This is a genomic window from Rhodococcus ruber NBRC 15591 (assembly GCF_001894945.1).
Classification (GTDB): Bacteria; Actinomycetota; Actinomycetes; order Mycobacteriales; family Mycobacteriaceae; genus Rhodococcus; species Rhodococcus ruber.
This window is the reverse complement of the sequence record NZ_BCXE01000022.1, coordinates 169,584-227,063: the sequence shown is the minus strand read 5'-3', so window position 1 is coordinate 227,063 and position 57,480 is coordinate 169,584. Positions and strand designations below refer to the sequence as shown.

Below are 57,480 nucleotides of genomic sequence, written 5' to 3'. Positions count from 1 at the left end.
ACCGAGGACGAGCTGCCGCAGCCGCCGTATTCTGCCGACCTGCTCGCCGACCTGCACGCCGGTGTTCTGGACGACGATGTCGCCGCCCGGTTGTGGCCGGCGGTACGGCGGGATCCGGACGCCATGACGGTGATCGCCGCGCTCGACTCCGTCGGCCGCCGTCTGCGGGCTCTCGGTGAAGCCGAAGACGGCGGGGGGCCGTCGATCCCGCCGGACGTCGCGGCCCGGATCGATACGGCGCTGACCGCCGACGCCGCCGCGCGTCGCCGCCGACGGCTCGCTGCGGCCGGCATCGGGACCGCGGCCGCGGCCGCGGTGGCGATCGGATTCGCCGTCGTCGCCCGCGGCGCGGACCGTCCGGAGATTCCGGCATCGACAGCTGCGCCTGCCCTCGTCGCTCCCGACACCGTCGCGCCCGACACCGACGTACTGGATCCGGCGACGTGGCGCGCGATGATCGGCTCGTCGGACACCGGTCCTCTGTCGGACCGGGAAGCCCTCCGAGAATGCCTCGACGCCAACGGGATCGACGAGTCACGACTACTACTGGGATCGCGCACGATCCGGTTCGACGGCCGGGAGGCGGTGGCACTGGTCCTGGGCGATCCCGCGTCGCCGCGGTTGACGGCGCTGGTGGTGGGTACCGGGTGTGGCGCCTCCGATCCGGCCACCCTGGCTGTCCACGGGATCGGCTGAGACGCAACGAGTTCACTCGTCGGCGGCGGGCAGCAGCAGGTCGAGGATCCGTGTCCGCAGGGACGACGTATCATCTTCGGCCGCAACGACACTCGCGAACATCGCCGCGCCCGCGGCAAGGACGAGCACGGCGCGCGCGTCGAGGTCGGCGCGGGCGGAGCCGTCGGAGAACAGGGCCGCGCTCGGGCCGCTGAAGTTGCGCCACAGCGTGTTCCGCAGATCCTCGTGATCACGGAGCGCCGCGACGAGCCCGGGCAGGGCAGCGCGGACGTCGGGGCGGGCGAACAGGTCCGCACTGCCCTGGACCACCCACTCGATCCAGCCCCGACGGTCCGTCCCCTGGATCGGTGCCAGGTCCGGCGCGGAGCCGAGAATCGAGTCGAGCACGAGGTGCGCCTTGGACGGCCACCGCCGGGCCAGCGCCGCCCGGCTCACCCCGGCGCGGGCCGCGATCCCGCGCAGGCTCAGGCGCTCCCAGCCGACCTCGAGCAGCATCGCACGGGTCACGGCGAGGACCTCGGTGTCGATGCGCGGATCGCGGGGGCGGCCGGCGGGCGTGGGGGAGCGGTCGGATGTGGTCATCACCGGTGATTGTGGCGCACGGCACGCCGCGGCACTATAGTTGCAACACGTTACAGAACCACTGGCATCGAAAGTAGGGGCATGACCTCGTCGCGACCTGCCGTGTTCGAGCCCGCCCGGCTCGGACCGCTCACCCTGCGCAACCGCATCCTCAAGGCCGCGACATTCGAAGGCGTCATGCCCGGCGGTCGCGTCACCGACGAACTCGTCGAGTTCCATGCCGAGGTCGCCCGCGGTGGCACCGCCCTGACCACCGTCGCGTACTGCGCCGTCGCCCCAGGCGGACGCGTGCATCGCAACACCGTCGTCCTCGACCGCGACACCGTCCCCGGCCTCCGGCGACTCACCGACGCCGTGCACGCCGAGGGCGCTCTCGCCTCGGCGCAGATCGGTCACGCCGGCCTCGTCGCCAACCAGATCTCCAACGGAACGAAGACCCTCGCCCCGTCCACCCGCATCAGCGCCCCCGCGATGGGCCTGGTGCGGGGCGCGAGTCTCGAGCAACTCGATCAGGTCGTCGCCGACTACGAGAACGCGACCCGCTACGCCGTCGAGGCCGGATTCGACGCGCTCGAGGTGCATCTGGGACACAACTATCTGCTCAGCTCGTTCCTCAGCCCGAATCTCAACAAGCGCAGCGACCGCTACGGCGGCAGTCTCGAGAAGCGAACCGCGCTGCCCCGGCGCGTTCTCGAGGCCGTCCGAAAGGCAGCCGGTGACTCGGTTGCCGTCATCGTCAAGTTCAACATGACGGACGGCGTCCCGAAGGGACTGTGGCTCCACGAGAGCCTGCCGATGGCGCGGCTGATCGAATCCGACGGTCACATCGACGCAATGGAACTCACGGGCGGCAGCTCGCTGCTCAACGGCATGTACTTCTTCCGCGGCGACGTCCCGATGGCCGAGTTCGTCGCGTCCCAGCCCAGGCTCGTCGGACTGGGGCTGCGGTTCTACGGACCGAGGCTCTTCCCCGTCTACCCGTTCGAGGAGGCGTTCTTCCTCCCGATGGCGCGGCAGTTCCGGTCGGAACTGAGCATGCCGCTCATCCTCCTCGGCGGCATCAACCGGATCGACACCATCGAGAACGCGCTCGACGAGGGATTCGATTTCGTCGCGATGGGGCGGGCGCTGTTGCGGGACCCGTCTCTCGTCAACAAGTTCCGGGACGAACACGTGCGCGAGGGGCTGTGCATCCACTGCAACAAGTGCATGCCGACCATCTACACCGGCACCCGGTGTGTCGTGCGCGAAGCCCTGCGCGACGTGGAGCACCGCGCCTGACGGACGCTGAACGGCGATGCGGGGCCGACGATCCGGGACCCCGGCGTTCGCGCACGAGATTCGCGCTTCCGGAATCGAACCCGATGCGCCGCGTGCGCAGCGGGTCGCGCCGCCGGTGCGGCACCCGCCGGGCGCCGACCGCGTACCTCGTGGCGCCACCCCACTCACCCGGCCCGTGCACACCCGATCCCGTGCAGACCCGGCCCGTGCTCGGACGGTACGAGCGCCCGGACTCCCGGGAGACATGATCGGCGGTCGTCGACATGCCGGGCATCGGGTCGCGCGTGGGGGAGGGGAGAGGACCCGATGCCCGGGACGAGACGGCAAGAGCTGACAGCGTCCATATCGTCAACGTGACGATTCGACCTCTGTGTGCCAGGGCTCCCGCCACCACTCCGCCGGCAGCGGGGCAGAATACGCCTGACTGTGGCGTGACGCACGGCACGCGAGGAACAACACCCCTTACCCTGGTGTTGACCCATGTTGTGGACCACTGACGTCCCGGTCACGGGCCTTCGGGCTCGTCCGTCATCGAAGTACCAGCAGGCAGAAGCACCAGCAGACAGAAGCACCAGCAGACACCGGAAGGCTCGCATGACCACTGATTCCACGATCCACGACCTTGTCATCGTCGGTTCGGGCCCGGCCGGATACACCGCCGGGATCTACGCCGCCCGTGCCGAACTGAAGCCGTTGCTGTTCGAAGGAACCCAGTTCGGCGGCGCCCTGATGACCACCACCGAAGTCGAGAACTTTCCGGGCTTCCGCGAGGGCATCATGGGGCCGGACCTGATGGATCAGATGCGTGAGCAGGCCCTGCGTTTCGGCGCCGACATCCGCTCCGAGGACGTCGACGAACTCGACCTGACCGGCGACGTCAAGAAGGTCGTCGCCAACGGACAGACCTACCAGGCCCGCGCCGTCATCCTCGCGATGGGCGCCGCCGCCCGCTACCTCGGCATCCCCGGCGAGGAACAGCTCCTCGGACGCGGTGTGTCCGCCTGCGCCACCTGCGACGGCTTCTTCTTCCGCGACCAGGACATCGCCGTCGTCGGCGGTGGCGACTCCGCCATGGAGGAAGCGACCTTCCTGACCCGCTTCGCCCGCAGCGTCACCCTCGTCCACCGTCGTGAGGAGTTCCGCGCCTCCAAGATCATGCTCGACCGCGCCCGCGCGAACGAGAAGATCCGCATCGTCACCAACGCCAAGCCGGTCGAGGTGCTCGGCGATACCTCCGTCACCGGTCTGGTCCTGGAGGACACCGTCACCGGCGAACGCAGCACTCTCCCGGTGACCGGCATGTTCGTCGCGATCGGCCACGATCCCCGCAGCGAACTCGTCCGCGGACAGGTCGACGTCGACGACGCCGGCTACGTGAAGGTGCAGCAGCCGACCACCGCCACCAACCTGCCCGGTGTGTTCGCCGCCGGCGACCTCGTCGACCACATCTACCGCCAGGCGATCACCGCCGCCGGCACCGGCTGCTCCGCCTCGCTCGACGCCGAGCGCTGGCTCGCCGAACTGCCGGACCACCACCCGATCACCGTCAACGCCGGATACTGATCCCTTCCCCCTTCATCGAGTAGGAGCAATCGTGGCCGACAAGAACACCGTCACCATCTCCGACGCCTCGTTCGTCGAGGACGTCCTGCAGTCCGACAAGCCGGTACTGGTCGATTTCTGGGCCACCTGGTGCGGCCCGTGCAAGATGGTGGCTCCCGTTCTCGAGGAGATCGCCGGGGAGCACTCCGACAAGCTCAAGATCGCCAAGCTCGACATCGACGCCAACCCCGCTGCGGCGCGCGACTACAAGGTCATGTCGATCCCGACGATGATCCTGTTCTCCGGCGGCAAGCCGGTGAAGACCATCGTCGGTGCGAAGGGCAAGGCGGCCCTCCTCCGCGACCTCGCCGACGTACTCTGAATCACCGTTTTCCACGTCGACACGGATGCGCCCGGATTATTCGTGGTCCGGGCGTATCTGCGACAATCGAACGATGGTCTGGTGGAACACCGGGCACAGCAGGTCAGCAGCACGGAAAGGGCCGAGACATGCACCGACTGCGCTACGGCGACCATGGCCCTGCCGTCGCCGAAATCCGGAGCACCCTCACCGGCCTCGGGTTTCTGCACGGCGAGTCCGACGTCGCCGCCGGCGACAGCTGGGTGGGCTCCGATGCGGTGTTCGACCGTGACCTCGACAGCGCGGTGCGTGCGTTCCAGCAGCAGCGTGGTCTGCTCGTCGACGGCATCGTCGGTCCCGCCACGTACCGGTCGCTGAAGGAAGCCTCGTACCGGCTCGGCGCCCGCACCCTCATCTATCAGCTCTCCGCCCCGCTCTACGGCGACGACGTCGCAACCCTGCAGCGGCGCCTACAGGACCTCGGGTTCTACGTGGACCGGGTCGACGGCTACTTCGGACCGCGCACCCACGAGGCGCTGAGTTCCTTCCAGCGGGAGATCGGTCTCGCGCCCGACGGTATCTGCGGCCCGGAGACCCTCCGCTCGCTGGAGCTGCTCGGCACCCGCGTCACCGGTGGGTCTCCGCACGCCATCAGCGAAGAGGAGATCGTCCGCCGGTCCGGTCCGCATCTGAGCGGCAAACGCATCGTCATCGACCCCGGCCTCGGCGGGCGCGACCACGGAATCATCGTGCGCAGCCCACACGGCGACATCTCCGAGGCCGACATCCTGTGGGACCTCGCTCGACGCCTCGAGGGCCGCATGGCCGCGACGGGAATGGAGACCTTCCTCTCCCGGCCGTACCACGCGAATCCGTCGAACATCGAGCGAGCCGGAACCTCCAACGCGTTCGGCGCCGATCTGATGATCTCCCTCCGCTGCGACAGCAGCCCCAACCCGGCCGCGAGCGGCATCGCAAGCTTCCACTACGGCAACGCGCACGGCTCCGAGTCGATGATCGGCCAGGTGCTCACCGGATTCATCCAACGCGAAGTGACGGCACGCACGGCCCTGCGGGACTGCCGCAGCCACGGCCGCACGTGGGATCTGCTGCGCCTGACGAACATGCCCACCGTGCAGCTCGATCTCGGATATCTCACGAACGCGCAGGATGCCTCGGTCCTGGCCAACCCCCGTTCGCGGGACATCATCGCCGAGGCCATTCTCATCTCCGTGAAGCGCCTCTACCTCCTGGGGCAGGACGATCAGCCCACCGGCACGTACACCTTCGCCGAACTGCTCGCCGAGGAACTGTCGATCACCGAGACCCGCTGAGCGGTTCGCTCAGCGGGCCGCCCCGACGGGCGTGCGGTCCGAGATGCCCGCGACGGTGAGTGCGGCCTCCTCGAGCAGCCGGTCCAGGGCCGCTTCCACGCCGATCTTCCACTCGTGATCGCGATCGAGTTCGAGTCGCAGCCTGGGGAAGCGGTGATGGTGGGCGACAACCTCGAACCCCATGTCCTCGAGGAATCCGGCCTCGATCATGCATTCGGCGGGGGAGCAGTCCCGGGCCGCCGTTGCGCCGGGGACATCGCTCTCCTCCTCGCCGGCGGACCGGTACCCGAAGGCCTCGATCGCGCGCACGTTGCGGCGGACCAGGTCGGAGATCACGGCGCGGATCAGTCCCGCGCCGAGGTCGCTGTCCTCCGCGAGCGGCTCGATCCGGACGGTGGTCAGCAGGATCGCATCGGCGCTCACCGGGGAGGTCGGGAACAGGTGGGCGCGCGGCACCATGTTCGGTGGGGCATAGAACGCGCTGCCGGCGGGCTTGTCGTCGAGCGTGGCGACCTGGGCGCAGGAACCCCACTGGAGCATGACCATCGACAGCCACGCTTCCTTCTCGAACTCCGGATCGTAGAACCCGCCCGCGTCGCGTACCGCCGCGGGATCCATCTCCCAGAACACACAGCGTCGGGCGTGTGCCGACAGCTGGTCCAGTCCGCCCAGGGTGAGTGTTGTGACTCGAGTCGACACTGGGTTACTCAGCCTCCATGTCCGTATCCTCGACTGTCGTCCTGACGTGCCGAGGCGTCAAGAGGGGTCGGCCTGAGTTTCCATCATCGCCACGATCCGCTCCAGATCGTCGACCGAACCGAACTCCACGACGATCTTGCCCTTGCGCTTGCCGAGGCTGACCGTGACACGGGTGTCGAAGGAATTGGACAGGCGCTCCGCGACGTCCTGCAGGCCGGGCATCTGGATGGGTTTGCGACGCTGCTGCGGTGCGGGGTCCTTCCCGTCGCCGCGATTCGCCAGCATGACCGCTTCCTCGGTGGCGCGGACGGAGAGGCCCTCGGCGACGATGCGCGCCGCGAGAACCTCCTGCGCGTCGGACCCGGCTTCGAGGGACAGCAGGGCGCGGGCATGCCCCGCGGACAGCACACCCGCCGCCACCCGCCGCTGGACGGGGATCGGCAGCTTGAGCAACCGGATCATGTTGGTCACCACGGGACGCGATCGTCCGATGCGAGCCGCGAGTTCCTCGTGGGTGACCCCGAACTCCTCGAGCAGCTGTTGGTAGGCCGCGGCTTCCTCCAGCGGATTGAGCTGGACGCGGTGGATGTTCTCGAGCAGCGCGTCGCGCAGGAGGGACTGGTCGTCGGTCTCACGGACGATCGCCGGGATGGTGGCGAGGCCGGCCTCCTGACCGGCACGCCACCGGCGCTCACCCATGACGAGCTGGTATCGCTCGCCGTCGATCCTGCGCACGACGATGGGCTGCATGAGCCCGAACTCGCGGATGGAGTGGACGAGCTCGGCGAGCGCCTCCTCGTCGAAGACCTGGCGGGGCTGTCGCGGGTTCGGCTCGATCTTGTCCGTGTCGATCTCGAGGTAGACCGCGCCGGCGGGGGAGGGGAGGGGAGCGTCGGTGGGCGCCGGACCGCCGTCGCCCACGGCTTTCGCGCCCTCGGTCCGGCTGCTCCCGGACCTCGCCGGTGCGGTGGCAGCAGCCTTCTTCGACGCGGTCTCCGCGGCCGCGGTCTTGCGGTTGTCGCCGATGATCACGTCCGCCGCAGCGTTGCCGAGACCGGGGGCGGCCGCCGGGCCGGTCGGAATCAGCGACGCCAGACCCCGGCCCAACCCGCCCTTGCGTGTCGCGCTCATTCGTTCCCCTGCTTCTCGTTCCGGTACCCACGTGCCGCCAGTTCACGCCCCGCGTCGAGGTAGCTCATCGCGCCGCGCGAACCTGGATCGTAGTCGAGGACGGTCATCCCGTACCCGGGAGCTTCCGAGACCCGCACGCTTCGGGGGATGACGGAGCGCAGCACCGCGCTGCCGAAGTGGGCGCGCACCTCCTCCGCCACCTGATCGGCGAGCTTCGTGCGGCCGTCGTACATGGTGAGCAGCACGGTGGAGACGTGCAGTTCGGGATTGAGGTGTGACTGGACCAGCTCGATGTTGCGCAGCAACTGGCCGACGCCCTCGAGCGCGTAGTACTCGCACTGGATGGGAATGAGCACCTCCTTCGCCGCGACGAGCGCATTGACGGTGAGGAGACCCAGCGACGGCGGGCAGTCGATGATGACGTAGTCGAAGTCCTGGTCGCCCAGCGCAGCTACGGAGAGAGCGTTCTTCAGACGGTTCTCGCGTGCCACCATCGAGACGAGTTCGATCTCGGCGCCCGCAAGATCGATCGTGGCCGGGATGCAGAACAGGCGCTCGCTGTGCGGGCTCTGCTGGACGGCGTCGGCCGCCTTGACCTCCCCGAGGAGCACCTCGTAGCTCGACGGGATGCCGGAGTGGTGTGGCACTCCGAGGGCGGTGCTGGCGTTGCCCTGAGGATCGAGATCGACGACGAGGACGGTCAGCCCCTGGACGGCGAGGGCGGAGGCGAGGTTCACGGTGGACGTGGTCTTGCCGACCCCGCCCTTCTGGTTCGCGATCGTGATCACTCGACGGTGCGCCGGTTTGGGGAGGGCGTTCACGGAACTCGGGTGCAGCACCTGGCTGGCCCGGTGCGCAGCGGCGCCGATCGGCGTATCCAGCGGCGAGAGTCCCTCGTACGGAATCGGAGAGAACTCGTCCTCGGCGGACCCGGACGCGGCTGCCGTCGTCCTCTGCGTCTCGGTTTCACGTGAAACAGCGGATTCAGATCCACCCGACATTGACCGCTCCTTTGTTGTCGACACCCGCACGGTACATCCCCCTCGCGACACCACGCCGGTGATCCGCGCTCGACCACCGCGGCCGGTCACCGTTTCGGTCCCACGGGGGGTGGAGTGAGCCGAGGCGCAGTGACTGATGCCCGAACTCGGAAGGTGGAGTGCGCCGGCGAGGGTTGGCGACCGTTGCCGGCCCACTCCCTTTCCTCGTTTCGACTCAGTATCCCATCCGCCTTCCGCAGGAGTGCGACGACGTCGCCGACGAATCTCGTTTCACGGGAAACCCACCGTTTCACGTGAAACCGAAAAGTGCAGGTTTCACGTGAAACAACGCGTCGCACTCGCGACCGCCTCGACGTGGAGGGGGAGCTACTGTCACAGTGACGATTTGGCCGAGGGTATGGGGAAGGGCGTGTGCCGAAGAGGATTCGCCGTCCTGGCGCTGCCGTGCCGTCGACCCTAAAAGTAAAGGAGGACAACAACTTCGGTGACTCGTGCTGCAGGCGCGGCCAGCCCGCGGTAGTTGCGGGCAGGACCGGGCACACCGGAGCGGATTTCGGCGGGGATCGGCCAGTGACGACGCGATAGGACCGTGACGCGACAGAGAAAGGACGCGACAGGAGAGGGACACCGCAGGTCTCGAGCCGCGGGCGGCCCGGCATCCGGGTACGGCGGCCGCCGGGGACGACGGGGGCGCACTGCTCGACACCCCGAGTGCCTCGAGTCGCTCATCTCCTCGAGTGCGATCCTCGAGAGGGCGCCGCACTCGAGAGTGCGGGTCGGTTTCACGTGAAACCGGATCAGTGCTTCTTGCGCCGCCGAGTCTGCCGCGGCATCCGCTCGGCTTTCACCACGAGGGTGGGTGTCTCGAGCAGCCCCACGCCGCACTCGAGGACCTCGAGGTTGCCGGCGCCGAGACGAGCCAGTTCGTCACGGTCGCGCGCGATCTCCTCCGCCGCGCTGGAACCCTTGAGCGCCAGCATCCGCCCACCCTCGCGCACGAGCGGCAGCGACCACTTGGCGAGTTTCGCCAGGGGAGCCACGGCTCGGGAGGTGACGACGTCGGACCCTCCGGCCTCTTTCACGACGCCGGGTTGCTCGGCACGACCGCGAATGACAAGCACATTGGTCAGGCCGTGCGCTTCGACGAACTCCGCCAGATACACCGACCGGCGCAGCAACGGCTCGACGAGGATCACGTGCAGATCGGGACGGGCGATAGCCAGGGGGATGCCCGGGAGACCGGCACCGCTACCCACGTCGACGACACGTTCGCCCTCGTCGATCAATTCACCGAGTACGGCGCAGTTGAGCAGGTGACGATCCCACAGTCGGGGGACCTCGCGCGGCCCGATGAGTCCACGCTCCACACCGTCGGTCGCGAGCGAATCCCGATACTGCTCCGCGAGACCGAGTCGCTCACCGAAGACGCGAACGGCGATCTCGCGGATGCGTCCCTCGTCCTGTTCCACGTGAAACATCCTCTCCCGGCGACAACCTCGCCTCGAGAGAAGGGAGGGATCCCGACGTCGCGCGCCGAGATCCCTCCCTCCTCACTGCTGTCCGGTCGGACTGCTGTCCGTCAGTCCTTGAGGACGACGACCCGACGCTGCGGCTCGGCGCCCTCGCTCTCGCTGGAGACACCGTCGATCCTGGCCACCGCGTCGTGCACGATCTTGCGCTCGAAGGGCGTCATCGGAGTCAGTTCCTCGCGCTCCCCGGTCTCGAGGACACGCTTCGCGGCGGCCGTGCCGAGCGCGCTGAGTTCGGCCCGCTTGCCGGCCCGCCATCCCGCGATGTCGAGCATCAGCTTGCTGCGTTCACCGGTGACCTGCTGCACGGCGAGGCGGGTGAGCTCCTGCAGGGCGTCGAGCACCTCGCCCTCGCGACCGACGAGCTTGGACAGGTCCTTACCGCCGTCGATGCTCACCACCGCGCGATCGCCCTCCACGTCGAGGTCGATGTCGCCGTCGAAGTCCAGCACGTCGAGCAGCTGCTCGAGGTAGTCACCGGCGATCTCGCCCTCCTCGACCAGCAGATCGTCCTCGGAGTCGGAATCCGCGTCGAGATCCGGCGTCTCGGTGGTCACGTCGGCATCCTCCTGTGCCTTGTCCAGGTCACTGGCCATGATTCGCTCTCTCTTCTTCGGTCAGCGCCGCTTGCGCTTGGAGTTCTTCGAGCCGCCGGGGCGTTTCGATCCGGCCGCGTTCTTGGGAGATCCGGACGGCGGGGCGGACGGCGTGGCACCGCCGGACGCGTCGTCCGTGGCCGTCTTCTCCAGGGAGACCTCCGGGGCACCCGCAGCGTCCTCGACACCGGTGGAGGCAGTCTTCTTCTTCGTCGTCCGATCGGGACGGGCACCGGGCTTGGGAGCGTTGTCGCTGCGGCGTGCGATCGCGGCCTGCTTCTTGGCCTCTTCTTCCTGGTCGATCTTGCGGAAGACGATGTGCTGCTGCGCGTAGGTCCAGATGTTGTTGCTCACCCAGTACAGCAGGATGGCGATCGGCAGGAACGGACCGCCGACGATGACGCCGAGCGGGAACACGTACAGCGCCAGCTTGTTCATGATCGCGGCCTGCGGATTGGCCGCGGCCTGCGCGCTCTGCCGGGCGACGGAGGCACGGGAGTTGAAGTGCGTTGCGATGCCCGCCACGATCATCAGCGGGATCGCGACGAGCGCGATGTCGAGCCGGGAGGGGATCCCGCCGAAGGGCTCGAATGCCACCAGTGATGCCTCGGGCTGGGTGATCCACGCCGAGATCGGTGCACCGAACAGGCGCGCACTGAGGAACGACTGCACGTCCTCCGGGCTGAACGCATAGTTGCCGAGTTGCGCGTTCTCCTCCGGCGACAGCCCGAGCTGACCGAAGCCTTCACCGGTGCGGTTGAACGAGCGCAGCACGTGGAACAGACCGATGAACACCGGCGCCTGCAGCAAGACCGGGAGGCAACCCATCAGCGGGTTGAAGCCGTGTTCCTTCTGCAGTTTCTGGAGCTCGACGGCCTGCCGCTGCCGGTCGTTGGAGTACTTCTTCTGCAGCGCCTTGATCTGCGGTTGCAGTTCCTGCATCTGCCGCGTCGTCCGGACCTGCTTGACGAACGGCTTGTACAGGATCGCGCGCAGCGTGAAGACGAGGAAGACCACGGACAGCGCCCACGTCGCGCCGTCGTCGGGCTCCAGTCCGGGCAGTGCCGTGAAAGCGTTGTGCCAGACCCAGAGGATCCAGGACACGGGATAGTAGATGAAGTCGAGCACGGCTCTATGTACTCCTCAGGTCGTCCAAGGTCGCCACCCAGCGGCGTCGGTCCGAAGTCTTCAGTGCCGGTCAGGGATCCCGGTCGACCGATCGATGCCGCCGCTCGGGCACCGGATCCCAGCCCCCAGGGTGCCAGGGTGCGCACTTGAGCAGGCGGACGACCGTCAATACGGCGCCCACCACGAACCCGCGGGTACGCAACGCCTCGACGGCATACTCGCTGCAGGTGGGGGTGAAACGGCAGGTCGGCATGCGCGTCGGGGACACGTACGTGCGATAGAGCTCGATGCAGAAGATCAACATCCGCGCCGGCGCGGAGCGCACCGACCGCAGCACCTCGCCCGCGTTCATTCCGGCCGCCGCGCCGTCGCGACCAGGCCCAGGCGGGCGAGACCGGAGCGAACCTGCCGGTCGAGTTCCCGTGAGGACGCCGAGGCGGCACCGGGCAGAGCCCGCACGACGACGTCTGCGCCGACGGGAACCTCGTCGACGAGCGTCGCACAGATATGACGAAGCCGGCGTGCGACTCGATGTCGAATCACCGCCGGCCCGACAGCCTTGCTCACGACGAATCCGAACCGTGGACCGCCGAAACTCACCACCAGCTCGGCCTGCTCCCGCTCGATCGCGTGCACGACCAGGTCTCGCCGTCCCTGCCGGCGGCCGCGACGGACTGTCTCGGAGAAGTCCGCGCGGCGCCGCAGGCGATACGGCTCAGGTAGCACCCCGAGCTCCCGGAATCGGGATCAGGCGGTGAGCGAAGTGCGGCCCTTGCGCCGGCGCGCCGACACGATCGCGCGGCCCGCACGGGTCCGCATCCGGAGACGGAAGCCGTGAACGCGCGCGCGGCGTCGGTTGTTCGGCTGGAACGTCCGCTTGCCCTTGGCCACGGTCAACACTCCTCGAAGTTCTGTGACGCCGGTCGGCGTCCTCGGTCCAACGTGTACGAAAATCGCATGAACACGTGCCGTACGCGAAAAGAGAACACTGCGTGGCAGCACGGATCCGTCACTGCTGTATGAGTGACTGTTCGAGGCTACTCGGCGGCAAGCACGAAATCAAACCGCGGCGCCGCGGCACACGCAAGACGACACGCCGCATGCCATTTTCCCCCCGCGTCACGTTCGCAACACGAAGTCGCGTGACCCCGTTCATGCTCCGGTACGCTCCCGTTCATGGTTTCGCCGGGGCAGTTCCTCGTCGCCCACCACCGCGGTGATCAGGGCCGACTGCTCCGCGGGCACCGGCGTTGCGCCCGGCCGCCGGGCCGGGCGGGAACCCGCGCCCGCAGTCGCTAGCCCGGGCCACGCGCGCCGGGCGTCTCGAGACATGTCACACTGGGCACTTCGGATCCGAGCCGGTTGTCGCACCTGCTCACCCGTCCGCCTCGGCCTCCACAACTCCCAGCCTCATCCACAGGGCGCCACCCTGTGGTTGTCCACATCTGTGGATAATCGTGTGGAATTCGGATCGAGAGAACTGGGGAGGACGCGACGTGAACGACGAGCCGAACGCGCTGGCCGACGTGTGGCCGGACGTCGTCGCGGAGCTGACCGCCGACGGTGAGGGCCTCAGCAAGGGCCAGAAGGCGTGGCTCGCCCTGGTCAAGCCGATCACGCTGGCACAGGGATTCGCACTGCTGTCGGTTCCGTCCTCGTTCGCGCAGGAGGCCATCGAGCGGGATCTGCGCGAGCCGATCCTCCGTGCGCTCCACCGCACCCTCGGGCATCGCGTCGAAGGACTCGGCGTCCGCATCGAGCCGTCCGCGACCGTCGACGACCCCGCCGAGGACCCGTACGCCGTGCCGCGGGACACGCTGCCCCTCGAGGGTCTGCCGCCGGACCCCCGCTCGCCCGAGCCGCACTCGTTCGACACGCGGCCCATCGTCGCCGGCCCACTCGAGTCCCGCCCGCTCGAGTCCCGCCCGCGCGAGTCCGAGCGCCACGACATGGCACACCCCTTCCGGCGGCGCCGCCCCTCCTCCCTCGACCACGGCATGCTCGAGGTCGACACCGGGGAACTCGAGGAGGTCGACGACGACCGGGAGGCGATGACCGCGGTCCGGGAGTCGTGGCCGTCCTACTTCACGCAGCCGCCGCCCCCGGCCACCGCGTCCCCGACCGGCAGCAGCAGCCTCAACGCTAAGTACACGTTCGACACGTTCGTGATCGGAGCGTCCAACCGGTTCGCCCATGCGGCCGCGGTGGCGATCGCCGAGGCTCCCGCCCGCGCGTACAACCCGCTGTTCATCTGGGGCGCCTCCGGCCTGGGTAAGACGCACCTGCTGCACGCCGCCGGCCACTATGCGCAACGCCTGTTCCCGGGGATGCGGGTCAAGTACGTCTCCACCGAAGAGTTCACGAACGACTTCATCAACAGCCTGCGCGACGACCGCAAGGTGGCGTTCAAGCGCAGGTACCGCGAGACGGACATCCTCCTCGTCGACGACATCCAGTTCATCGAGGGCAAGGAAGGTATCCAGGAGGAGTTCTTCCACACCTTCAACACCCTGCACAACGCGAACAAGCAGATCGTGGTGTCGTCCGACCGTCCGCCGAAGCAGCTCGCGACGCTCGAGGAACGCCTGCGGACCCGGTTCGAGTGGGGCCTGATCACCGACGTCCAGCCGCCCGAACTCGAGACCCGCATCGCGATCCTCAGCAAGAAGGCGCGCATGGACCGGCTGGACGTACCCCACGACGTCCTCGAGTTGATCGCCAGCAGGATCGAGCGCAACATCCGGGAACTCGAGGGGGCGTTGATCCGGGTCACGGCCTTCGCGTCGCTCAATCGGCAGCCGCTGGACCTGACCCTGGCCGAGGTGGTGCTCCGCGACCTCATCCCGGACTCGACGGCTCTCGAGATCAACTCCGCCACCATCATGGCGGTGACAGCCGAGTACTTCGGTACCTCGATCGACGACCTGTGCGGGCCCGGCAAGGCCCGACCGCTGGCCCAGGCCCGGCAGATCGCGATGTATCTGTGCCGCGAGCTCACCGACCTGTCCCTGCCCAAGATCGGGCAGACCTTCGGCCGGGACCACACGACGGTCATGTACGCGGACAAGAAGATTCGCAAGGAGATGACCGAGCGACGGAAGGTCTACGACCAGGTCCAGGAGCTGACCGCACGCATCAAGCAACGCTCCAAGCGCTGAGCTCGCCGACTCGGCACACAGGGCCCGGACGATCGTGTCCGGGCCCTTCTTCGTGCCCGGAACCCGGCCAGAGGGCGGCTGCGGGCGTGATTCTCGAGACGATTCGACGGTGACTCACACCTGTGGACAACGGTGTGTACAACGTGGGATCTTTGTGGACGGACGGTGTACCGATGTTGAACACTCTCGAGCTGTCCACATCCGTCCTCGAGAATTCCTCGAGTTCATCCTCGAGAGTCCGGGTCTCGAGAAGCCCGCCCGACCAGCGTAGACGGTCGTCCGTCCACAGATTCCACAACCCCTATTACTACTTCTGTGTTTTTTCTCGAAGACTTCTCTTTCAAAACAGGGCTGTGGAGGACTCGAGTGCACAGGGTCTCGAGAGCCCTGTCCCCCTCGAGCCTCCGGCTTTCCAACTGATCGACGAGCGCATACCGTGGAGCGACGTCCCCGCTGCCGACGTCGGTGTCGGGGCCTTGTGCCAGACTTCGTTGAATCGATCGACAGCCAGGAACAGCGAAAGGATCCGCGGGGCGATGGAGCTTGGAAGCATGAAGTTTCGTGTCGCTCGCGAGGACTTTGCCGACTCCGTCGCGTGGGTTGCGCGCAGTCTTCCGTCGCGACCGCCGGTGCCGGTGCTCGGTGGCGTCCTCCTCGGCGCGGACGAGCAGGGACTGACCGTCTCCGGATTCGACTACGAGGTCTCCGCACAGGTCCACGTCTCCGCGGAGGTGATCACGTCCGGGCAGGTGCTCGTCTCGGGCCGCCTGCTCGCCGACATCACCCGTGCACTGCCCAACAAGCCCGTCGACGTGGTGCTCGACGGAACGCGAGTGCTCATCAACTGCGGCAGCGCGAAGTTCTCCCTGCCGACGATGCCGGTCGAGGACTACCCGCAGCTGCCCGAGTTGCCGCAGCAGACCGGTTCGCTGCCCGTCGAGATGTTCGCCGAGGCGATCAGCCAGGTCGCCGTCGCGGCCGGCAAGGACGACACCCTGCCGATGCTGACCGGCATCCGGGTCGAGATCGACGGCACCCACATGGTGCTCGCGGCCACCGACCGGTTCCGTCTCGCGGTCCGCAAGATCGAGTGGATGCCCACCGTCGAGGCGGCGAGCGCCGCCGTGCTCGTCCCGGCCAAGACGCTCTCCGAGTCGGCGAAAACCGTTGGCGGATCCTCCAACTCGCCCGTCCAGCTCGCGCTGGGGGCCGGCTCGTCGGTCGGCGCCGAGGGCCTGCTCGGTATCGTCGCGGACGGCCGGCGCACCACCACCCGCCTCCTCGACGCCGAGTTCCCCAAGTTCCGCCAGCTGCTGCCCACCGAGCACACCGCGATGGCCACCGTCGAGATCGCGCCGCTCGTGGACGCAATCAAGCGCGTCGCGCTCGTCGCCGAACGCGGGGCGCAGGTGCGCCTCGAATTCACCGAGGGCGGCCTGCTGTTGTCGGCCGGGGGCGACGACGCCGGCCGCGCGGAGGAGTCGCTCGCGGCGGAGTTCCAGGGCGAGCCGCTGATCATCGCGTTCAACCCCGGGTACCTGCTCGACGGCCTCGGCTCGCTGCACAGCGAGAAGGTGTCGTTCGGCTTCACCACGCCGAGCCGTCCCGCCGTGCTGCGACCGGCGCTCGACGAGGCGCCCGAGCCCGACGCCTCCGGCACGTTCGCCGCCCCGGACAGCGACTACACCTACCTGCTGATGCCGGTGCGCCTGCCGGGCTGACCCGGAGGGAGGAAACGGTCGGCCTGTGTACGTTCGCACCCTCTCGTTACGCGATTTCCGTTCCTGGGAAGCCGTTTCGCTCGATCTCGCGCCCGGACCGACGGTGTTCCTCGGCCGTAACGGACACGGCAAGACCAACCTGCTCGAGGCGCTCGGCTATCTGTCGACGCTGACCTCGCACCGGGTCTCGGGTGATGCCCCGCTGCTGCGGACCGGGACGTCGCGGGCCGTGGTGAGCGCCGTCGTCGTCAACGGCGGCCGGGAACTGGGCATCGACGTCGAGATCAACGAGGGCCGGCCCAACCGCGGCCGGATCAACCAGTCGCCGACGCGGCGCCCGCGGGAGATTCTCGGCATTGTGCGGACGGTGTTGTTCGCGCCGGAGGACCTGTCCCTGGTGCGGGGTGATCCGGGGGATCGGCGCCGGTTCCTCGACGAGCTCCTCGCCACCCGCATCCCGCGGATGAGCGGCGTGCGTGCCGACTACGACAAGGTGCTGCGACAGCGGTCGGCGTTGCTCAAGACGGCCGGAGGTGCGCTGCGCCGCGGCAGCCGGTCCGGCGATGGGTCCAACGCACTGGCGACGCTCGACGTGTGGGACGGTCATCTCGCGACGCACGGTTCCGAGCTGCTCGCGGCGCGCATCGCCCTGTTGCACGAACTCGCCCCCCACGTCGCCGAGGCATACCGGTCGATCGCCCCCGAGTCGCGGCCGGCGATGCTCCGTTACCGCAGCACGGTGGGCGAGGCGTTGCCGCCGGAGTTCGCCGACCCGGGCCGCACGCCGCGATCCGACGACCGGGACGTGATCGAGGACGCGTTCCTGACCCGGCTGGCGCAGGCGCGGACGAAGGAGATCGAGCGGGGCGTGTGCCTAGTGGGGCCCCACCGCGACGAGCTGGACCTGATTCTGGGTGACCAGCCGGCCAAGGGCTTCGCCAGCCACGGGGAGTCCTGGTCGTTTGCGCTGGCGCTGCGCCTGGGCGCGTTCTCGCTCCTGCGGGCCGACGGCACGGACCCGGTCCTCATGCTCGACGACGTGTTCGCCGAGCTGGATCGGCGGCGCCGCACCGCGCTCGCCGCCGTCGCGGCCTCGGCCGAGCAGGTCCTCGTCACCGCCGCGGTGCCGGAGGACGTGCCGGCGGAGCTGGCCGCGGTCCGGTTCGGGGTGCGGGCCGAGGACACCGACCGGGGCCGGCTCTCGGTGCTGACCCCGCTCGACGGCGGCGATCCCGCACCGCCGGATCTGGACGGAACCGTGGACGGAGCATTGCGATGAGCATCGAGAACCCGGACGAACAGCCGTCTCAACCGCCGTTGCGCGGGATCGACCTGGCCCGTCGCGCACTGGAGGAGGCCCGGGCGGCAGCGCAGGCGAGCGGCAAGTCGGTGGGGCAGGGACGCGCCTCGCGCGGGGCGCTGCGACCGCGGCGCCGCCGCCGCGGCTGGTCCGGTCCGGGACCCGACGAGCGGGATCCGCAGCCGCTGGGCGCGCTGACCAATGCGATCGCCAAGCAGCGGGGATGGACGGGACGCGTGTCGGAGGGCACCGTGCTCGGGAGTTGGGCGCGCGTGGTCGGCGACGACATCGCCTCGCACGCGACGCCGACGACGCTGCGCGACAAGGTGCTGCACGTCTCGGCTGAGTCGACCGCATGGGCGACCCAGCTGCGCATGATGCAGGCGCAGATCCTCGCGAAGATCGCCGCCGCGGTCGGGCACGGGGTGGTCGAGGAACTGCGGATCACGGGGCCGACGGCGCCGAGCTGGCGCAAGGGGGAGCGGCACGTCCGCGGCCGCGGCCCGCGGGACACGTACGGCTGAACCCGCCCTGGATTTATCTGTAACCCGATGTTACGTTGAAACGTGCCGGTTGTGCGCTGTCCCACACTCCGCATCGGGAGGTACGTCCATGTCCCCATCGCTCACCGAACCGGACCGGGTGCTGCTCCAGGCCCGCGACGTCGAGTTCGACTGGAGCGCCCTGCCCATGCACTGGGTGCCGGGCGATCCGTTCAGCACCCACGTGCTCAACGTCCTGCACCTGCTGCTGCCGGCGGGGGAGGAGTGGTTCGTCGAGACGTTCAAGGAGGCGCTGCCGCTCATCCGGGACGAACAACTGCGCGACGACGTCGTGGGATTCATCGGTCAGGAATCGGTGCACTCCAACGCCCACCAGGGAGTACTCGAGCAACTCGAGGCGAAGGGTCTCGACCCCACCCCGTTCACGGACCAGATGCGGTGGTTGTTCGGACGGCTGCTCGGCCGGCGGCCGCTCACGGGACTGCGGGCGGAGAACTACCTCGTCGAACGGCTCGCCCTCATTGCCGCCGTCGAACACGTCACCGCGTTCCTGGGTGACTGGGTCCTCAACGCGAAGGGTCTCGACGCGGCGGGCACCGATCCGACCATGCTCGACCTGTTGCGCTGGCACGGTGCCGAGGAGGTCGAGCATCGCAGCGTCGCCTACGACGTGATGCGCTACTTCGACCCCGGGGAGGCGCGCCGGATCCGCACGCAGCTCATCGTCACCCCGGTCCTCGTGTGGCTGTGGATCCGCGGTGCCCGCTTCCTGATGGCTCACGACCCCGCACTGGCGGGTGCGCCCGGACATGCTCGCGCACCTCATCTTTCGGACTGGTCCGCGGCCAGTCGACGCGGTACGCTGCCCGGGCCCGTGGACCTCGGCCGGCGCATGTCGCGGTACTTCCGCCGCTCGTACCACCCCAGCCAGGAGGGTTCGACCGCCCAGGCGGTCCGCTACCTGGCGTCCTCGCCCGCGGCCCGGGCGGCGGCCCGATGACCGGACTGCTGTCGCGGCACGGTCGCCCGTCGGACCTGCGGGGCCGGAACCGCCCCGACCGGGCGATGGGCGTGCTCGGATCCGTCGTGGACAGATACCTCAGCCTCGTCACGACGCTCGACTACACCGGTGCCGTCGGAGCCGCCGACGCCGATCGGCAGGTGGATCTGCTTGTGGCGGAGAGGGCTCCCGCGACGGCCGACGGCGACGTGGTGCGGTTGACGCTGCGCGCCCCGGACGGCGCCGAGTTGCCGGCACGCCCATCTCGACTTCCATCTGCCGTCGGGGCGGCGGCGACAGTACTCGCTGTGCGGGGATCACGAGGACCGCGGCCGATACACCGTCGCGGTCCGCCGGATCCCCGGCGGTGGGGGCGGCTCACTCGAGATGCACGCTCTCGAACCGGGTGACCTCGTGGCCGTGCGCGGTCCGCGCAACGGGTTTCCCTTCGTCGCCGAGGGCCCGGCCCTGTTCGTCGCCGGCGGGATCGGCATCACCCCCGTCCTGGCGATGGCCCGCGCCGCACACCGCGCCGGGATGGACTGGCGGCTCGTCTACACCGGCCGGACCCGGTCCGCGATGCCGTTCCTCGACGAGATCGGGACATGGGACCCGTCAAGGGTTTTCGTGCGGCCGGACGACGAGTTCGGCACGCCGACGGGAGCCGAACTGCTCGCCGGTGCTCCCGCCGGCGGCGCCGTCTACTGTTGCGGGCCCACCCCGATGCTGGACGCCGTGCGCGCCGGCATCGACGCCACCCCGGCGTCGGCCCTGCACTTCGAGCGGTTCGGCGCCCCGCCCGTGGTCGCCGGCCGGCCGTTCGAGGTCCAATTGGCAAGCACCGGAGAGGTACTCGACGTTCCGGCCGACGAATCGGCGCTCGAGATCATCCGCCGGCGCCTGCCCGGCATCGGCTACTCGTGCCGCCAGGGTTTCTGCGGAACCTGCCGGGTGCGGGTCCTGTCCGGCACCCCCGACCACCGCGAGAACCGGCTCACCCCCGAGGAACGTCGCGAGGAGATGCTCGTCTGCGTCTCGCGCGCCGACGGTGGCCGGCTCGTACTCGATCTCTGAGGAGAACGCATGACCACTCGCACCGTCACGAACGGAAACGTCCGGCTCCACGTCGTCGAGGAGGGCAACCCGGCGGGGCCGACGCTGGTGCTGGTCCACGGCTGGCCCGACACCCACGCCCTGTGGGACCGCGTGGTACCCGAGCTGGCCCGCGACTTCCGGATCGTCCGGTTCGACAACCGCGGCGCCGGTGTCTCGACCGTGCCGCGCGACGTCGCGGACTACCGGCTCGAGCTGCTCGCCGCGGACCTGTTCGCGGTGCTCGACGCGGTGAGCCCGGGCGTGCCCGTGCACCTGCTCGGGCACGACTGGGGAGCGGTGCTGTGCTGGGAGGCCGTGTGCGAACCCGGGGCGGCCGAGCGGATCGCGTCCTACACCTCGGTGTCCGGGCCGAACCTCGACCATCTCGCTTCGTGGATGCGCCGCCGGCTGCGGGATCGGCGCCCGCTCGGCCCGCTCGAGCAGGCTGTGGCGTCGGCCTACACGGTGCTGTTCCAGACTCCCGGCCTGCCCGTGCCGGCCCTCCGGTGGTGGTTCTCGCGGCACTGGCCCGGATTCGTCGGATTCTTCGACCGCTCCGATCCGGCCCTGATCGGGCCGGTCGCGCCCACGCTGGCCGACGACATGGTGCACGGGCTGAAGCTGTACCGGGCGAACCTGCGCCGGCGCCTGCGTGCGCCGCGCGAGCGGCGCACCGACGTGCCCGTGCAGCTGATCCAGGGGCTGCGGGACCGGGCGGTGCGGCCGGTCGGGTACGAGGACACCGAGAAGTGGGTGACCGATCTGCGCCGGGAACCGCTCGACGCCGGACACTGGTCGCCCCGCTCGCATGCCTCGGAGCTCGCGGCCGCCACCGCGCGCTTCGTGCGCGACGTCGAAGCGCGGCACACTGTCCGAACTCCCGCGCTCTAGCGATTCACCTTCCCGCCCCCGCGACGCCGCGCCTGCGGGCCGGTGAGCGGCGTCGACGGCCCGTTCTGTGTCGGACGGGGCAAGTACGGTTCCGGGCAGTAGGATGAATCCGAATGCGCGCGTGTGCGCGAGGCCCAGGCGGAAGAAGGAGAGCTACCAACCCGTGGCTGCCCAGAAGTCGAACAAGAGCAACAGTGACTACGGTGCTTCCTCCATCACCGTCCTCGAGGGGCTCGAGGCGGTGCGCAAGCGCCCCGGCATGTACATCGGATCCACCGGTGAGCGCGGTCTGCACCACCTGATCTGGGAGGTCGTCGACAACTCGGTCGACGAGGCGATGGCCGGCCACGCGACCAAGGTCGAGGTGACCCTCCTCGAGGACGGCGGCGTGCAGGTCGTCGACGACGGCCGCGGTATCCCCGTCGGGATGCACGCCTCCGGCGTCCCGACCGTCGAGGTCGTGCTGACGCAGCTGCACGCGGGCGGCAAGTTCGACTCCGACGCCTACGCGGTGTCCGGCGGTCTGCACGGCGTCGGCATCTCGGTGGTCAACGCGCTGTCCACCAAACTCGAGGTCGAGATCGACCGCGACGGGTACCACTGGGAGCAGACCTACCAGTCCTCCAAGCCGGGGACGCTGGTCAAGGGTGAGCCCACCCGGGCCACCGGCACCACCGTCCGGTTCTGGGCGGACCCGGACATCTTCGAAACCACGACCTACAACTTCGAGACGGTCGCGCGGCGACTGCAGGAGATGGCCTTCCTCAACAAGGGCCTGACGATCACGCTGACCGATGAGCGTGTCGCGCCGGAGGAGGTCACGGACGAGGTCGTCAGCGAGCTCGCCGAGGCACCGAAGAAGGCCGAGGAGCAGGAACAGGCCGAGATCGAGCAGCAGCACAAGGTCAAGGTCCGCGTCTATCACTACCCGGGCGGCCTCGAGGACTATGTGCGGCACATCAACCGCACCAAGCAGCCGATCCACAACTCGGTCGTCGGTTTCACCGCGAAGGGCACCGGCCACGAACTCGAGGTCGCGATGCAGTGGAACTCGGGCTACTCCGAGTCGGTCCACACCTTCGCCAACACGATCAACACCCACGAGGGCGGCACCCACGAGGAGGGCTTCCGTGCGGCGCTGACCTCGGTGGTCAACAAGTACGCGAAGGACAAGAAGCTCCTCAAGGACAAGGATCCGAACCTCACCGGCGACGACATCCGTGAGGGTCTGGCCGCGATCATCTCGGTCAAGGTCGGCGAACCGCAGTTCGAGGGTCAGACCAAGACCAAGCTCGGCAACACCGAGGTCAAGTCGTTCGTGCAGAAGGCCTGCAACGAGCACCTGTCGCACTGGCTCGAGGCCAACCCGGCCGACGCGAAGACCATTGTGACGAAGGCAGTCTCGTCCGCCCAGGCCCGCGTCGCCGCTCGTAAGGCCCGCGAGCTGGTCCGGCGCAAGTCCGCCACCGACCTCGGGGGCCTGCCCGGCAAGCTGGCGGACTGCCGCTCCAACGATCCGAGCAAGTCCGAGATCTACATCGTCGAGGGCGACTCGGCCGGCGGCTCCGCCAAGTCGGGCCGCGATTCGATGTATCAGGCGATCCTGCCGCTGCGCGGCAAGATCATCAACGTCGAGAAGGCGCGCATCGACAGGGTCCTCAAGAACAACGAGGTCCAGGCGATCATCACCGCCTTCGGTACCGGTATCCACGACGAGTTCGACATCTCGAAGTTGCGCTATCACAAGATCGTGTTGATGGCCGATGCCGACGTGGACGGCCAGCACATCGCGACCCTGCTGCTGACGCTGCTGTTCCGATTCATGCGCCCGCTGGTCGAGCACGGGCACGTCTACCTGGCGCAGCCCCCGCTGTACAAGCTCAAGTGGCAGCGTTCCGAGCCGGAGTTCGCGTACTCCGACCGGGAGCGCGACGGCCTGCTCGAGCGTGGCCTCGCGTCCGGCAAGAAGATCAACAAGGACGACGGCATCCAGCGGTACAAGGGCCTCGGCGAGATGAATGCCAAGGAACTGTGGGAGACCACCATGGACCCGAGCGTGCGCGTGCTCCGTCAGGTCACGCTCGACGACGCGGCGGCCGCCGACGAACTGTTCAGCGTGCTGATGGGTGAGGACGTGGAGGCACGTCGCAGTTTCATCACCCGTAACGCGAAGGACGTCCGCTTCCTGGACGTCTGACCGGGTCTCGCGGGCGCGGAAGGGCGGCGAAAGCGGTGGTGTGACGAGGTTCACACGAACGCTTTCGCCGCCCTTCGGCGCGTCGGCCGCCCGTTCCGGGGCCGCGAATGTTACTGGTCGGTAGAGTTTTCGGCGCGTCGACCGCTTCGAGACACGACTGCCGCCGGTTCGGGGAGTGATCGTGCTCCTTTCGTGATCCGCACTCGGGCGGATATGGTGCGTGCACTCAGGAACGTCTCTTCCGACCACTCCACCCGCAGACGCACCTCCTCGACGCCGAGCGGTGTGGCGCGGGTGTGGGTCGGCGGCGGAAACCGGGTGGAAAGTGAGCTGGAAAGATGAGTGACGAATCGCCACCTCGGCAGCGGTGGTGGAACATCGAAGGGTGGGGCCTTCGCTGGAAGGTGACCGCCGTTCTCGCCGTTCCCGTGACCGTGGCCATGGTCCTGGGCGGACTGCGCGTGCAGCAGGAGCTCTCCAACGCGGTCCACTTCTCGTCCGCTGCCGACCAGGTGGCCGTCGTGCCCGACCTCGTCGATTTCGGTACCGCCTTCGGTACCGCCTCCGCGACGCTGGCTGCCGGGACCGGCGTCACGAACGAGATCGAGAATCTCGACGCGACGCTCGAACGCGTCCGGGCGGTGTCCCGGAATCCGGAGCTGGATCCGGTCATCGCCGCGGACCTCACCCGCACGGTGGCCGCCGCCGAGTCGTTGCGAGACCGCATCGCGGCCGGGGACATCCCGCTGCCCGAGCTCAACGAGCAGACCAACACCATCCGTAAGGATCTGATCCGCATCGTCGAAGCCATCGTCGAGCCGATCGAGGATCCGTCCGTGCTCGCCGAGGGCACCCGCCTCGTCGATGCCTGGGCGTCCCAGCGTTACCTCTTCGACCAGGTGATGGGCATCGTGGCGATCCTGCGGGACCCCGACCAGCCCGGTACCACGCTGGTGTCCGCGTCCGGATCCGAGCTGGCCATGCTCGAGACGCTCGCCCGGTCGTACCCGGCGTCCGATGCGCAGATCCAGGAGCTGCGCAGCGGCGTCGCCGAGCGCACCGCGATGATCGACGCCGCGGGCGCCGGCCCCCTGCCCATCCTGAACCTGCGTGCGTCGCTGCTGGAGAGTGTCGAGGTCTACGGCACCCTCATCGACGAAGCATCCGACGCGATCAGCAGCACCGTTCTCACCCGCGCCTCCGACACCCGCTCCGCCGCTCTGCGTGACACCGCGATCGTGCTCGGCGCCCTGCTCGCCGCCCTGGTCCTGGCGCTCCTGGTGTCGCGGTCGCTCGTCGGCCCGATCCGGCGCCTGCGTTACGGCGCGCTCAAGGTCGCCCGGCAGGAACTCCCCGACGCGATCGACCGCATCAAGGTGGGCGACAACGTCGAGGACATCGAGTTCACCCGGGTCCCGGTGCACACGACCGAGGAGATCGGCCAGCTCGCCCGCGCCGTCGACGACATGCACGGGCAGGCTCTGCGCCTCGCCGGCGAGCAGGCCCACCTCCGCCTGCAGATCAACGACATGTTCGAAACCCTCGCCCGGCGCAGCAAGTCGCTCGTCGAGCAGCAGCTCGGCCTCATCGAACGGCTCGAGTACGAGGAGAAGGATCCGGCCCGGCTCGAGAGCCTGTTCCGGCTCGACCACCTGGCGGCGCGCATGCGCCGTAACGGTGACAACCTGCTGATTCTCTCCGGAACCCGGATGCGGCGCGGTCATTCCGCACCCGTGCAGCTCGGTGACATCCTCCGTGCCGCGATGTCCGAGGTCGAGGACTACCAGCGGGTCCAGATCGGCTCGACGCCCGAAGGCGCCCTCAGCGGTACGGTCGCCACGGACATCGTGCATCTGCTCGCCGAGCTCGTCGACAACTCGCTGCGGGCGTCGCCGCCGGACAGCACCGTGACGTTCAGCTTCGCGCGCGCCGTCGACGGTGGTCTGCTCGTCGAGATCGCCGACCGCGGTATCGGTATCCCGGCCGAGGAACTCGACGCGATCAACGAGCGTCTCGCTCTCGGCGGCGAGGTCGGTCCCGACACCGCCCGTCACATGGGTCTGTTCGTGGTCTCGCGCCTCGCGGCCCGACACGGCCTCACCGTGCGGCTGCGCCCGACGTTCGACACCGCGCGCAACCCGGGCATCACCGCCAGCGTCCACATTCCCGACGTGCTCCTCGTCTCGCCGCTCGCCCTGTCGCAGACCGGGCCGCAGCCGCGCACGGGGGAGGACGGCCGTCCGGCCGAGACCCTCGCGCCGCGGCCACCCCGCGATGTCACAGTCCCGGCCGCGCCGGAACGCGCTCCTGCGCCGGCATCGGCACTGCCGCAGCGGGAGCCGGCATCCGCACTGCCGCAGCGGGAGCCGGGATCCGGACTGCCGCAGCGACAGGCGGCACCCGTGGCCGCGGAGTCGGCCGCAGGTCTGCCACAGCGTCAGCCCGGTGCCACTCCGGGGCTGCCGCAGCGCCGGCCCGGCTCCACTCCCGGTCTGCCGCAGCGTCAGCCCGGTGCCGCACCGGAGCGCCAGCCCACGCCGCTGGCCGACCTGCCCCGGCGTCAACCCGGTCCGACACCGGTCCTGCCGTCGCGTCGCACGGAGACGGTCTCGTCCGCTCCTGCTCCCGCCCCGGCGGCGCCCCGGTCCCCGGGTAGCGGTCTGCCGCAGCGCCGGCCGGGCGCCACGCCGGGTATCTCGCCCCAGCCGGCGGCCGCACCGAACAACGGTGCGCCGGGTAACGGTCTGCCGCAGCGCCGGCCGGGGAGCACCCCCGGTCTGCCGATACCGCCGGCCGCATCGGAATCCGCGCTTGCGCAACGCAATTCCGAACCGTCCGCAACTCGGGACGAAGCGGCCGACGGACAACCGGGTCGCGCCTCCCGGCATCGGTACCGGACGAACCCGGCCAAGACGGCGTCGTTCTTCCAGCCGCGTCCCGATGTCGACACCTTGCGTCCGCATCCCGGTGCCGGCACGCCGATCTTCGCCGACATGATGTCGAGCTGGCTCGTCGATCCGACGAGTCAGCCCGAAGACCGCCGTCCGGAGTGGAACTCACGGGCGGATGCCGGGTGGAGGGCCGCCCAGGAGGCTGCGCAGGCTCCGGTGGAGCAACTCACCACCGCGGGTCTCCCGCGGCGTGCACCCGGTCATAGGCTGGTGCCCGGTGCGGTCGCCTCGCCGGCGACCGGATCCGTGCCGGCTGTCCGGCGGCGCGACCCGGAGGCCATCCGGGCCAACCTGAGCCGTCACCAGCAAGGGGTTCGCAACGGGCGGGCCTCCGCGCACGCGTCCACCCAGACCGACGAACAGGGAGTTCGATGAACATTGACCATGGATCCGACGTGACTCGTCCTCTGGACTGGTTGGTGTCGAACTTCGCGCGCGAGGTTCCCGGCGTCTCCCACGCCGTGCTCGTGTCCGCGGACGGCCTCCTGATGGCGGCCAGCGCACACCTGCCCGTCGACCGTGCCGAGCAGCTCGCTGCCGTCACGTCCGGACTCGCCAGCCTGTCCAACGGTGTGTCCCAGCTCTTCGAGGGCGGCGGAGTGCTCCAGTCCGTCGTCGAGATGCAGCACGGCTACCTGCTGCTGATGAGCGTGGGCGACGGCTCGCACCTGGCGGCGCTGACCGCCTCGGAGTGCGACATCGGGCAGGTCGGTTACGAGATGGCACTCCTGGTCGATCGTGTGGGGGCATCGGTCGAGGCCACTCCGCGCATCGGTCTGGGGTCCTGACGTCGAGGTGGCCATGGAAGAACGCAAGGCGGAGTCGCCGCCGGCCCAGCCCAGTCTGGTCCGGCCGTACTCACTGACCTCGGGGCGGACCAGCCCCGCGGTCGAGCTGGCGTTGGAGGCACTGATCCAGGTCCTCCCGGGCACGGACGACCGTGCCCGGGACCTGGACAACATCAACGCCACGATCGTGGCGTTGTGCAGGGAGTCCCCGTCGGTCGCCGAGATCGCGGCGCGGGTGGGTGTGCCGATCGGGGTGGCGCGCGTACTCGTGGCGGATCTCGTCGAAGCCGGGCATGTACGGATCCTGGCCACCCTGAAAGACGATTCGAGCGACGCGGAGCGTCGTGAGCTGATTGAAAGGGTCCTCAGTGGACTTCGCGAACTCTAACTCCCCGAAGCGGGTGACCTCGACGAAGATCGTGATCGCCGGGGGCTTCGGCGTCGGCAAGACCACGTTGGTGGGGGCGGTCTCGGAGATCGTTCCGCTGCGCACGGAAGCGTTGGTCACCAACGCCAGTGACGGCGTCGACAACCTGAGCGCGACACCGCAGAAGGCCACCACGACCGTCGCGATGGACTTCGGCCGGATCAGCCTCGCCGAGGATCTCGTGCTGTACCTGTTCGGCACGCCGGGTCAGCACCGGTTCTGGTTCATGTGGGACGACCTGATCCGAGGTGCGATCGGGGCCATCGTGCTCATCGACACCCGGCGTCTGGACGAGAGCTTCGCGGCGGTCGACTTCTTCGAGGCCCGGAACCTGCCGTTCATCGTCGCGATCAACGAGTTCGACGACGCCCCGCGCTACCCGACCGAGGACATTCGTCAGGCCCTCGCGGTGTCGGCGGACGTGCCGATCGTCTCGATCGACGCGCGCGATCGCGAGTCCGCCAAGTCGGCACTCGTGACGGTGACCGAGTACGCGCTGCGCAAGCTGCACCAGCCGGTAGCGCCCTGATGGACACACACGTGCACTTGTTCGGCATGGGCACGTGGGTGCTCGTCCTGGCGTACGTGACGGCGGCGATCGGGTTGCTCGTGGGGCTGGCCAGTGCCCGCAAGTCGTTGACGGCCGGTTCCGAACGGTCACGGTTGTACTGGCTGATGCGGGCTGCGCTCTCGACCGGTGGCGTCGGGGTGTGGCTGGCGCACTTCCTGCCGATGGCCGGTTTCACGGTGGACGGCAGCATCATTCGATACGACCTGCCCGGCATCGTCTTCTCGATGGCGGTGGCGCTGGTATCCGCGTTCGTCGCCATGGTGGTCGTGCAGCCGAAGCGGGTGTCGCGCCGTGTCCGGCCGTCGCGCGGTGCCGCGCCGGTACGGCTGCTGGGCGGATCGCTGGTCCTCGGTGCCGGGATCGCCGGCGTGCACTACTCGATCATGTGGGCGATGGAACTGCAGGGCACCGTCGCATACGACACGACCTATGTGGCGGCCTCAGTCGTGGCGGCGTGGCTCACCGCGGTGATGGTCCTGTGGCTGGTGACGGTCGCCGACCGCCGGTGGATGCGGATCGTCGGCAGCATCGTCGCCGGCGCGGCGGTGATCGGCGTGCACTTCCTCGCGATGGCGGCGGTGCGGGTGACGGTGGATCCGTCGACGGCGGCGCCTTCGGGCGTCGAGGTGTTCGCCGTGCTCTTCCCGGTGTTCGTGCTCGGCATGCTGATCCTGACGGTGCCGATCATGGCGTTGCTCATGGCTCCCGATCGGGTGGCGGCGGCCCTCGAGGCCGAGGCCGAGGCGTGGGCCCGGGAACACCGTCCGGTCGACCCGCGCAGTCCGCTCGCCTGATCGGACGGGGGCGGGACCGGGACCCTCCCGAATTACATCGATGCGATACGCTCCGATCGCTGTCGAGGGGGGCGGAGTCGCAGCCCGTATCGATTCGGTGAGGCGCGCCACCACGAGCACGGACCGCTTCGCGCGCCGTGCTCGGAAGGTCACGATGTCCCACGAAATGCACCACTTCTCCATGGGGATGTGGGTGTTCTTCCTCGCCTATGCCACCTCCGTCGTCGGATCGTTCGTCGGTCTCTCCTGCGCCCGTCAGTCGCTGACCGCGCCCACCGACCGCGGCCATCGCCGCTGGATGGCCATGGCCGCCCTGTCGGTGGGCGGTGTGGCCGTCTGGCTCATGCACTTCATCGGGATGATGGGCTTCGACATTCCCGGTACCGCAGTTCGGTACGCCCTGGGGCCGACGGTCTTCTCCGTCGCGCTGTCGGTGGCCGCCACCTGGTTCGGGCTCTGGCTCGTCAGCTCCCGTGCCGCGTGGGTGAACCGCGTGCCGTCCTTCGCCCGCCTGCTCGTCGGCGGCCTCGGGATGGGACTCGCGGTCAGCCTCATGCACTACAGCGGCATGTGGGCCATCCGGATCCAGGGCTCGCTCGAGCACGACCCGAGCTTCGTCGTCGCCTCGGTGGCCATCGGTGTCGTCGCGGCCACGGTCGCCCTGTGGCTCGCGCAGACCGCGGATCGATGGGTGCTCCGCGTCCCGGCCGCCCTGCTCATGGGCTGCGCGGTCGTCGCACTGCACTACACCGGCATGGCCGGCGTGCGCGTCGAGGTCGATCCGACCGTCCCGCTGCCGTCGGGCCGGACCGTCACCGCACTGCTGTTCCCCTCCTTCGTGCTCGGCATCGCCGTTCTCGCCGTGCCGATCGCCGCGCTGCTGCTCGCCCCCAGCCGGGGTGACATGGCACTGGAGGAGGAGTTCGCCCGCTGGGCCACCGACGACGACGCCTCCGTTCCGGGGCGCTCGTGAAGGAAATTTCGGACGCCGGGACGGACCGGCCGAGCGGAATCGCCGCATCGGTCGGTGTGCGAGCTGACCTGCACCTATAGACTCGGGTGGTTGCGAGACGCGCGCCGGACGGAAGTCCGCGGCGTTCGAGCCGAGTAGAAGAAGGAGCTCATGACCGACACCACGTTGCCGCCGGAGGGGCCGGGGCACGACCGCATCGAGCCCGTCGACATCCAGCAGGAGATGCAGAGCAGCTACATCGATTACGCGATGAGCGTGATCGTGGGCCGCGCCCTGCCCGATGTGCGGGACGGTCTCAAGCCGGTGCACCGCCGCGTCCTGTACGCAATGTACGACAACGGGTTCCGCCCGGACCGCGGCTACGTGAAGTCGGCACGTGCCGTCGCCGAGACGATGGGCAACTACCACCCGCACGGCGACGCCTCGATCTACGACACACTCGTGCGGCTCGCGCAGCCGTGGTCGATGCGCTACCCGCTCGTCGACGGCCAGGGCAACTTCGGGTCCCGCGGTAACGACGGCGCAGCCGCGATGCGGTACTGCGTGCCGGGCGACACGCTCGTGCGAATGCCCCACGGCCAGAGCATCCGCATCTCGGAGATCCTGCCCGGCGTCGAGCCCGACAGCGACAACGAGATCGACCTGAAGGTTCTCGATCGTCACGGCAACCCGGTGATGGCCGAGATGCTGTTCCACTCGGGCACCCATCGCACATACACCCTCAGCACGGTCGAGGGCTACGAGATGCGCGGAACTGCCAATCACCCGGTGCTCTGCCTGGTGGATGTGGCGGGTGTTCCCACCCTGCTGTGGAAGCTGCTGGACGAGATCCGCAGCGGTGACCGGGTGGTGTTGCAGCGTGTTCCCTCCGCCGAGGAGCACGGCAGGCACAACGAGTACGAGGCGGCTGCCGCACTGCTGCTCGGTGCGTTCGTCAGTGAGGGCTTCGTCTCGGAGAACCGCGCCGGGTTCAACAACCTCGACCGGGACTTCTTCGATCGCGTCGTGGATGCGTTCGATCGGGTCGTCGGCGGCCGGCGCTACGTCTACAGCCGGGTGATCAAGTCGGGTTCGACACTGCACGAGCTCGACGTCCAGGACCTGACGATGCTGCGGCGCAGCGTGCTGGCGGGTGTGATCGGTCAGCGCAGCGACCGCAAGAGCGTTCCCGACTTCATCTGGGAGTCGCCGACAGCACTCAAGCGCATCTTCCTCGGTGCCCTGTTCGAGGGCGACGGATCGTGCTCGTCGCTACCACGCAACACGGTGCAGGTGTCGTACTCCACGCGGAGCCTGCAACTGGCGAAGGACGTGCAGCAGCTGCTGTTGGAGTTCGGCGTCGTCAGCCGCCGGTATCGGCACGCGACCGGTGAGTACAAGGTCGCCGTCACCAACCGGCGTGACGCCCGCCTGTTCGCCGAACGTATCGGCTTCGTCGGCTGCAAGCAGCGCAAGCTCGAGCCGGTCCTTGCCGCGGCGGAGTCGAGCAGCCCCGCGGCGGCGGCACGCTCCATGAGCACGGACTACGTCCCCGGTCTCGCCGCGTTCCTCCGTACGCACGGCGCGACGGATCCGGCGAACGTCAACTGGCTCCGGCGGCACAACGTCGATCGGATCGAACGTTGGGAGCACGGTGGTGACGAGATCGCGTCGCACATCACGGAACCCGATGCCCGAGCCATCGCCGAGGAGCTGACCGACGGCCGGTTCTACTACGCCGAGGTGGCCTTCGTCGCCGAGGGCGACGTGGAGCCGGTCTACAGCCTGCGGGTCGACACCGACGATCACGCGTTCGTCACCAACGGATTCGTCAGCCACAACACCGAGTGCCGGCTCACCCCGCTCGCGATGGAGATGCTGCGCGAAATCGACCACGAGACAGTCGATTTCCAGCCGAACTACGACGGCCGCACGCTCGAGCCGGTGGTTCTCCCCAGCCGTATCCCCAACCTGTTGATCAACGGTTCGGGCGGTATCGCGGTCGGCATGGCCACCAACATCCCGCCGCACAACCTCCGTGAGGTGGCCGACGCGATCTACTGGGCGCTCGAGAACTTCGAGGCCGACGAGGAAGCCACCCTGGCCGCCGTCATGGAGCGCATCAAGGGCCCGGACTTCCCGACCGCGGGCCTGATCGTCGGCGGCCAGGGCATCAAGGACGCGTACACCACCGGCCGCGGGTCGGTGCGGATGCGCGGTGTCGTGGAGATCGAGGAGGACGCCCGGGGCAAGACCTCGATCGTCATCACCGAACTGCCGTACCAGGTCAACCCGGACAATCTGATCACCTCGATCGCCGAGCAGGTCCGGGACGGCAAGATTGCCGGCATCTCCGACATCCACGACGAGTCGTCGGACCGTGCGGGCATGCGCATCGTCGTGACCGTCCGCCGGGACGCCGTCGCGAAGGTCGTCCTGAACAACCTCTACAAGCACACGCAGCTCCAGACCGGCTTCGGCTGCAACATGCTCTCGATCGTCGACGGCGTGCCGCGCACCCTGCGGCTCGACCAGATGATCCGGTTGTACGTCACCCACCAGATCGAGGTCATCGTCCGGCGGACCCGGTACCTGCTGCGCAAGGCGGAGGAACGGGCCCACATCCTGCGCGGTCTCGTGAAGGCGCTCGACGCGCTCGACGACGTCATCGCGCTGATCCGCGCCTCGGCGACGGTGGAGGACGCACGCGCCGGCCTCATCGGACTGCTCGACGTCGACGAGATCCAGGCCGACGCGATCCTGGCGATGCAGCTGCGTCGTCTCGCGGCCCTGGAACGGCAGAAGATCGTCGACGAACTCGCCGAGATCGAGCTCGAGATCGACAACCTCAAGGACATCCTCGCCAAGCCCGAGCGTCAGCGCGCGATCGTGCGGGACGAGCTGAAGGAGATCGTCGACAAGTACGGCGACGACCGTCGCACCCGCATCGTCGCGGCCGACGGGGACGTCTCCGACGAGGACCTCATCGCCCGCGAGGACGTCGTCGTCACCATCACCGAGACCGGCTACGCCAAGCGCACCAAGACCGACCTGTACCGGTCCCAGAAGCGTGGCGGCAAGGGCGTCAAGGGCGCCGATCTCAAGCAGGACGACATCGTCAAGCACTTCTTCGTGACGTCCACGCACGACTGGCTGCTGTTCTTCACCACCAAGGGCCGGGTGTACCGGGCGAAGGCCTACGAGCTGCCGGAAGCCAACCGCACCGCGCGCGGCCAGCACGTGGCCAACCTGCTGGCCTTCCAGCCGGACGAGCGGATCCAGGGCGTCATCCGGCTCAAGTCCTACGAGGACGCCCCCTACCTGGTGCTCGCGACCCGCAACGGCCTGGTCAAGAAGTCGCGACTGTCGGACTTCGACTCCAACCGGTCCGGCGGCATCGTCGCGATCAACCTGCGCGGCGACGACGAACTGGTCGGTGCGGTGCTGTGCTCGTCGGACGACGATCTGCTGCTGGTCTCCGCCAAGGGGCAGTCGATCCGTTTCGTGGCGAGCGACGAGGTGCTGCGGCCGATGGGCCGGGCGACCTCGGGCGTCCAGGGCATGCGGTTCAACGAGGACGACGCCCTGCTCTCGCTCAACGTGGTCCGTGAGGGCACGTACCTGCTGGTCGCGACGTCCGGTGGATACGCCAAGCGCACCCCGATCGAGGATTACATGGCGCAGGGACGCGGCGGCAAGGGCGTGCTGACCATTCAGTACGACCGCAAGCGTGGCACTCTGGTCGGAGCGCTCATCGTGGACGACGACGACGAGTTGTACGCGATCACCTCGGGCGGTGGCGTCATCCGGACCCCCGCGAAGCAGGTGCGCAAGGCCGGCCGACAGACGAAGGGTGTGCGGTTGATGAACCTGGGGGAGGGGGACACGTTGCTGGCGATCGCACGCAACGCCGACGAGCCCGAGGAGAGCGCCGCACTCGAAGCGAAGGAGTCGTAAGTGAGCACTCCCCAGGGACCGAACGGCGCCGAGCAGGGTCCGCCGCCCGCGCAGCCGCCGAAGGGTCAGAACGGACGAGAGGTGCCCGGGAAGCCGGCCGGCGGAGCGACGCCGTCGGGCGGTGCCGCCCGGAACCCCGGGGCGGGAGCGAACCCGGGCGTGCCGGCCGACGGCACGGCCAAGCCCCCGACGGCGGAGGGCGGGACGTCGCGTCCCGGGCAGCAACGTCCGGGCGGGCCTCCCACACCTCCGTGGCAGCGCGGGAATCAGCAGGAGACCCCGCAGAACGTGCCGCAGACGAACCTGGCCCGTCCGGGTCAGGCACCGTCCTCGACCGGACGTCCCGTAGTGCCCACCCCGAGCGACACCGCCGGTGACAAGTCCGCTGCGCGCCCCGGGACCGATCCGGCCGGATCGGCGCAGCAGGGCGGACAGAAGCCGGGCGGGCAGAAGCCGGGTGGACAGCAGCCGGGTGGACAGCAGCCGGGCCCGACGAAGCAGCCGGCGGCTCGTTCCGGCGGAAATCCGGCCGGGAACCGGCCCGGCGCCGCGACGCCCCCGACCCGGCCGGTCGTCACCGGCACCGCGGCCGCCTCGATGAACGCGCCCACGGCTGGCGCGGACCGGTCGGCGGCCAAGACGAAGGCCGCCGTCATCGACGGTCCGACGCGGCACATCGAACGCAAGGACCTGGCGAAGGATCTGCCGGATCTGTCCACGGTCAAGCATCCGCTGCCGTCCGCGCCGGTCGAAGAGCCGGCGGCCGCGCAGCCGGCTGCTCCGGTCGCGACGGCGGCTCCGGTCGCGGGCGAGCCGTTGCGTGCGACGGTGCAGGTGCGCCGCATCGATCCGTGGTCGATGCTGAAGATCTCCTCGGTGATCTCCGTCTCGTTGTTCTTCGTGTGGATGGTCGCCGTCGGCCTGCTGTACGGCGTGCTCGAAGGCATGGGCGTGTGGGAACGGCTCAACAGCGCGTTCACGGACATGGTGTCCGACACCGGTGGCGGTGGCCTCATCACCGCCGGTCAGGTCTTCGGGTACGCGACGGTGATCGGGCTGGTCAACACGATCCTGTTCACGGCCCTGGCCACTCTGGGAGCCTTCATCTACAACCTGTGCACCGACCTCGTCGGCGGCGTGCAGGTGACCCTCGCGGACCCGGACTGAGCTGGGGAAACGAGTCCCCACCGAGCCGATTTTGGACTTCCCGGCTCGGTGGGGTAGTGTTCCAACTCGGTTCGAGGGCCTATAGCTCAGGCGGTTAGAGCGCTTCGCTGATAACGAAGAGGTCGGAGGTTCAAGTCCTCCTAGGCCCACTCCCCGTGCCGAAAGGGCAGCGAGCATGAAGGTTCTTCTCCTTGTGGGAACCGTGGTGCTGGTGACCGTCGGACTCGCCCGGATGTTGCGGAGCGAGGACGAATGGCACGAGGTCACCGCCCGCTGAGGCGGCAGACGGGGCCTTAGCTCAGTTGGTAGAGCGCTGCCTTTGCAAGGCAGATGTCAGGAGTTCGAATCTCCTAGGCTCCACAACGATTCGACGGCAGGCCCGGACAGCACCGATGTCCGGGCCTGCCGTCGTCTGTGCTCACACCTGCTCGGTGAGTTCGTCGAGGACCGCCGAGAGCTGCCGCATCGCGGTGAGCGTGGCGGCCAGACCTTCCTCGCCCACGGCATCGGCCAGGCGCCGGGCGAAGGCGGCGTGCGCCGGATCGATCCCGGTCACCGCCGCACGGCCCGCGGGGGTCGGCGTGACGAGCTTGGCGCGCCGATGGGCGGGGTTGGGCAGGTACTCGGCGAGGCCGCGCTCGACCAGCAGGTCGGCGATCCGCTGCACGCTCTGGCGGGTGATCCCCATCGCCCGGGCGATGCCGGCGACCGGCAGGGGATCGTGCAGCACGGCACCGAGGACCTGCCACCACGCCGCCGTGAGACCGGACGGACGTGCCAGCGTCTCGGCCACCTCGAGGAACTGACCGTTGAGCCGGAACGACGTCAGGGCGAGGCCGCTGAGCAGTTCCTGTTCCGGGCGCTCGCTCATCCGGCCATGAGTTCGTAGAAGCCGGCGGGGTCGCGTCGGCCGTAGAGCTTGAACCAGGATTCGAGGACGTGCGGTTCGAACACCTCCAGGCGTTCGAGGATCGCGCGGGCGAACTCGACGGGGGCGGTGGCGCTCGCGGTGATCAGATTCCGATCGGTGACGGCCGGTTCGTCGCGATAGAGGTCGCCGCCGGCGTACCCCAGCCCGGCCAGGAACTCGGCGGCGTTGCTCGTGTGCGCGCGGTCGTCGAGCAGGCCGGCGAGGGCGAGCCCGCCCGTGGCCCCGCAGATCGCGGCCACCGGAACCCCGGCCTCGAGGAACTCACGCGCCCGGTCGGCGAAGGGGGTGAACTGCTCGGTGTTCCAGATGTCGTTGCCCGCCAGGACGAGCATCGCGCTGTTGTCGGGCCGCACCTCGTCCAGGGTGGTGTCGGGAAGGATGCGGATTCCGCCCATGGTGGTGACGGGTTCGAGCGTGGTGCCGACCGTGGCGACGGTGTACCGGCCGGGGTGTTTGTGCCAGAGAGGCTTGTTGATATGGGCGATCGCGTGGCCGACCTCCCAATCGGCGAAGGTGTTGTACACGGCCACATGCACGGTCTCAATCATGACAATATGCTGTCAATATGACAGCCTATTGTCAATAGGCGACTGTGCGCCGGCTGGTTTCACGTGAAACGACGAGCCACGCACTGCGTGCACCGCCGGGCTCTCCGCGGGTCGGGTCGGACTCCCTGGCGGGCGCCCCCTTGTGAGCGTTGTTACTACTCCCCGTAGTAAAGGGCGCGTATCCTGGCTGCATGTCTGCCGAGAACGAAGTCGTCGCGCGCGTGCGCGGTGCCTTCGTCGGCGGCATGTCGGGTGCGGTGAGCATCGCCGCCCATGCCCTCGCCGGCGGTTCCGTCCCGGGGCAGGCGCCGGCGGTCCTGCTCTTGGCGGCCGCCATGACGGTGGGCCTGCTCGCCGCGGGCACTCGCGTGCCGATCGTCGGCGTGCTCGCCGCCGGTCAGGTGGTCGGTCACGGCGCCCTCTCCCTCGATGCGGGGCACGTCCACGTCCCCGGTCCGGGCATGCTCGCCGCGCACGCCGGGGCAATCGTCGTCGCGGCGCTACTCGTCCGTGGTGCCGAACACGGTTGCCGGGTCGGGCTGGCCGCCCTCGCTCGCGCGGTCCCCATGTCGTTCGCGCCGGCGCCCGTCGCCGTCCCCGCGTGGACGCCCGTCGTCCACCGTCCCCGGCTCCGCCGGGGACTGCTCGTCGCCGCCGGTCTCGGCACTCGCGGCCCTCCCGTCACGGTCTGAACCCGACCCCTCTCGGTCACCGCGCCCCGCGGTGACCGCGCGCACCCGTGCGCCCTCGGACCGATAACGGAGAATCCCCATGAAGAAGACCCTGTTCCTCGCTGCCGCCGCGGCCGCGACCCTGCTCGCCGCCGGATGCTCGTCCGACGAGCCCGCCGCCGCGTCCGCGGACTCGCTCACCGTCTCCTCGGCGTGGGCGAAGGCCGCCGAATCCGGCATGACCGGTGCATTCGCCGAACTCGAGAACACCGGCGACACCGACATCCACATCGTCTCCGCTGCCAGCCCCAGTTCGGCACGGACCGAGATCCACGAGATGGCGGCCGGCGACGGCGGCGCCATGGTGATGCGCGAGAAGGCGGACGGACTGGTCATTCCCGCGCACAGCACCCATTCGCTCGCCCCCGGCAACGACCATCTGATGCTGATGGACCTCGTCGAGCCGGTCCTGCCCGGTACCGAAGTGACCTTCGAGCTGACCTTCGAGGACGGTTCGACGACCGAGTTCACCGCACAGGTCCGCGACTTCTCCGGCGCGCAGGAGAACTACCAGCCGAGCGCCGGCGCGGGGGCGAACCACGGTGGCTGAGCTGAGCCGGCGGCGTCTCCTCGGTGGCGGCGCCGCCGTCCTGGGCGCCGCCGGCATCGGCGCGGCCGGAGTCGGGACGGGTCTCGGGTACGCCGCCACGCGGGAGCCCGAGCCCACCGGTGGGCGCACGGTCGCCTTCCACGGCGTGCACCAGGCCGGCATCGACACCGACCCGCAGGCCTTCGCCGCCTTCGTCGCGCTGGATCTGCGTCCGGGACTCGACCGTCGCGCGCTGGTCGGGATCATGAAGGTGTGGGCCGAGGACGGTCGCCGGCTGGCCGGGGGCAGTCCCGCCCTCGGCGACACCGAGCCCGAACTCGCCCTCGATCCCGCGCGGCTGACCGTGACGGTCGGATTCGGCCCTGCCGTGTTCGACGTGGCCGGTCTCGAGGCGCAGCGGCCGGAGTGGCTGCGGCCGCTGCCGGCGTTCTCGATCGATCGCCTCGAGGAGCGCTGGTCGGGCGGTGACCTCCTGCTGCAGGTATGTGCCGACGACCCGGTCACCGTCTCGCATGCGACTCGCACGCTCGCCAAGAGCGTGCGATCGCTGGCCACGGTGCGCTGGATCCAGCGCGGATTCCGCAACGCGGTGGGCACCAAGCCCACCGGGACCACGATGCGCAACCTGATGGGTCAGGTCGACGGCACCGTCAACCCGGCCGCGGGAAGCACGGACTTCGACCGGCAGGTGTGGAATCCCGGCGCCCCGGCCTGGCTGGCCGGGGGCACGTCCCTGGTGTTGCGGCGAATCCGCATGGAACTCGACACGTGGGACGAGCTCGACCGGCCCGCCCGGGAGCTCGCGGTGGGCCGGGACCTGGCCGCCGGGGCGCCGCTGACCGGCAGCCGGGAGCACGACGATCCGGACTTCGCCGCCACCGACGTCCACGGCATTCCGGTGATCCCTCCGGAATCGCACGTCGCCCGGGCGCGGCCCCGGAACGCGAACGAGCAGTTCCTGCGACGCGGCTACAACTACGACGACCCGGACGGCGCCGGACTGTTGTTCGCGGCGTACCAGGCCGACGTGGACGCGCAGTTCGTCCCGGTGCAACAGCGGCTCGCCGAGCACGACGCGCTGAACCCGTGGATCACCCCGGTCGGGTCGGCGGTGTTCGCCGTCCCACCCGGATTCGGTCCCGGGGGATACCCGGGTGACACCCTGTTCGAGGGCTGACGGAGCCTGCTCCCGGCCGGGATCCGCGTGGAATCCCGGCCGGGGCACCGCCGTACCTACAGTTTGTATGGTTCCCGTCACACCCGGCCGAAATGGCGCTACCGTCAGGACACGCGTCCATCCGGGTCGAGGAAAGGCGGCACGCTCATGACTACAGCACTGCCGGAACGTCAGGGCTTCGGAACCCTGCGCGCGGGGGGACTGCACTGGGACGCCTTCCCGCTGCGGCTGTTCGCGAAGGGCAACGCGAAGTTCTGGGATCCGCTCGATCTGGACTTCAGCCGCGACGCCGCCGACTGGAACGAGCTCAACAGCGAGCAGCACCGCAGCGCCACCTATCTCGTCGCACAGTTCGTGGCCGGTGAGGAAGCCGTCACCCAGGACATCCAGCCGTTCCTGCGGGCGATGGCCGCCGAGGGCCGTCTCGGCGACGAGATGTACCTGACCCAGTTCTGCTTCGAGGAGGCCAAGCACACCCAGGTCTTCCGGCTGTGGATGGACGCGGTGGGCCTGACCGCGGACCTGCACCCCTACGTCGCGGACAACCCCTACTACCGGCAGCTGTTCTACGAGGAACTGCCCCACTCGTTGCGTGTCCTCGAGACCGATCCGAGCCCCGCCAGCCAGGTCCGCGCCAGCGTCACCTACAACCACGTCATCGAGGGCAGCCTCGCCCTCACCGGGTACTACGCCTGGCAGAAGGTGTGCACGAAACGCGGGATCCTGCCCGGGATGCAGGAACTCGTGCGCCGGATCGGCGACGACGAACGCCGGCACATGGCATGGGGAACCTTCACGTGCCGCCGCCACGTCGCCGCCGACGACTCGAACTGGGATGTCGTGCAGCAGCGCATGGGGGAGTTGCTGCCGCTCGCGCTCGGCATGATCCAGTGGGTCAACGACCAGTTCGAAGAACAGCCCTTCGGTCTCGATCCCGACGAGTTCGTCTCCTACGCCGCCGACCGCGCCCAGCGACGGCTCGGGGCCATCGAATCCGCCCGGGGCCGGCCCGTCGAGGAGATCGATCTCGACTACAGCCCCGAGGTCCTCGAGGACAAGTTCGGTGCGGAGGATGCCGCGGTGCTGACCAGCCTCGCGGAGAACTGAACCGGGCGGTCAGAGCAGCGCGACGGCCGCGAAGGCCAGCAACAGGATCACCGCGACCACGGCTCCGATCGCCGAGTAGTTGCGGCTCGGCGGCGTCGCGGTGGAGGTGAGCGTCGCGCCGGCGGTGTCGTCGGCGTCGCCGTCCTCGGGCCGCGCGTCGCCGGATCGGTGGTCGGCGCCGGTCGTCGCGGGAACGGGTGCGGGGCTCGCGGGTGCGCCCGCTGCCCTGTCCCGTTCGGCCGCCGCTTCGGCCCGGGCACGCTCGGCCGCCTCGAGTTCACGGATGCGCGGAATGCCACCGGTGAGAACATCGGTGACGTCGTACGACGGGGGCAGTCCGATCCGCGCCTTGACCACGCGTGCGGGTGTGAAGCCGGCCGCGAGGATGGCGGCCCCGAGGGCGGCGGTCTGCTCGGGACCGGGTCCGACGAGGGTGCGTACCCCGAGTTTCGCGGCGAGGCTGTCCGCGATGGACTGCACGTGCGAGCGGTCGCGCGCGACGAACCCGTCGCCCATCACCACGACGGCGTCCAGATTGTGCGAAAGCCAGCCGAAGGCGCCGAGGGCGGTGGCCAGCTGGGCCGCGGGGGACGGGGCGCTCTTGGCGGCGAACCGGAACGCCTTGCCGGCCGAGACGCCGGAACGCACGAGGTTGACGGTCGAGCCGCCGTCGTCGACGTGGAAGATGCCGACGAGCTGTCCCGGAGTCTCCGAGATCTCCGAGGCGTACCACGTCGCGGCCGCCTCGGCGTCCGACACGAGGGCGATGTGCCGCAGGTCCGCATAGTCGAGCGCGGCCCGCAGTGCGGCCACGGTGGACTGGTCCCACCGTGACGGGTAGGTGGCGGTGACGCTCGGCAGGTCGCCGTCGGGTCCGCTGTCCGGTGGCAGCGGGGGGCATTCGTGCAGCAGGCAGGCGATTGCCGTGGCCATCGAGTCCTCGGCCCGGTAGATGCGTCCGTCGCTGGCGGTGACGCCGGCGGGATCGCCGACCCGGCCGAGGAATCCCGACAGGTAGCGGGCCTCGCCGGCCGGATGCGGGGCGCCGCCGAGGACGGTGGTGCCGTCGGAGTCGATGTGCAGGACGGTGTCCCGGGCTATGACGACAGGATCGGGACTGCCGGGGTCGTTGGAAGCGAGGACCGCGGTGGACACCACGCTCCCGATCCGGAGACCGACTCCCACAGCCATGTCAAACCTCCTGTAGACAACGATCGGCGTACATCTTGCTACCGACTCGGCCACGGCCGGGGAAGCCGCGCCGTAGCATCGCGCGGGATCTTGCAGGGACCACTAGGATTCGCGCGTGAGATCAGCACCGCCCGTGCGCACCCAGGGTCTCGAGGCTGCGGCAGTTGCGGACGGATGCTCTCGCATCCGGCGGGGGTGGCACCTGTCAGGTTCTCGGCCGGATCGTCCGCCGGGGCGGGAACGCCTGCCGGGCGTGGGTCAGCAGGAACAGGCTGATCACGGCCACCCAGGCCGGGAAGACCAGGGTGAGCCACAGCGCCTCGGTCACCGCGAACAGCAGGACGAGAGCGAGTAGGTAGGTGGGGGCGACCAGCCATCGGGGCATCAGCCCGGTGCGCATCCAGATGGTGGCCAGCGAGATCATGAAGACCGCGGCCATCCGGATCGAGTAGACGTTGCTGATCTGCAGGATCAGCGCGTGCGCGAAGGCGGCCGACTCCTGGGCAGGGACGGCCGCCGCCTGGTCCGCCAGGAGCAGACCGCCGGCACTGGCCATCGTGACGAGGATGAGCGCCAGGAACAACAGGCCGCTGCCGACGAAGACCGTCGAGAAGAACTGGTCCTCGAGGTCGCCCAGCCGGTGCCGGAGCGCACCGATGAACCACAGGAACGCGATGCAGGCGAACTGGGACAGCATCAGTGCGACGGTGAGCCGTGAGCGGCCGGCGTCCAGCCACTCGGTCGTGCCGAAGGGGTCCGCCGGGATCGCCTGACGGATCAGGACGATGCTCGTCGTGAACAGGACCGCGAACACGATCCCGACGGCGGCGGCGGCGTGCGGGGTGGTCAGCCGGTGCAGGTGCGGTTCGCTGCGCTCCGCGGTCATGCCCGGATTGTCTCCGACCAGCGGCGATGCGGGGGCACAAACGACGGATCGCGACCTCGTGTGCGGGTCACAAGATGCGAAATGCGCACTTACGCGCCGGTAAGTTAGCTGTTACAGTGCGTACCGCTTGTGTCGTCCGACACACGGACATCGACCTGTGAAGGGACCGTGGGGATGGGGATGGGGATGGGGCGCGCCCGACGATGGGTCGGCGCCGCGGCGACGGCCGCGGCGCTGACGGGAACGATGCTCGCGGCGCCGGCGACGGCGGGCGCGGACGCGAACTTCTACGATCCTCCGCTCGACCTGGCCGGCGCCTCCGGCGCCGTACTCCGCAGCGGACCGTCCGACCTCGCCGTCCGCGTCCCGACGCCGCAGGGCGTGTTCCCGGCACAGGGCACCCGGCTGCTCTACCGCAGCCTCGATGCGAACGGCGACCCCAACGCCGTCGGCGGCACCTACCTCGAGCCGTCGCTGCCCTGGAACGGTCCCGGTCCGCGGCCGCTCGTCGCGATCGCGCCGGGCACCCAGGGCCAAGGCGACCAGTGTGCGCCGTCCAAGCAGCTGAACTCGCTCGTGTCCTACACCCCGCCGCTCGACCTGTTCACCGAGTACGAACTGCTGTCGATCAACACCATGCTGCTGCAGGGCATCGCCGTCGTCGTCACCGATTACGACGGTCTCGGGACGCCGGGCCACCACACCTACGTCAACCGCCTCGCGGAGGCGCACGCGGTGCTCGATGCGGTCCGGGCGGCCCAGAGCCTGCCCGCCGCGTCCGTCACCCCCGACGGGCCGGTCGGCCTGTGGGGGTACTCCCAGGGCGGGGGTGCCGTGTCGGCGGCCGCCGAACTGCAGCCGACCTACGCACCCGAGTTGAACCTGGTGGGCGTCTACGCCGGTGCGCCGCCCGCGGACCTCGAGGCCACGCTGAACCAGGTCGACGGAACGGCACTGACCGGCGTGATCGGCTACACGATCAACGGCCTGGGCGAGGCCTACCCCGAGCTCCGGGATCTCATCGACGCCGAGATCAACGACCGGGGACGCGAGATGCTGCAGTCGGTGGCGAACCAGTGCGCCCCGGAGACGATCTTCCGCTACGGCTTCCAGCGCACGAACGACTACACCCGCACGGGCGAGCCGCTGAGCGTGGTCGTCGACCGGTTGCCGGAGGCGAAGGAAGCCATCGCCGCGCAGCGGATCGGACGCCTGCAGCCGTCGGTGCCGGTACTCGTGCAGCACGGAACGATGGACGACATCGTGCCCTACGGCCAGGGTCACCGGCTCGCGACGGACTGGTGCGCCCTCGGCGCCACCGTCCAGTTCTCCACGAACACCACCCCGCCGATCCTGCCGGGCCTGGCCGTCAATCACGCGCTGCCGCTGGTCGCGGGCATGCCCGAAGCGGTCGCCTACCTGAACGACCGGTTCGCCGGGCGGCCCGCACCGTCCAACTGCGGCGCCTTCTGACCGACGGCCGCGTGGGATCCGCGGACAGGACGGTCAGCCGCGACAGCGATTGCTGTCGCGGCTGACCAGGGCGCGCGCGGCCGGCGGCCCGTTCACACCACCGGATGGTCGGCGCCGAGGAATCTGCGGGCGAGGTTCTGCTCCACCGACGGCCCGGGCGACCATTCGGCGATCCACGGGCCCGTGCCCTCGCTGGGATCGATCACGCCCTTTTCCAGCCAGGTGTAGCGGCCGTCGAGGACGTCGGCCGTGAGCTGCCGGTCGGCATCGTCGGTGTGCGTCCACAACGCGGCGAACAGCGAGTCCACGCGGAGCTTCGCCTGGAGGCAGAAGACGTCGGCGAGTTCGTAGGCCGCATCCGTCTCGGGGTGACCGTCGGTGTGGTACATCTGCGCCCGTACGCAACTTGCCGACATGGCGAACAGTTCCGCGCCGATGTCGACGAGCCGCCCCAGGAAATTCTGCCGCTTCTCCAGACCACCCTGCCACCGGGCCATGCCGTAGAACGTGGACCGAGCGAGCTTGCGTGAACACCGCTCCACGTAGCGCAGATGGTGTGCCACGGGACCGAATTCGCCGTAGGAGGTGGGCAGCTGGCCCTTGCCCGCCACCAACTGGGGCAGCCACTTGGCGTAGAAGCCGCTCGCCTTGGCGGCGGCCCGGGCCTTCGTGTCCAGAGTGGCTTTCGGATCGGCCAGCTCACCCGCCACCCGCAGGTGGGCATCCACGGCTTCGCGGGCGACGAAGAGCCGCATGATCTCGCTCGAGCCCTCGAAGATCCGGTTGATCCGCAGGTCCCGCAGGAGCTGCTCGGCGGGCACCATCCGCTCCCCCCGGGCCGCGAGCGACGCCGCCGTCTCGTAGCCGCGTCCCCCTCGGATCTGCATCAACTCGTCGGCGATCTCGCAGGCCACCTCGCTCGACCACAGCTTGGCCAGAGCCGCCTCGATGCGGATGTCGTTGCGGTCCTCGTCGCACATCTGGCCGGTCAGTTCCACCACGGCTTCGAGGGCGAACGTGGTGGCCGCGATGTATCCGATCTTGCCGGCAATCGCATCGTGCCGACCCACCGGGCGACCCCACTGGACACGGGCGCCGGACCATTCCCGGGCGATCTTGAGCGCCCACTTGCCGGCACCGGCGCACATCGACGGGATCGCGAGCCGGCCGGCGTTGAGGGTGGTCAGGGCGATCTTCAGGCCGTCACCCTCGCGGCCGATGAGATTCTCCTTCGGCACCCGCACCTTGTACAGCCGGGTGAGGCCGTTCTCGATCCCCTTCAGGCCCAGGAACGAGTTGCGGCGTTCGACGGTGATGCCCGGGGTGTTCGCCTCGACGACGAACGCCGAGATGCCGCCGCGGTGGCCCTCGCTGCGCGGCACCCGCGCCATCACCACCAGCAGTTCGGCGACCACTCCGTTGGTGGTCCACAGCTTCACGCCGTCGAGTTCGTACGCGTCGCCGTTCTCCACCGGCACCGCCGTCGAGGCGAGACGGGCGGGATCGGAACCCACGTCGGGCTCGGTCAGCAGGAAGGCCGAAATCGCCCCCCGCGCACACCGCGGGAGGAAAGCGCGCTTCTGTTCGGGTGTCCCGGCCAGCTTCAAGGGTTCGGGCACTCCGATGGACTGATGCGCCGACAACAGGACGCCGAGGCTCGGGTGGGCGCTGGCCACGAGCATCAGCGCGCGGTTGTAGGCCACCTGCGACAGTCCCAGGCCGCCGTACTCCTGGGAGATCTTCATGCCGAAGCAGCCGAGCTCGGCCAATCCGGCGACGTATTCGTCAGGAATCCGGGCCTCGCGCTCGATGCGGCTGCCGTCCACACCCTCGCAGAAGCGGCGAAGCTCTGCCAGGAACCCTTCGGTCCGGGCCTCCTCGTCGGGGGTGGGCCGCGGGAACGGATGGATGAGGTCGAGGGTCAGACGCCCGAGAAACAACTCCTTTGCGAACGACGGCTTGTGCCAGCTGGTCTCGCGGGACTCCTCTGCGAGAGCGCGCGACTGTTCCTCGCTGGCGTGTATCTGCTGTGCCATGTGATGCCTCCCCGATAGGACTGCTACCGGCGAGTATCCACCCGTTTTGTGACGTGCATCACGATATTCGCCGGATCGGTACCGGCGAGTAACCCGAGGGTGTGCGACAGATCACGGAGCGGCGCGGTGGCCGTCCCGACAGGCACCCCGTGCGGGTCCGTACGCTGGAGTGGTCACCGACGACGCACCCGAGCACCTCCACCTTCCCGCCTACGCGGACCACCGCTGGAGGCCGACATGGAATTCCTTGCGTCCGTACCTGTCGTACTACTGCTGACAATCCTGATCTACGTTGTCGCCGGCCGGATCGTCGATCTGGAACTACGCGTCACCGAACGACAACTGCTCGAAGAAGGGCAGGCCGCGCGCGACGCGACCTGCCCCGGATCCGATTCCGTCCCGTGATCCCGGCGGACCTCAGTCCTGCTTCTTCGGTCCCCCGGCAGGACCACTCGGCGGCTGCGGCTTCGCAGAGGTGCCCTTGCCACCGGCAGCCGCGTTCTTCGGCTCGGGGGTCGGCTTGCGAGCCGGTTCCTCCTTGGCCGCATGCTTTCCGGTCGGGGCCGCATCGGCCGTGCCCTTCGGTGCCGCGTCTGTGCTCTTCGGCGCCGTGCCGGCCGCCGGCGTGGGCTTCGGTGCCGGCGTGGGCTTCGGAGCCACCGCCTCGGGCGTCGCGGCCGGCTCGGGCTTCGTCTTCGCTGCGTCCGCCGGCTTCGGTGTGGCGGCTTCGGTCTTCGGTGCTTCGGTCTTCGGGGCGGCGGCTTCGGGCGTCGCGGCCGGCTGGGGCGTCGTCTTCGGTGCGGCCGCCGGCTTCGGTGTGGCGGCTTCGGTCTTCGGTGCTTCGGTCTTCGGCGCTTCGGTCTTCGGGGCGACGGCCTCGGGCGCTGCGACCGACACGGGCGGAACCGACTCGATCCGCGGCGGCTCCGGAGCGACGGGCGGGTGATCCCCGAGCCGGCTGCGGTAGAACACCACTCCACACGCGGCGACGACGCCGAGCGCACCGACCGTCACCAGGAGCCTGCGGCCCCGGCCCCGGGAACCGGACTCGATCGTCGCTGCGGCCTGTGCGCGGCGGCACTCCCGGTTTCCAGCCATGTTCCGGGCGACGTCGAGACCCTTCCGGGCGACGAACAGTCCGGTGACAAGCGGCCCCCGCGCCAGGGCCGTCGCGCCTTGACCTGCCAGCTTCAGGTAGCCGCCGGCCCCCTTGGATTCCTTCGGGGGGCACACGAGTTCGCTTCCGGTGCCGGACCCGCTCTTGGTTCTGGACTCGCTCACACTCGTCATGTACCCACTTTTGCACAGCGAAACCTCACTCCTGGGGTATGAGAGACGGACCGCTCCGGTGTCGCGGACCCGGATGGCACGATGGAGGAGTGACTTCACCTCAAAAGACTGCAACCGCGACTCTGCACACCAACCGCGGCGACATCGTGATCGAGCTCTTCGGCAACCATGCCCCGAAGACCGTCGAGAACTTCGTCGGCCTCGCGAACGGCACCAAGGAGTACAAGACCGAGAACGCCAAGGGCGAGACCAGCGGCCCGTTCTACGACGGTGCGGTCTTCCACCGCGTCATCGACGGCTTCATGATCCAGGGCGGCGACCCGACCGGCACCGGCCGCGGCGGCCCGGGTTACCAGTTCGGCGACGAGTTCCACCCCGAGCTGCAGTTCGACCGCGGCTACCTGCTCGCGATGGCCAACGCCGGACCGGGCACCAACGGTTCGCAGTTCTTCATCACCGTCGGACCGACCCCGCACCTGAACCGGCGCCACACGATCTTCGGTGAGGTCACCGACGACGCGTCGAGGAAGGTCGTCGACGCGATCGCCACGACGGCGACGGACCGTGCGGACCGTCCGGTCGAGCCGGTCGTCATCGACAGCATCACCATTTCCTGAGAGAGACCGAACATGACGAACCCCGGCTGGGGCCACGCGGCCGGCGGGGGCGGCCACCCGCCCCAGCCGCGGTGCGTCCGGCATCCCGATCGCCCGACCCTGCTCTCGTGCAGCCGATGCGGACGACCGGCCTGCCCCGACTGCCTGCGGTCCGCCGCGGTGGGTCAGCAGTGCGTCGATTGCGTCGCGGCCGCTCGACGTGATGTCCCGCAGGCCCGCACCGTCGCGGGCGCGCCCGTCCGGTCGCAGGCGAACACCCCGCTCGTGACGTACATCCTGATCGCGCTGAACACCGCAATCTTCGCGATCACCGCGGCCCAGTCCGGCAGCGTGATGAACAACGAGCGCTCGTCGAGCCTGTTCTTCGAGTGGGCGCTGTGGCCGCCGATGATCGCCGCTCGCGACGAGTACATCCGGGTGCTGGGCAGCGGATTCCTGCACTTCGGGGTGCTGCACCTCGCGGTCAACATGTTCGCGCTGTACGTGATCGGACGGGACACCGAACTCGTCCTCGGCCGGCTCCGGTACCTGGCCGTCTACCTCGTGTCGATCCTCGGCGGATCCGCGGCAGTGATGCTGCTCGAGACCGGCGCCGTCACTGCCGGCGCCTCCGGCGCCGTGTTCGGCCTGCTGGGAGCGCAGGCGGTGATCCTGATGCGGCTGCGGCGCAGCCCCGCGCCGGTGCTGGCGATCGTCGTCCTCAACGTCGTCATCAGCATCACCATCCCCGGCATCTCCCTGTGGGGACACCTCGGCGGCCTGGCCGCGGGTGCGGCGGCGACGGCGGCACTGTTGTTCGCCCCGCGCGCACTGGGCGCGGGCGACGACCGCGCCCGCTTCGTCCGGACGGGATGGCTCGCGCTGGGGGGCGTCACGGTGGTCACCGTGCTGGTCCTCGCCCTGGCCGTCCTGCGCCTGCGGGCTCAGCTCGGCGTCTGATCCGGCGCCAGTCCCCGCACCGCGAGTGCGTCGTACACCGTGCGGGGATCGGTACCCAGGTCCCAGCGCCCGAAGATGAGCAGTTGCTCGTCGCCCTGGGTGTCGCGCACGTCGATCTCCAGCATGGGGACCCGCCGGCCGAGCCGCGGATACGCGACGATCCGTACCCGCGTCAGGGCTGCGCGGGGCAGCTCGCGTCGTCCCGTCAGGCGGGTGACGGCCAGTCCGGCGCCTTCGGGAAGCACCTCGAGCCGCGGGCGCTGCCGGGCCGCGAGTGCCGCGACGACGAGTGCGACCGCGGCCGCGAGCCCGACGAGGGTGCGGCCGGCAGGATCGGGAGTCGTCGCCGCGGCCACCGCGAGCACGACGCCGCCCACCGCCAGCGCGACGATCGCGAGCGGGGGCGTGGACCAGCGCAGGGGTTGTTCACCGGACACGGGGAGCTTTCCCCAGTTCGTCCACAGGTTTGTCCACAGGTGGGGATGAACTACACTCCTGTAACCTCACCGCCACCTCATGGTCATGATCAGGCCGACGATCATGAACCCGAAACCGATGAGGAAGTTGTACGCGCCGAGGTCGTTCATCCACGAGATCTGCTCGGCCGCGAGGTAGTAGACCACCAGCCAGGCCAGGCCGATCAGCATGAAGCCGAGCATCACCGCGACGTACCAGGTGCTCGACGGTCCCGCCTTCACCTTCACGGGGGTGCGGCTCACCGGGTTGATCGTGTAGTCGGTCTTCTTCCGGACCTTCGACTTGGGCATGACGTCCTCGTTCGTGCGGTACCGCGCGGGGCGGACAGGTAGGTTGGGCAGCTACCTGGCGTGTACTACCAGTGCGTGTACTACCAGTGTGAGTACACGCTAACGCAGAATCCGGAACGGAGGGTCCACGTGTCGGACGGCCGGGCCCGCGCGCTCGGGTGGACTGCCGCCGCGCTGGCCGTGTGCCTGCTCGCCGGTTTGCTGCTCGGCACCACCCGCGGGGTCTCCGACGGCGAGGAACTGCGCGTGAGCGACTCCGCGCGGCTGTCCGACCTCGTGCGGGCAGCGCAGGCCAAGTCGGACGAGCTCGCCGCCACCCGCGACGACCTCGCGGGACGCGTCACCGAGTTGCAGGCGCAGGCCGCGGCCACCGACGACGACGTCGCCGCGGTGCTCGCCGACACCGTCGCTCTCGAGGATCCGGCCGGCCTGACCGCACGGCGTGGCCCCGGGGTCACCGTGAGCCTCACCGATGCGCCGCGCGGCGCCGACGGCAGGTATCCGACGGATGCGTCGCCCGACGATCTCGTGGTGCACCAGCAGGACGTGCAGAGCGTGCTCAACGCGATGTGGGCCGGCGGGGCCGAGGCGATCGCGATGCAGGATCAGCGGCTCGTGGCGACGTCGGCACCGCGCTGCATCGGCAACACCCTGTTGCTGCACGGCCGTACCTACTCTCCGCCGTACGTGATCACCGCGCTGGGCGACCCGGCGCGACTCGAGGCCGCCCTGGCGGCCGAGCCGGGCATCCGCGTGTACAAGCAGTACGCGGCGCGCTACGGGCTGGGCTACACGCAGCAGTCGTCGGAGTCGTTGTCGGTACCGGCCTACACGGGCGGAGCAACGCTGCGTTGACGGGTCGGTACCCTTTCCGCATGCGCATCCTCGTCGTCGACAACTACGACAGCTTCGTCTTCAATCTCGTGCAGTACCTGGGGCAGCTCGGGACGCGGGCCGAAGTCTGGCGCAACGACGACGAGCGACTCACCGGTGCCGCGGACCGGATCGCGGCCGAGTTCGACGGCATCCTCCTGAGCCCCGGGCCGGGCACGCCGCAGCGCGCCGGTGCGAGCATGGACCTCGTGCGGGCCTGCGCCGACGCGGGCACGCCGCTGCTCGGGGTCTGCCTCGGCCATCAGGCGATCGGTACCGCCTTCGGTGCGACCGTGGACCGGGCCCCCGAGCTGCTGCACGGCAAGACCAGCTCGGTCTGGCACGACGGCACCGGTGTGCTGGCCGGCCTGCCGGATCCGTTCACCGCGACGCGCTACCACTCGCTCACGGTGCTGCCCAACACGCTGCCGGACGAGCTCGTCCCCACCGGATTCACCGAGAGCGGCATCGTCATGGCCCTCCGGCATCGCGAGCTGCCCATCCACGGCGTCCAGTTCCACCCGGAATCGGTCCTCACGCAGGGCGGCCACCGGATGCTCGCGAACTGGCTCGGCGTGTGCGGCGAGGCGCCGGACGAACAGCTGGTCGCCCGTCTCGAGGCGGAAGTGGCTCAGGCGCTCGCCGGGGGCGTCGCCTGAGCCGTCCGCACGGCACCCGAGCCGCAGCTCAGCGGATACCCAGCACGCCCACACCCACGGTGAGGGTCTCCGACTTGGAGATCTCCGACCCCGGCGGCTGCTGCTGGGCGATGACCTTACCCACCAGCTCCGGGTCGAGGGTGGCCTCGCGGTTCTGCACGAGCTGGGCCGGCGAGCCCGTCCAGCCGGCCGCCCGCAGTTCCGCCAGTGCCTCGGACACCGTCCTGTTCGTCAACGCGGGCATCTCGATGCGGTTGCCGTTGGACACCTGGATGGTGACCGTGTCGCCCTCCGTCGCGCTGGTGCCGCCCGCCGGGCTGCTCGACACCACCGTCCCGGCCGGCTGGCTCGAGTCGATCTCGTCGACCACGACGGTGAAACCGGCGGCCTCGATGTTGTCGCGCGCCACCTCGGTGGCCTGACCCACGACGTTGGGCACGCGGATCTGCTCGGGTCCGCTGCCGAGCGTCACCCGCACCGCGCTGTCGCGGTCGGCGTCGGCTCCCGGAGCGGGGCTCTGGTCGACGACGGTGTCGCGTTCGGCCGACGACGACGGTGCGCGGGCCACGTTCGGATCGAGGCGCAGTCCGGCGTCGGTCAGGGCCTGCAGCGCCTCCTGCTGGTTCATGCCCGCCAGCCGCGGGATCTGCACCTGTTCGGGGCCGCTCGAGACCTCGAGGGTGACGGTGCTGCCCTCCTCGGCCTGGACTCCGGCGACCGGCCGGGTGTTGACGACGTTCCCGGAGGCGACCACGGCGTCGGGTTTCATCTGCACCGAGACCTCGAACCCGGCATCCTGCAGCCTGCTCTCCGCGATCTCCGCGGCAAGGTTGCGCACGTCGGGGACGGGGATCTGCGCGGCGCTCGATCCCGGGCCCGACGTCCACAGGAACACCCCGACGATGCCGACGATCACGACCGCCGCCAGGCCCAGCAGGGTGTTGCGCAGGACCCGGGAGCGCTGAGGCGTCGCCACGGTCCCGCCGGCAGCGGCTCCGGCGGGACCGCGGTCCGCGCCGTTGCGGGGTGTCCCGGCACCGTCGACGGCCCCGAGGATGGTGGTGCGGTCCTCGTCGGTCATCACCATCGGTGCGCTGGGCTTCTGGCCGCTCAGCACGCGGATCAGGTCGCTGCGCATCTCGGCGGCACTCTGGTACCGGTTGGCGGGGTTCTTCGCCATCGCCTTGAGGATCACCGAGTCCAGCTCCGGCGGGACGGCGGAGTTCACCGACGACGGCAGCGGCGGGTCCTCGCGGACGTGCTGGTACGCGACGGCCACGGGGGAATCACCCTGGAACGGCGGCTTGCCGGTGAGGATCTCGAACAGGACGCAGCCGACCGAGTACACGTCGGAACGGGCGTCCACCTGCTCGCCGCGGGCCTGTTCCGGCGACAGGTACTGGGCGGTGCCGATCACCGCGGCGGTCTGCGTCATCGGGCTCGCGGCGTCGGAGATGGCCCGGGCGATGCCGAAGTCCATCACCTTCACCGCGCCGGAACGGGTGATCATGACGTTGGCGGGTTTGACGTCGCGGTGGACGATCATGTTGCGGTGGCTGAAGTCGAGGGCGGCGCACACGTCCGCCACGACCTCCATGGCCCGCTTCGGGGTCATCGGCCCCTGGGAGCGCACGATGTCGCGCAGCGTGTCGCCCTCGACGAACTCCATGACGATGTACGGCAGCGGGCCGGACTCGGTCTCCGCCTCACCGGTGTCGTACACGGCGACGATCGCCGGATGGTTCAACGCCGCGGCGTTCTGGGCTTCGCGGCGGAACCGGAGATAGAACGTGGGGTCGCGGGCGAGATCGGCGCGCAGCACCTTGATCGCCACGTCGCGGTCGAGCCGCAGATCCCGGGCCAGGTGTACCTCCGACATGCCACCGAAGCCGAGGATCTCACCCAATTCGTAGCGGGAAGAGAGCTTGCGGGGTGTGGTCATGACTGTCCTCGGGTGACTGGCTCGAGCGGGGTGAACGGGTTGTCGATGGCTCCGGGTTCGAGACCGCCGTCACCGCCGTCCGGCAGGGAGACGGTGGTCGTGGTCGTCTCGGCCGTCGTCGTGGTGGCGGCTGTCGTCGTGGTGGCGGCCGTGGTGGTGGTGGGCGCCGTGGTGGTGGTCGGCGCCTCCGTCGTCGTCGGCGGCGGGGTGGTCGTCGTCGGCTCGGGGGTGGTCGTGGGTGCCTGCGTCGTGGTCGGGGGCGCCGTCGTCGTCGGCTCCACCGTCGTGGTGGTGGTCCGCGGCGGCCGCGTGGTCGTTGTCGTGGCACGGGTGGTGGTCGTCGGTGCCTGCGTGGTCGTGGACCGTGCGGGGCCCGCGTCCCCGGAATTGTCGCCGCCCAGCAGCACCAGCGCCAGCGCAACGAGTGCGAGCGCCACGGCCGCCCCGGCCGCCCAGGCGATGGCCTTCGGGCTCGGTGAGCGTTTGTCGCCGGACGGGGCGGGGCCGGTGGGTGGCTGGTCCCCGCCGTTCGCGAACGCCGGGGCGTAGTACGGCCGCGACGGCGGCGGCGGGGTCGGACCGAGCGCGCGGGTCGCAGCCGGGGACGTCGTGCCCGGCACCCCCGGCGGCAGGATCCGCGTGGCACCGGTGACCGGCGGCACGTTGCCCGGCGGCGGCACCGATCGCCCGGAGCGCACCGCGGCGACGGCGTCGGCGAACTCGCCGCCGCTCGTGTACCGGTGCGCGGGGTCCTTCGTCATGGCGATCTCGATGAGCTCACGCACCCCCGCCGGCAGGTCGGTGGGCAGCGGAGCGGGGGTCTCCTGCACGTGCTTCATCGCGACGGTGACGACGCTGTCGCCGAGGAACGGCCGCCGGCCGGCGAGGGCCTCGTATCCGACGACGCCGAGCGAATACACGTCGCTTGCCGACGTCGCCTCCTGGCCGAGGGCCTGCTCGGGGGCGATGTACTGGGCGGTGCCCATGACCATCCCGGTGCGCGTCACCGGTGACGCGTCGACGGCCTTGGCGATGCCGAAGTCGGTGATCTTGACCTGGCCGGTGGGGGTGATGAGGATGTTCCCGGGCTTGACGTCGCGGTGCACGACTCCGGCGTCGTGCGCCGCCTGCAGCGCCCGGCCGGTCTGTTCGAGCATGTCCAGGGTGTGCGGCAGCGACAGGCGGCCCACCCGGGCGAGCACGGCATTGAGGGGTTCGCCGTGCACCAGTTCCATCACCAGGTACGCAATGGACTGTCCCTCGGCGTCGGTGGTCTCGCCGTAGTCGAACACGCCCGCGATGCCGGGGTGGTTGAGCTGGGCGGTGGTGCGCGCCTCGAACCGGAATCGGGTCAGGAAGTCCGCGTCGCCGGAGAGTTCGGCCTTGAGGACCTTCACCGCCACCCGGCGGTCGAGGCGGGTGTCGAGCCCTTCCCACACCTGTCCCATGCCACCGGTGGCGATGAGCCGTTGCAGCCGGTAACGGTCGGCGATCATGGCGCCGCTGTGCAAAGCCATAATCAGCCTCTCTGCATTCCCGCCGCGATCACGGCACGTCCGATCGGCGCGGCAACCGAGCCTCCCGTGGCGGCGAGAGCGCGATCGCCGCCGTCCTCCACGATGACCGCCACGGCAACAGTGGGCTGCTGGGCAGGCGCAAAGGCGATATACCACGTGTGCGGGGGAGTGTTACGGGGATCGTCGCCGTGCTCGGCGGTGCCGGTCTTCGACGCGATCTGGACCCCCGGAATCTTGCCCTCGCCGCCGGAGAAGTTCTCGGATCCGATCATCAGGTCGGTCAGGGTGGCCGCGACCTGCGGCGACATGGCCTGCCCGGCCGAGACCGGTGAGGTCTCCGCCAGCACCGACAGGTCCGGCGACTGCAGCTGGGACACCAGGTGCGGCTGCATCCGGACGCCGCCGTTGGCGATGGTGGCGGCGATCACGGCGTTCTGCAGCGGGGTGAGTGCGACGTCACGCTGGCCGATGCTGGACTGGCCCAGCGCGGCGCCGTCGGGGATCGGCCCGATCGTGCTCGCCGCGACGGGGACGGGGATCTCCACGGACTCTCCGACACCGAGCGCCTCCGCCTGCTCGGCGAGGGCCTCCTTGCCGGTCTCGATGCCCATCTCGACGAAGGCGGTGTTGCAGGAGCGGGCGAAGGCTTCGCGCAGGGAGGCCGTGGGGCCGCCACCGCACGTCGCGCCGCCGTAGTTCTCCAGGGTGGTCGCGGTGTCGGGCAGCGTGATGTTGGGCGCGGCGGTGAACTGGTCGTCGGGGGTGGTGCCCGCAGCGAGGGCCGCGGCGGTCACCACGACCTTGAAGGTCGAGCCCGGCGGGTAGGTCTGCGAGATGGCGCGATTGAGCATCGGTTTGTCGGGGTCGGCGTTGAGTTCCTCCCACGCCTGCGAGGTGGCGGCGCCGTCGTGGCCGGAGAGCCGGTTGGGGTCGTAGCTCGGGGTGCTCACCATCGCCAGGATGCGACCGGTGCTGGGCTCGATGGCGACGACCGAGCCGGTGTAGCCCTTGGCGGTGAGTTCGTCGTACGCCACCTGCTGCATGACAGGGTCGATGGTGGTGACCACGTTGCCGCCGCGAGGATCCCGGCCGGAAACCAGATCGAAGAAGCGCCGGCCGAACAGCCGGTTGTCGGACCCGTTGAGCACCTCGTCCTCGGTGCGCTCGAGCCCGGTGCTGCCGTACTGCATCGAGTAGAACCCGGTCACCGGTGCGTAGGCGAGCGGACTCATCGGCTGCTCGGGGGCGGCCGGGTACGTGCGCAGGTACTTGTAGCGGCTGTCGGTGGGGACCGACACCGCCAGGACCTGTCCGCTCGCGGAGATCTGGCCGCGCTGACGCGAGTACTCGTCGATGAGCACCCGCGAGTTGCGCGGGTCGGTGCGCAGGTCGTCGGCTTTGATGACCTGGACGTAGGTGGCGTTGGCAAGCAGCGCGACGACCATGAACATCACCGCCATCGCGACTTTGCGGAGCGGTGTGTTCATCCGCGCCCCAGCATTTCCGTCGGCGCGTCCGCGATCGGTGGCGGTGCCTTCTTGCGTGGGGCGGCGGGCTCGCGGGCCGCGTTGGAGATCTTCACCAGCAGCGCCAGCAGGAGGTAGTTCGCCAGCAGCGACGAGCCGCCGTAGGACATGAACGGTGTGGTGAGACCGGTGAGCGGGATCAGCTTGGTGACGCCGCCGACGACGACGAACAACTGGATCGCGATGGTGAACGACAGTCCGGCGGCCAGCAGCTTGCCGAAGCTGTCGCGGACGGCGAGCGCGGTGCGCAATCCCCGCGTGATGAGGATCAGGAAGAGGACGAGAATGGCGCTGAGGCCGATGAGCCCGAGTTCCTCACCGATCGTGGCGACGATGAAGTCGGTCTTGGCGAACGGCACCTGCGCGGGACGTCCGCTGCCGAGCCCGGTGCCGGCGACGCCCCCGGTGGCGAGACCGAACAACGACTGCGAGATCTGGTAGCCGGTGTTGTTGTAGTCGGCCAGCGGGTCGAGCCAGGTCTCCACGCGCACCCGCACGTGCCCGAACATCTGGTACGCGAAGTAGAAGCCGACGACGAGCAGGGCGCCCCCGACGAGCAGCCAGCCCACCCGTTCGGTCGCGATGTACAGCATCACCAGCACCGTGCCGAACAGCAGCAGCGACGTGCCGAGGTCCTTCTCGAACACCATGACGCCGATCGAGAGGATCCACGCCGCGAGGATCGGGCCCAGGTCGCGGGCGCGGGGGAAGTCCATGCCGAGCACGTGTTTGCCGGCGGTGGTGAACAGGTCGCGCTTGGCCACCAGCACGGACGCGAAGAAGATGATGAGCAGGATCTTGGCGAACTCGCCGGGCTGGATGCTGAATCCGGGCAGCTTGATCCAGATCTTGGCGCCGTTGACCTCGGAGAAGCGGGACGGCAGCAGGGCCGGGACGGCGAGCGCGACGAGACCGATCAGGCCCAGGGTGTAGCTGAACCGGGCGAGGAGCCGGTAGTCGTGCAGCAGCGCCAGCACCGCGACGAAGCCGGCGATGGCGAGCGCCGTCCACAGCACCTGCTGGTTGGCGTCGGGGGAGGGGATCGGCTGACCGAGGTAGCGCGCGTTCTCCTCGTCGGCGAGGTCGAGTCGGTGGATCAGGACCAGTCCCAGGCCGTTGAGCAGCGCGACGATCGGCAGCAGCAGCGGGTCGGCGTAGGGCGCGAACCGGCGCACCGCCAGGTGCGCGGCGAGGAACAGCACCGCGTACGTCAGCCCGTACTTGGCCAGGTCCATGGTCAGGGTCTGTTCCTGGCTGGCTTCGACCAGCATCAGCGACACCGTGGTGATCGTGATGGCGGCGACGATGAGCAGCAGCTCCGTGTTCCGCCGCGTGGACACGGCGGGAGCCGGGGCGAAGCCTCCGGGG

52 protein-coding genes, 2 tRNA genes and 1 pseudogene (2 of these 55 running past the window's edge) are annotated in these 57,480 nt (G+C 69.5%); 33 read left to right on the top strand and 22 right to left on the bottom strand.

All coding sequences use genetic code 11. The features are described 5' to 3' along the window. On the top strand, positions 1 to 696 hold the 3' portion of the coding sequence (locus RR3_RS15695) for an RsmA family anti-sigma factor (RefSeq protein ID WP_010595427.1). It extends 3 nt beyond the left edge of the window; the window shows 696 of its 699 coding nt (coding positions 4-699); the start codon falls outside the window, past its left edge; it ends in the stop codon at positions 694 to 696. 12 nt (positions 697 to 708) lie between these two features. Here RR3_RS15695 and RR3_RS15690 read toward each other — a convergent pair whose 3' ends face one another. Beyond that, positions 709 to 1,278, bottom strand: coding sequence for a TetR/AcrR family transcriptional regulator (locus RR3_RS15690; RefSeq protein ID WP_010595428.1), 570 nt, complete (start codon positions 1,276 to 1,278; stop codon positions 709 to 711). Positions 1,279 to 1,359: 81 nt separating this feature from the next. Between RR3_RS15690 and RR3_RS15685 the strand changes: the two genes are divergently transcribed. From RR3_RS15685 to RR3_RS15670, 4 genes are all read left to right on the top strand, one after another. Further along, the gene (locus RR3_RS15685) at positions 1,360 to 2,559 is read left to right on the top strand and encodes an NADH:flavin oxidoreductase (RefSeq protein WP_017681023.1); all 1,200 of its coding nucleotides are present in this window, start codon (positions 1,360 to 1,362) and stop codon (positions 2,557 to 2,559) included. A 594-nt stretch (positions 2,560 to 3,153) separates the two neighbouring features. Then, positions 3,154 to 4,122, top strand: coding sequence for a thioredoxin-disulfide reductase (gene trxB, locus RR3_RS15680; protein ID WP_010595430.1), 969 nt, complete (start codon positions 3,154 to 3,156; stop codon positions 4,120 to 4,122). A gap of 31 nt (positions 4,123 to 4,153) precedes the next feature. After that, positions 4,154 to 4,483: a thioredoxin gene (gene trxA, locus RR3_RS15675; protein ID WP_003936658.1), complete on the top strand. Its 330-nt coding sequence runs from the start codon at positions 4,154 to 4,156 to the stop codon at positions 4,481 to 4,483. Positions 4,484 to 4,611: 128 nt separating this feature from the next. After that, positions 4,612 to 5,796 (top strand): N-acetylmuramoyl-L-alanine amidase, encoded by a 1,185-nt coding sequence (locus tag RR3_RS15670; RefSeq protein ID WP_010595431.1) that lies wholly within the window; start codon positions 4,612 to 4,614, stop codon positions 5,794 to 5,796. A 9-nt stretch (positions 5,797 to 5,805) separates the two neighbouring features. Here RR3_RS15670 and RR3_RS15665 read toward each other — a convergent pair whose 3' ends face one another. The 9 genes from RR3_RS15665 to rpmH all read right to left on the bottom strand — a co-directional run bounded on the left by RR3_RS15665 (position 5,806) and on the right by rpmH (position 12,771). After that, a complete protein-coding gene (locus tag RR3_RS15665; RefSeq protein WP_064066406.1) occupies positions 5,806 to 6,495 on the bottom strand; it encodes a hypothetical protein in 690 nt (229 codons plus the stop codon). A 57-nt stretch (positions 6,496 to 6,552) separates the two neighbouring features. Continuing rightward, entirely contained in the window at positions 6,553 to 7,626 is a 1,074-nt protein-coding gene (locus RR3_RS15660) for a ParB/RepB/Spo0J family partition protein (protein ID WP_010595433.1), read from the bottom strand. Further along, complete coding sequence (locus RR3_RS15655) at positions 7,623 to 8,627, bottom strand: ParA family protein (protein ID WP_064066405.1); 1,005 nt, start codon at positions 8,625 to 8,627, stop codon at positions 7,623 to 7,625. The genes RR3_RS15660 and RR3_RS15655 overlap by 4 nt, the downstream gene beginning before the upstream one ends. Positions 8,628 to 9,424: 797 nt before the next feature. Further along, positions 9,425 to 10,105 (bottom strand): 16S rRNA (guanine(527)-N(7))-methyltransferase RsmG, encoded by a 681-nt coding sequence (rsmG, locus tag RR3_RS15650; RefSeq protein WP_059175064.1) that lies wholly within the window; start codon positions 10,103 to 10,105, stop codon positions 9,425 to 9,427. Between the two features lie 101 nt (positions 10,106 to 10,206). Then, the gene (locus tag RR3_RS15645; RefSeq protein WP_010595436.1) at positions 10,207 to 10,752 is read right to left on the bottom strand and encodes a Jag family protein; all 546 of its coding nucleotides are present in this window, start codon (positions 10,750 to 10,752) and stop codon (positions 10,207 to 10,209) included. A 21-nt stretch (positions 10,753 to 10,773) separates the two neighbouring features. Beyond that, the gene (yidC, locus tag RR3_RS15640) at positions 10,774 to 11,880 is read right to left on the bottom strand and encodes a membrane protein insertase YidC (RefSeq protein ID WP_010595437.1); all 1,107 of its coding nucleotides are present in this window, start codon (positions 11,878 to 11,880) and stop codon (positions 10,774 to 10,776) included. 70 nt (positions 11,881 to 11,950) lie between these two features. Further along, positions 11,951 to 12,232 (bottom strand): membrane protein insertion efficiency factor YidD, encoded by a 282-nt coding sequence (gene yidD / locus RR3_RS15635; RefSeq protein WP_010595438.1) that lies wholly within the window; start codon positions 12,230 to 12,232, stop codon positions 11,951 to 11,953. Next, complete coding sequence (rnpA, locus tag RR3_RS15630) at positions 12,229 to 12,606, bottom strand: ribonuclease P protein component (RefSeq protein WP_026137831.1); 378 nt, start codon at positions 12,604 to 12,606, stop codon at positions 12,229 to 12,231. The genes yidD and rnpA overlap by 4 nt, the downstream gene beginning before the upstream one ends. Before the next feature lie 21 nt (positions 12,607 to 12,627). After that, complete coding sequence (gene rpmH / locus RR3_RS15625; RefSeq protein WP_006934459.1) at positions 12,628 to 12,771, bottom strand: 50S ribosomal protein L34; 144 nt, start codon at positions 12,769 to 12,771, stop codon at positions 12,628 to 12,630. 605 nt (positions 12,772 to 13,376) lie between these two features. On the opposite strand from rpmH, the gene dnaA reads away from it, so the two are divergent. The 18 genes and pseudogenes from dnaA to RR3_RS15535 all read left to right on the top strand — a co-directional run bounded on the left by dnaA (position 13,377) and on the right by RR3_RS15535 (position 35,712). Then, positions 13,377 to 15,038 carry a chromosomal replication initiator protein DnaA gene (dnaA, locus tag RR3_RS15620; protein WP_017681018.1) on the top strand — a complete coding sequence of 554 codons (1,662 nt, stop codon included), beginning with the start codon at positions 13,377 to 13,379 and terminating at the stop codon, positions 15,036 to 15,038. Positions 15,039 to 15,574: 536 nt separating this feature from the next. Then, positions 15,575 to 16,759, top strand: coding sequence for a DNA polymerase III subunit beta (gene dnaN, locus RR3_RS15615; protein WP_010595441.1), 1,185 nt, complete (start codon positions 15,575 to 15,577; stop codon positions 16,757 to 16,759). A gap of 25 nt (positions 16,760 to 16,784) precedes the next feature. Further along, the gene (recF, locus tag RR3_RS15610) at positions 16,785 to 18,038 is read left to right on the top strand and encodes a DNA replication/repair protein RecF (protein WP_040273103.1); all 1,254 of its coding nucleotides are present in this window, start codon (positions 16,785 to 16,787) and stop codon (positions 18,036 to 18,038) included. After that, positions 18,035 to 18,583 (top strand): DUF721 family protein, encoded by a 549-nt coding sequence (locus RR3_RS15605; RefSeq protein ID WP_010595443.1) that lies wholly within the window; start codon positions 18,035 to 18,037, stop codon positions 18,581 to 18,583. The genes recF and RR3_RS15605 overlap by 4 nt, the downstream gene beginning before the upstream one ends. A gap of 88 nt (positions 18,584 to 18,671) precedes the next feature. Then, positions 18,672 to 19,562, top strand: a complete 891-nt coding sequence (locus RR3_RS15600; protein WP_010595444.1) for a metal-dependent hydrolase — start codon at positions 18,672 to 18,674, stop codon at positions 19,560 to 19,562. Beyond that, positions 19,559 to 20,636, top strand: a pseudogene (locus RR3_RS15595) (PDR/VanB family oxidoreductase). The gene RR3_RS15600 and the pseudogene RR3_RS15595 overlap by 4 nt, the downstream one beginning before the upstream one ends. A 9-nt stretch (positions 20,637 to 20,645) precedes the next feature. Beyond that, a complete protein-coding gene (locus RR3_RS15590; RefSeq protein ID WP_040273107.1) occupies positions 20,646 to 21,548 on the top strand; it encodes an alpha/beta fold hydrolase in 903 nt (300 codons plus the stop codon). 163 nt (positions 21,549 to 21,711) lie between these two features. Then, positions 21,712 to 23,745, top strand: a complete 2,034-nt coding sequence (gene gyrB, locus RR3_RS15585; protein ID WP_010595447.1) for a DNA topoisomerase (ATP-hydrolyzing) subunit B — start codon at positions 21,712 to 21,714, stop codon at positions 23,743 to 23,745. Positions 23,746 to 24,083: 338 nt separating this feature from the next. Further along, a complete protein-coding gene (locus RR3_RS15580; RefSeq protein WP_199915382.1) occupies positions 24,084 to 27,071 on the top strand; it encodes a sensor histidine kinase in 2,988 nt (995 codons plus the stop codon). Next, a complete protein-coding gene (locus RR3_RS15575) occupies positions 27,068 to 27,484 on the top strand; it encodes a roadblock/LC7 domain-containing protein (protein ID WP_003936637.1) in 417 nt (138 codons plus the stop codon). The genes RR3_RS15580 and RR3_RS15575 overlap by 4 nt, the downstream gene beginning before the upstream one ends. A gap of 13 nt (positions 27,485 to 27,497) precedes the next feature. Further along, entirely contained in the window at positions 27,498 to 27,872 is a 375-nt protein-coding gene (locus RR3_RS15570) for a DUF742 domain-containing protein (protein WP_003936636.1), read from the top strand. Positions 27,873 to 27,885: 13 nt separating this feature from the next. Beyond that, positions 27,886 to 28,440 (top strand): GTP-binding protein, encoded by a 555-nt coding sequence (locus RR3_RS15565; protein WP_003936635.1) that lies wholly within the window; start codon positions 27,886 to 27,888, stop codon positions 28,438 to 28,440. Then, the gene (locus RR3_RS15560) at positions 28,440 to 29,276 is read left to right on the top strand and encodes an MHYT domain-containing protein (RefSeq protein WP_064066403.1); all 837 of its coding nucleotides are present in this window, start codon (positions 28,440 to 28,442) and stop codon (positions 29,274 to 29,276) included. The genes RR3_RS15565 and RR3_RS15560 overlap by 1 nt, the downstream gene beginning before the upstream one ends. Before the next feature lie 40 nt (positions 29,277 to 29,316). Continuing rightward, a complete protein-coding gene (locus RR3_RS15555; protein ID WP_017681012.1) occupies positions 29,317 to 30,249 on the top strand; it encodes an MHYT domain-containing protein in 933 nt (310 codons plus the stop codon). A 150-nt stretch (positions 30,250 to 30,399) separates the two neighbouring features. After that, positions 30,400 to 34,185, top strand: coding sequence for an intein-containing DNA gyrase subunit A (gene gyrA, locus RR3_RS15550; protein WP_064066402.1), 3,786 nt, complete (start codon positions 30,400 to 30,402; stop codon positions 34,183 to 34,185). After that, positions 34,186 to 35,352 (top strand): DUF3566 domain-containing protein, encoded by a 1,167-nt coding sequence (locus tag RR3_RS15545; protein ID WP_072786469.1) that lies wholly within the window; start codon positions 34,186 to 34,188, stop codon positions 35,350 to 35,352. It abuts the gene before it with no gap. A gap of 75 nt (positions 35,353 to 35,427) precedes the next feature. Continuing rightward, a tRNA-Ile gene (locus RR3_RS15540) sits at positions 35,428 to 35,501 on the top strand. A gap of 138 nt (positions 35,502 to 35,639) precedes the next feature. After that, positions 35,640 to 35,712: transfer RNA gene (locus RR3_RS15535), tRNA-Ala, on the top strand. Between the two features lie 58 nt (positions 35,713 to 35,770). On the opposite strand, the gene RR3_RS15530 is transcribed toward RR3_RS15535, so the two are convergent. Beyond that, positions 35,771 to 36,223: a MarR family winged helix-turn-helix transcriptional regulator gene (locus RR3_RS15530; protein ID WP_010595456.1), complete on the bottom strand. Its 453-nt coding sequence runs from the start codon at positions 36,221 to 36,223 to the stop codon at positions 35,771 to 35,773. After that, positions 36,220 to 36,831, bottom strand: coding sequence for a type 1 glutamine amidotransferase family protein (locus RR3_RS15525; protein WP_064066400.1), 612 nt, complete (start codon positions 36,829 to 36,831; stop codon positions 36,220 to 36,222). The genes RR3_RS15530 and RR3_RS15525 overlap by 4 nt, the downstream gene beginning before the upstream one ends. Positions 36,832 to 37,022: 191 nt before the next feature. Between RR3_RS15525 and RR3_RS15520 the strand changes: the two genes are divergently transcribed. From RR3_RS15520 to RR3_RS15505, 4 genes are all read left to right on the top strand, one after another. Further along, positions 37,023 to 37,523: a hypothetical protein gene (locus RR3_RS15520; RefSeq protein ID WP_010595458.1), complete on the top strand. Its 501-nt coding sequence runs from the start codon at positions 37,023 to 37,025 to the stop codon at positions 37,521 to 37,523. Between the two features lie 79 nt (positions 37,524 to 37,602). Continuing rightward, a complete protein-coding gene (locus tag RR3_RS15515) occupies positions 37,603 to 38,112 on the top strand; it encodes a copper chaperone PCu(A)C (RefSeq protein ID WP_010595459.1) in 510 nt (169 codons plus the stop codon). Beyond that, entirely contained in the window at positions 38,105 to 39,289 is a 1,185-nt protein-coding gene (locus RR3_RS15510) for a Dyp-type peroxidase (protein WP_064066399.1), read from the top strand. Before RR3_RS15515 ends, RR3_RS15510 begins: the two co-directional genes overlap by 8 nt. A gap of 147 nt (positions 39,290 to 39,436) precedes the next feature. Further along, positions 39,437 to 40,396, top strand: coding sequence for a R2-like ligand-binding oxidase (locus RR3_RS15505; RefSeq protein ID WP_010595461.1), 960 nt, complete (start codon positions 39,437 to 39,439; stop codon positions 40,394 to 40,396). 9 nt (positions 40,397 to 40,405) lie between these two features. On the opposite strand, the gene RR3_RS15500 is transcribed toward RR3_RS15505, so the two are convergent. Continuing rightward, complete coding sequence (locus RR3_RS15500) at positions 40,406 to 41,587, bottom strand: DUF7159 family protein (protein ID WP_064066398.1); 1,182 nt, start codon at positions 41,585 to 41,587, stop codon at positions 40,406 to 40,408. A 205-nt stretch (positions 41,588 to 41,792) separates the two neighbouring features. Further along, entirely contained in the window at positions 41,793 to 42,473 is a 681-nt protein-coding gene (locus RR3_RS15495; RefSeq protein ID WP_010595463.1) for a hypothetical protein, read from the bottom strand. Positions 42,474 to 42,653: 180 nt separating this feature from the next. Between RR3_RS15495 and RR3_RS15490 the strand changes: the two genes are divergently transcribed. Next, positions 42,654 to 43,946: a lipase family protein gene (locus RR3_RS15490; protein ID WP_017682274.1), complete on the top strand. Its 1,293-nt coding sequence runs from the start codon at positions 42,654 to 42,656 to the stop codon at positions 43,944 to 43,946. 92 nt (positions 43,947 to 44,038) lie between these two features. Here the strand turns inward: RR3_RS15490 and RR3_RS15485 are convergent, their stop codons facing one another. Further along, positions 44,039 to 45,982, bottom strand: coding sequence for an acyl-CoA dehydrogenase family protein (locus RR3_RS15485; protein ID WP_040273126.1), 1,944 nt, complete (start codon positions 45,980 to 45,982; stop codon positions 44,039 to 44,041). 237 nt (positions 45,983 to 46,219) lie between these two features. Here RR3_RS15485 and RR3_RS24940 point away from each other — a divergent pair, with 237 nt between their 5' ends. Next, positions 46,220 to 46,387 (top strand): hypothetical protein, encoded by a 168-nt coding sequence (locus RR3_RS24940; RefSeq protein WP_017682272.1) that lies wholly within the window; start codon positions 46,220 to 46,222, stop codon positions 46,385 to 46,387. Positions 46,388 to 46,399: 12 nt separating this feature from the next. Here the strand turns inward: RR3_RS24940 and RR3_RS15480 are convergent, their stop codons facing one another. Beyond that, complete coding sequence (locus RR3_RS15480) at positions 46,400 to 47,272, bottom strand: alginate biosynthesis protein AlgP (protein ID WP_234420141.1); 873 nt, start codon at positions 47,270 to 47,272, stop codon at positions 46,400 to 46,402. 89 nt (positions 47,273 to 47,361) lie between these two features. Here RR3_RS15480 and RR3_RS15475 point away from each other — a divergent pair, with 89 nt between their 5' ends. Together RR3_RS15475 and RR3_RS15470 are read left to right on the top strand one after the other, a co-directional pair. Further along, entirely contained in the window at positions 47,362 to 47,889 is a 528-nt protein-coding gene (locus tag RR3_RS15475) for a peptidylprolyl isomerase (RefSeq protein ID WP_017682271.1), read from the top strand. A 12-nt stretch (positions 47,890 to 47,901) separates the two neighbouring features. Continuing rightward, complete coding sequence (locus RR3_RS15470; RefSeq protein WP_026138121.1) at positions 47,902 to 48,828, top strand: rhomboid family intramembrane serine protease; 927 nt, start codon at positions 47,902 to 47,904, stop codon at positions 48,826 to 48,828. Here the strand turns inward: RR3_RS15470 and RR3_RS15465 are convergent. Continuing rightward, entirely contained in the window at positions 48,813 to 49,265 is a 453-nt protein-coding gene (locus RR3_RS15465; protein ID WP_010595469.1) for a PH domain-containing protein, read from the bottom strand. The two genes, RR3_RS15470 and RR3_RS15465, sit on opposite strands and share 16 nt — an antisense overlap. Positions 49,266 to 49,331: 66 nt before the next feature. Then, a complete protein-coding gene (crgA, locus tag RR3_RS15460) occupies positions 49,332 to 49,595 on the bottom strand; it encodes a cell division protein CrgA (protein ID WP_003936616.1) in 264 nt (87 codons plus the stop codon). 129 nt (positions 49,596 to 49,724) lie between these two features. Between crgA and RR3_RS15455 the strand changes: the two genes are divergently transcribed. Together RR3_RS15455 and RR3_RS15450 are read left to right on the top strand one after the other, a co-directional pair. Beyond that, complete coding sequence (locus tag RR3_RS15455) at positions 49,725 to 50,450, top strand: DUF881 domain-containing protein (protein WP_010595470.1); 726 nt, start codon at positions 49,725 to 49,727, stop codon at positions 50,448 to 50,450. A 20-nt stretch (positions 50,451 to 50,470) separates the two neighbouring features. Then, positions 50,471 to 51,127: an aminodeoxychorismate/anthranilate synthase component II gene (locus tag RR3_RS15450; protein WP_017681097.1), complete on the top strand. Its 657-nt coding sequence runs from the start codon at positions 50,471 to 50,473 to the stop codon at positions 51,125 to 51,127. Positions 51,128 to 51,155: 28 nt separating this feature from the next. Here RR3_RS15450 and pknB read toward each other — a convergent pair whose 3' ends face one another. The 4 genes in view from pknB to RR3_RS15430 are tightly spaced (at most 2 nt apart) and all read right to left on the bottom strand, a layout consistent with a single transcriptional unit that may run on beyond the window. After that, complete coding sequence (gene pknB, locus RR3_RS15445; protein ID WP_010595472.1) at positions 51,156 to 53,069, bottom strand: Stk1 family PASTA domain-containing Ser/Thr kinase; 1,914 nt, start codon at positions 53,067 to 53,069, stop codon at positions 51,156 to 51,158. After that, positions 53,066 to 54,586, bottom strand: coding sequence for a serine/threonine-protein kinase (locus tag RR3_RS15440; protein WP_051059595.1), 1,521 nt, complete (start codon positions 54,584 to 54,586; stop codon positions 53,066 to 53,068). Before RR3_RS15440 ends, pknB begins: the two co-directional genes overlap by 4 nt. Before the next feature lie 2 nt (positions 54,587 to 54,588). After that, entirely contained in the window at positions 54,589 to 56,073 is a 1,485-nt protein-coding gene (locus tag RR3_RS15435) for a peptidoglycan D,D-transpeptidase FtsI family protein (protein WP_010595475.1), read from the bottom strand. Beyond that, positions 56,070 to 57,480, bottom strand: partial view of an FtsW/RodA/SpoVE family cell cycle protein gene (locus tag RR3_RS15430; RefSeq protein ID WP_064066397.1) — the 3' portion only. 41 nt of this gene lie beyond the right edge of the window; the window shows 1,411 of its 1,452 coding nt (coding positions 42-1,452); its start codon lies beyond the right edge, outside the window — the gene reads right to left on this strand; its stop codon occupies positions 56,070 to 56,072. The genes RR3_RS15435 and RR3_RS15430 overlap by 4 nt, the downstream gene beginning before the upstream one ends.

Bases quoted from the DNA above. Each gene is read 5' to 3' on its own strand.
- RR3_RS15690 (WP_010595428.1), bottom strand. From the start codon at position 1,278: ATGACCACATCCGACCGCTCCCCCACGCCCGCCGGCCGCCCCCGCGAT.
- RR3_RS15685 (WP_017681023.1), top strand. From the start codon at position 1,360: ATGACCTCGTCGCGACCTGCCGTGTTCGAGCCCGCCCGGCTCGGACCG.
- trxB (WP_010595430.1), top strand. From the start codon at position 3,154: ATGACCACTGATTCCACGATCCACGACCTTGTCATCGTCGGTTCGGGC.
- RR3_RS15670 (WP_010595431.1), top strand. From the start codon at position 4,612: ATGCACCGACTGCGCTACGGCGACCATGGCCCTGCCGTCGCCGAAATC.
- RR3_RS15660 (WP_010595433.1), bottom strand. From the start codon at position 7,626: ATGAGCGCGACACGCAAGGGCGGGTTGGGCCGGGGTCTGGCGTCGCTG.
- RR3_RS15655 (WP_064066405.1), bottom strand. From the start codon at position 8,627: ATGTCGGGTGGATCTGAATCCGCTGTTTCACGTGAAACCGAGACGCAG.
- rsmG (WP_059175064.1), bottom strand. From the start codon at position 10,105: ATGTTTCACGTGGAACAGGACGAGGGACGCATCCGCGAGATCGCCGTT.
- RR3_RS15645 (WP_010595436.1), bottom strand. From the start codon at position 10,752: ATGGCCAGTGACCTGGACAAGGCACAGGAGGATGCCGACGTGACCACC.
- yidD (WP_010595438.1), bottom strand. From the start codon at position 12,232: ATGAACGCGGGCGAGGTGCTGCGGTCGGTGCGCTCCGCGCCGGCGCGG.
- dnaN (WP_010595441.1), top strand. From the start codon at position 15,575: ATGGAGCTTGGAAGCATGAAGTTTCGTGTCGCTCGCGAGGACTTTGCC.
- RR3_RS15605 (WP_010595443.1), top strand. From the start codon at position 18,035: ATGAGCATCGAGAACCCGGACGAACAGCCGTCTCAACCGCCGTTGCGC.
- RR3_RS15600 (WP_010595444.1), top strand. From the start codon at position 18,672: ATGTCCCCATCGCTCACCGAACCGGACCGGGTGCTGCTCCAGGCCCGC.
- RR3_RS15590 (WP_040273107.1), top strand. From the start codon at position 20,646: ATGACCACTCGCACCGTCACGAACGGAAACGTCCGGCTCCACGTCGTC.
- RR3_RS15580 (WP_199915382.1), top strand. From the start codon at position 24,084: ATGAGTGACGAATCGCCACCTCGGCAGCGGTGGTGGAACATCGAAGGG.
- RR3_RS15575 (WP_003936637.1), top strand. From the start codon at position 27,068: ATGAACATTGACCATGGATCCGACGTGACTCGTCCTCTGGACTGGTTG.
- RR3_RS15570 (WP_003936636.1), top strand. From the start codon at position 27,498: ATGGAAGAACGCAAGGCGGAGTCGCCGCCGGCCCAGCCCAGTCTGGTC.
- RR3_RS15560 (WP_064066403.1), top strand. From the start codon at position 28,440: ATGGACACACACGTGCACTTGTTCGGCATGGGCACGTGGGTGCTCGTC.
- RR3_RS15555 (WP_017681012.1), top strand. From the start codon at position 29,317: ATGCGATACGCTCCGATCGCTGTCGAGGGGGGCGGAGTCGCAGCCCGT.
- gyrA (WP_064066402.1), top strand. From the start codon at position 30,400: ATGACCGACACCACGTTGCCGCCGGAGGGGCCGGGGCACGACCGCATC.
- RR3_RS15530 (WP_010595456.1), bottom strand. From the start codon at position 36,223: ATGAGCGAGCGCCCGGAACAGGAACTGCTCAGCGGCCTCGCCCTGACG.
- RR3_RS15525 (WP_064066400.1), bottom strand. From the start codon at position 36,831: ATGATTGAGACCGTGCATGTGGCCGTGTACAACACCTTCGCCGATTGG.
- RR3_RS15520 (WP_010595458.1), top strand. From the start codon at position 37,023: ATGTCTGCCGAGAACGAAGTCGTCGCGCGCGTGCGCGGTGCCTTCGTC.
- RR3_RS15515 (WP_010595459.1), top strand. From the start codon at position 37,603: ATGAAGAAGACCCTGTTCCTCGCTGCCGCCGCGGCCGCGACCCTGCTC.
- RR3_RS15505 (WP_010595461.1), top strand. From the start codon at position 39,437: ATGACTACAGCACTGCCGGAACGTCAGGGCTTCGGAACCCTGCGCGCG.
- RR3_RS15500 (WP_064066398.1), bottom strand. From the start codon at position 41,587: ATGGCTGTGGGAGTCGGTCTCCGGATCGGGAGCGTGGTGTCCACCGCG.
- RR3_RS15495 (WP_010595463.1), bottom strand. From the start codon at position 42,473: ATGACCGCGGAGCGCAGCGAACCGCACCTGCACCGGCTGACCACCCCG.
- RR3_RS15490 (WP_017682274.1), top strand. From the start codon at position 42,654: ATGGGGATGGGGCGCGCCCGACGATGGGTCGGCGCCGCGGCGACGGCC.
- RR3_RS15485 (WP_040273126.1), bottom strand. From the start codon at position 45,982: ATGGCACAGCAGATACACGCCAGCGAGGAACAGTCGCGCGCTCTCGCA.
- RR3_RS24940 (WP_017682272.1), top strand. From the start codon at position 46,220: ATGGAATTCCTTGCGTCCGTACCTGTCGTACTACTGCTGACAATCCTG.
- RR3_RS15480 (WP_234420141.1), bottom strand. From the start codon at position 47,272: ATGACGAGTGTGAGCGAGTCCAGAACCAAGAGCGGGTCCGGCACCGGA.
- RR3_RS15470 (WP_026138121.1), top strand. From the start codon at position 47,902: ATGACGAACCCCGGCTGGGGCCACGCGGCCGGCGGGGGCGGCCACCCG.
- crgA (WP_003936616.1), bottom strand. From the start codon at position 49,595: ATGCCCAAGTCGAAGGTCCGGAAGAAGACCGACTACACGATCAACCCG.
- RR3_RS15450 (WP_017681097.1), top strand. From the start codon at position 50,471: ATGCGCATCCTCGTCGTCGACAACTACGACAGCTTCGTCTTCAATCTC.
- pknB (WP_010595472.1), bottom strand. From the start codon at position 53,069: ATGACCACACCCCGCAAGCTCTCTTCCCGCTACGAATTGGGTGAGATC.
- RR3_RS15440 (WP_051059595.1), bottom strand. From the start codon at position 54,586: ATGGCTTTGCACAGCGGCGCCATGATCGCCGACCGTTACCGGCTGCAA.
- RR3_RS15435 (WP_010595475.1), bottom strand. From the start codon at position 56,073: ATGAACACACCGCTCCGCAAAGTCGCGATGGCGGTGATGTTCATGGTC.